Source organism: Marinactinospora thermotolerans DSM 45154 (assembly GCF_900167435.1).
Lineage (GTDB): Bacteria > Actinomycetota > Actinomycetes > Streptosporangiales > Streptosporangiaceae > Marinactinospora > Marinactinospora thermotolerans.
This window is the reverse complement of record NZ_FUWS01000010.1, coordinates 229753-277454: the sequence shown is the minus strand read 5'-3', so window position 1 is coordinate 277454 and position 47702 is coordinate 229753. Positions and strand designations below refer to the sequence as shown.

Here is a 47702-nt window from a genome sequence, read left to right as displayed (position 1 = left end):
CGCGGCCTCGGACTCGGCGTCCAAATGCGCGGTCGCCTCGTCCAACACCACCACCGAAGGCGCCTTGAGCAACAACCGCGCGATCGCCAGACGCTGCTTCTCCCCACCCGACAACCGGTACCCGCGATCCCCCACGACCGTGTCCAACCCATCGGGCAACGCATCCAGCAGATGCCCCAACCGCGCCGCCCGCAACGCCGCGCGCAACTCCTCATCCCCCGCCTCGGGCCGGGCATAGCGCAGGTTCGCGCCGATCGTGTCATGGAACAGGTGGGCGTCCTGGGTGACCACGCCCACCCGCTCACGCAACGACGCGCCCCGCACCTCACGCAGGTCCACCCCGCCCACGCGCACCACACCCTCCACCGGGTCGTACAACCGGGTCACCAGATGCGTCAACGTGGTCTTCCCCGCCCCCGACGGCCCCACCAACGCCACCATCTCCCCCGGCGCCGCCGAGAACGACACGTCACTGAGCACCTGGGTCTCATCGGCCGTCTCGGTCGTGGGGGACAGCTCCAGGGACTCCAGCGAGGCCTCCGCGGCCGAGGGGTAGCGGAAGGAGACGTGGTCGAACTCGACCGACAACCCCTCCTCCGGCAGCGCGACGGCGTCCTCGCGTTCCTCGATCATGGGACGCAGGTCCAGGACCTCGAACACCCGGTCGAAGCTGACCAGCGCGGTCAGCACCTCGACGTGGACGTTGGACAGCGCCGTCAACGGCCCGTACAGGCGGGTCAGCAGGGTGGTCAACGCGACCAGCGTGCCCAGGTCGAACGCGTTGGTGATGACGAGCGTGCCGCCGACACCGTAGACCGTCGCCGTCGCCAACGCCGTGATCAGGCCGATGAGGGTGAACAGCAGGGCGCTCAACACCGTCTGGCGCACACCGATGTCACGGACCTGGGCGGCCCGATGGGCGAACCCCGCGTTCTCCTCCTCCGGGCGCCCGTAGAGCTTGACCAGCATCGCGCCGCCCACGTTGAACCGCTCGGTCATCAGGGAGCTCATCTCGGCGTTGAGCCGCATCCCGTCGTTGGCGACCGTGGCCAGTCGCCGGCCGATGAGCTTGGCCGGCAGCACGAACAGGGGGACGAGGAGCAGCGCCACCAGGGTGATCTGCCACGACAGCGCGATCATCGTCACGATCACCGCGACGGTGCTGATCAGGTTGGACACCACCGACTGCAGGACCGAGGTGATCGCCCGTTGCGCGCCCACCACGTCGGTGTTGAGCCGGCTGATCAGCGAACCCGTCTGGGTGCGGGTGAAGAACGCCAGGGGCATGCGCTGCACGTGGGCGAACACCTGGGTGCGCAGCAGGTAGATGACGCCCTCGCCGATCCGCGCCGACAGCCATCGGCCGGTCAGCCCGAGCCCGGCCTCCGCGAGGGCCAAGAGCCCCACCGCGAGGGCGAGCCAGGCGACCAGTGAGGTGTCGCCCGCGGCGACGCCCTGGTCGATGATCGCCTTGAGCAGGAGGGGGTTGGCCACCACGATCCCCGCGCTCAGCGAGGTGACCAGGAGGAAGAACAGGATCGAACGCCAGTGGGGGCGCGCGTATCCGGCCACACGTCGCAGGAGCCCGGGGGACAGGCGGGCGCCCTTGGCGGAACCGTCGTTGACCAGTGACCGGAACCCGGGCCGGCCACCCATCATCATCGCCATCTCGGACCACCCTTCTCGCCGCCGTGGGCGCGACGACGGCCACAAGGACACGGTCTCCCGAACGCGCGTGTCCGGGAGGGGGAGACCGCCGTGCACCCATACGGCGGGACGGGCGTGGCGGGGACGGTGCCGCGGTCCGGGCCGACCACCCGTGGGGGAGCGCCGCTCAGGGGGGCGGGCTCACAGGGAGCGGGCGAGCTGACCCAGCATCGCCGTGGTGGAGCGCCCCTCGGTCAACGGCAGCTCCCAGTGCTCGGCGCCCAGGGCCGCGGCGCCTCGCTGCTTGGCGAGGGTGTGGGCGTCGCCCGCGGTGTAGGCCAACGCGGCGGGGCGCAGGGGGCGCAGCAGTTCGGCGTAGTGCGCCCAGTCGGCCACCGCGGGGGGACCGGAGATGACGAAGACCCCGTCGACGCAGCGCAGGGCGGCCAGGAGCTCGGCGCGCTCGTCCTCGTGGTTGACCGGCCGGTGGGGACCCTTCCAGGCGCGGACCCGCTCGTCGGACTCCACGCCGACCAGGAGCGGCAACCCGCGTTCCCGGATGCCGGTCAGGAAACGAACATGCCCGACGTGCAGTACGTCGAAGACCCCGGTCACGACGACGGGGGCGGCCGTCGTCGACGGAGACACGAACCAGCTCAGCCTGAGCGAGGGCGTTCGGCCCCCCAACGGATCGGTCGTCGTCATCATCCACCCATCAGCCCGGCACGTGGTGGGCGTCTCCCGCCTGTTCACATGCGCGTCGCCTCGTCAGTCGGTTGGGGCGAGGGTCGCCCGATAAGTCAACATACTCGGGGGAGGTCTCATTCCTGAGTCTGACCCGGACGGCCCGGCACGAGCGAAAGGCTCCGTCCCGGTGAACTGGGACGGAGCCTTTCGAAGCGGAGCGGGCGACGGGAATCGAACCCGCACGACCAGCTTGGAAGGCTGGGGTTCTACCATTGAACTACGCCCGCCTGGCATCAGCCGCCGCGAGTTTCCTCTAGACTCGTGGAGCCGACGGAGACAAGAGTACAGTCTCCGGAGCGTTGGTTGCACCCGAACGGGTCTCCGGCGCGCGGTCCACGGGGAGTAGCGCAGCTTGGTTAGCGCGCATGCTTTGGGAGCATGAGGCCGCGGGTTCGAATCCCGCCTCCCCGACGAGCAGACTCGTGGCCCCGCGACTCCTTTTCGGAGTCTGTCGGCCGTGAGTCGCCGTGTGCCTGCCCTAGACTTGGCGTGATTAGCAACAATCCGTCGATCACGCCAGAGATCTAGCCTCTCGTGGCGCCCCGCAGTCGGCACCGGCCGGTCGTCGTTGTCCACGTCGTGGTCGTGTGTCGTGTCCTGTGCCGGGTCGTACCGGAAAACAGCCGGAAATCTAGGAGTACCGCCCCGTGAAGACCGATGTCGAGGAGCTCAGCCCGACCCGGGTCAAGCTGACCATCGAGGTTCCGTTCGAGGAACTCGACCACGCCTTCGACGTGACATACAAGTCGCTCGCCAAGCAGGTCCGGATCAAGGGCTTCCGCCCGGGGAAGGCGCCGGCCCGGCTCATCGACCGCTACATCGGCCGCGGCGCGGTCCTCAGCGAAGCGGTGAACCACGCGGTTCCCGAGCTCTACAACGAGGCCGTCCAGAAGGAGGACGTCTTCGCTCTCAGCCAGCCCGAGTTCGAGATCACCAAGCTCGAGGACGGCCAGGAGCTCGCCTTCACCGCCGAGGTCGACATCCGCCCGAAGTTCGAGGTCACCGACTACGAGGGCCTCGAGGTCACGGTCGACGACGCCGAGGTGACCGACGAGCAGGTCGACGACCAGGTGAACAACCTGCGCGAGCGTTTCGCCACGCTGACCGGTGCCGACCGTCCGGCGAAGAAGGGCGACCACGTCTCCATCGACCTCTCCGCCGCCATTGACGGCGAGAAGCTCGAGGACGTCCAGGCCAGCGGCGTCTCCTACGAGATCGGCACCAACACCATGCTCGAGGGCCTCGACGACGCCCTCGAGGGGTTGAGCGCCGGCGAGAGCGCGACGTTCGCCACCAAGCTCGTGGGCGGCGAGTACGAGGGCCGTGACGCCGACGTCACGGTCACCGTGCACAGCGTCAAGGTCAAGGAGCTCCCCGAGCTCGACGACGAGTTCGCCCAGCTCGCCAGCGAGTTCGACACCATCGAGGAGCTGCGCGCCGACGTCCGCTCCCGTATGGAGCAGGTCCGTCGCATCCAGCAGCTCTCCCAGGCCCGTGACCGCGCCCTGGAGAAGCTGGTCGACTCGATCGACATCCCGCTGCCCGAGAGCATCGTCGACGAGGAGATCACCCGCCGCCGCGACAGCCTGGAGCAGCAGCTCACGCAGAGCGGGCTGACCAAGGAGGCCTACCTCGAGTCGCGCGAGCAGACCGAGGAGGAGTTCGAGGAGGAGCTCACCAAGGGCGCCCGCTCCGCGGTCAAGGCCGGCTTCATCCTCGACCAGCTCGCCATCCAGGAGGAGCTGTCGGCCGGCAACGAGGAGCTCACGCAGTACGTCGTGGAGCAGGCCCAGCGCATGGGCGTCTCCCCCGACCAGCTCGCCCAGCACCTCGTCCAGTCCAACCAGATCCGCGTCGCCTACACCGAGGTCGTGCGGAGCAAGGCCATGGACCTGATCATCGAGAAGGCCAAGGTCGTCGACGAGTCGGGTAACGAGGTCAAGCAGGACGCGCCGGAGACCGAGGAGGCCGAGGAGGCCGAGGCCCCCGCCGCCGAGGAGACCCCGGAGCAGGAGAGCGCCGCGGAGACCGAGGAGAAGTAGCCTCCCACCTCGCACGAGGAACGTCGCGAGCCCCGTACCACCCCGCCAGCGGGTGGTGCGGGGCTCGCGTGCGTTCGCCCATTGCGGAATGTCCGGGTTGTTCGGGTAGAGCACCTGCGCTCAAAGCGAACAGGGCCGGGAACCGTGCGAGGAGAGCGGTGAAGCGCGTTAGTGTCGCAAGCGTCGCAACCGTTTCGATTCCGGAGCAGGTGACGAGAGTGCCGCCGACCTTCAATGAGTCCATGCGAATCGACGCCCGTACGGCCGAGTCGCCTCTTCCCCCGATGTTCGATCAGACGTCGCAGCGGCTGCTGCGTGAGCGGATCGTCTTCCTCGGCCAGCAGGTCGACGATGACATCGCCAACCGCATCGTGGGCGAGCTGCTGTTGCTGTCCGCCGAGGACCGCCAGCGGGACATCACCCTCTACATCAATTCCCCCGGTGGTTCGGTGACCGCCGGTATGGCGATCTATGACGTCATGCAGTACATCCCCAACGACGTGCGCACCGTGGGCATGGGGCTCGCCGCCTCCATGGGCCAGCTCCTGCTGTGCGCCGGTGCCCCCGGCAAGCGTTACGCGCTGCCGCACACCCGGGTCATGATGCACCAGCCCTCCGGTGGTATCGGAGGCACCGCCTCCGACATCCGCATCCTGGCCGACCAGCTCCTCTACGTGAAGAGGATGTTCCTGGACCGGGTGGCGCTGCACACCGGTCAGTCCCCGGAGCAGATCGAGAAGGACGCCGACCGGGACCGTTGGTTCACCGCCCAGGAGGCCAAGGAGTACGGCTTCATCGACGAGGTGCTGGCCGACACCCTGGACGTGACGACCGGGGGCCGGCAGTAGCCGACGGCCCGCATCGGTTCCCGACGGAGCAGTTCGTGTGGACATCCGCAGTGTGGAAGGCCAGAACATGACCCAGTACAACCCCAGCCTCTACGGTGGCGGGATCGCCCCGGCGGCTCCGCAGAGCCGTTACGTCCTGCCCTCCTACGTCGAACGCACCACGTACGGCGTCAAGGAGATGAACCCCTACAACAAGCTCTTCGAAGAGCGCATCATCTTCGTGGGGGTGCAGATCGACGACACGTCGGCCAACGACATCATGGCCCAGCTCATCACGCTGGAGCACCTGGACAGCGATCGTGACATCACGATGTACATCAACTCGCCGGGTGGGTCCTTCACCGCCCTGATGGCCATCTACGACACGATGCAGTTCGTCCGGCCCGACATCTCGACGATCTGCATCGGCCAGGCGGCCTCGGCGGCGGCGGTGCTCCTCGCCGGTGGCACCAAGGGCAAGCGGCTGTGCCTGCCCAACGCGCGGATCCTGATCCACCAGCCCGCGACCGAGGGCAGCTACGGCCAGGCCAGCGACATCGAGATCCAGGCGAACGAGATCATGCGGATCCGTAAGCAGCTCGAGGTTACGCTGGCCCGCCACACGGATAAGACCCCGGAGGAGGTGTCGCGCGACATCGAACGCGACAAGATCCTCACCGCGGAGGAAGCCAAGGAGTACGGCATCGTCGACGAGGTGCTGCCCTACCGCAAGTCCTCCGCGAAGTAGGGTCGCAACGACGAGGTCGTGAGGCGATGAAGAGGGCCGGCGTGGCACGCGCCGGAGGGGACGTGGCAAAGCCGGCCCTCTTCTTCGCTTAGGCTCGGAGGAACGACGCACAGATCATCCCGTCGGCTGGTCCGCGAGGAGCGCATATCCTGAAAAGCGGTAGCTTGCTCTCAGAGGGCTTGAGCGCTTTCGGATATGGGGAGGCCGGGTGCCTCCCTCCCGCGCCGCGCAGAGCGGCCCCGTAGCGGGGTGGCCTACGTTTTAAGGAGTAGCTGGGTGGCACGCATCGGCGACGGTGGAGACCTGCTGAAGTGCTCGTTCTGCGGCAAGAGTCAGAAGCAGGTGAAGAAGCTCATTGCCGGACCCGGCGTGTACATCTGCGATGAATGTATTGATCTCTGTAACGAGATCATCGAGGAAGAACTCGCAGACGCCACCGAGCTCAAATGGGACAGCCTCCCCAAACCGCGTGAGCTATACGAATTTCTTGATTCCTATGTAATCGGTCAAGAGCAGGCCAAGAAGGCGCTCTCCGTCGCGGTCTACAACCATTACAAGCGGGTCCAGTCCGAGGGGGACCGCCCCCGCGACGAGGACGTCGAGATCGCCAAGTCCAACATCCTGCTCCTGGGCCCCACGGGGTCGGGCAAGACCCTGCTGGCCCAGACCCTCGCCAAGATCCTCAACGTCCCCTTCGCCATCGCCGACGCCACCGCCCTGACCGAGGCGGGGTACGTCGGCGAGGACGTCGAGAACATCCTGCTCAAGCTGATCCAGGCCGCCGACTACGACGTCAAGAAGGCCGAGACCGGCATCATCTACATCGACGAGGTGGACAAGGTCGCTCGCAAGAGCGAGAACCCCTCGATCACCCGCGACGTCTCCGGCGAGGGGGTCCAGCAGGCGCTGCTGAAGATCCTCGAGGGCACCACCGCCAGCGTTCCCCCGCAGGGCGGGCGCAAGCACCCGCACCAGGAGTTCATCCAGATCGACACCACCAACGTGTTGTTCATCTGCGGTGGGGCGTTCGCGGGCCTGGAGAAGATCATCGAGTCCCGCATCGGCAAGCAGGGCATGGGGTTCAACGCGGTGCTGCGCACCAAGAGCGGCACCGACTCCACCGACCCGTTCTCCGACGTGATGCCCGAGGACCTGCTGAAGTTCGGGATGATCCCCGAGTTCGTGGGCCGGCTCCCGGTCATCACCAGCGTGCACAACCTCGACCGCGACGCGCTGATCCGCATCCTCACCGAGCCGCGCAACGCCCTGGTCAAGCAGTACCAGCGCCTGTTCGAACTCGACAACGTGGAGCTGGAGTTCACCGACGACGCCCTGGAGGCCATCGCCGAGCAGGCCATCATCCGCGGCACCGGTGCCCGTGGACTGCGCGCGATCATCGAGGAGGTCCTGCTGTCGGTGATGTACGAGGTGCCCAGCCGCGAGGACGTCGCGCAGGTCATCATCACCCGCGAGGCGGTGCTGGAGCACGTCAACCCCACGATCGTGCCACGCGCCAAGATCACCGACGAGCGCGAGGAGAAGAGCGCCTAGGCTCGCCTCTCCACTCCGATGCCCCCGGCCGTCTCACGGACGGCCGGGGGCATCGCGCGTCAGCGGGCCCCTCAGGAGTCCCGCTCGACGACCTCCCCGTTGCCGGCGTTGACGTCGACCGTCACGTCGTCGTCCACTTCGACCTGCCACACGAGCAGGCCCCCGTCCTCGCTGTCGATCTCGGCTCCGGTGGCCCGTCCACCACCGGTCTCGGCCAGGGCGGCGTCCACGGCCTGCTCAAGTGAGATGTCGGGGGTGTGGGCCTTGTCCGGGGCGGTGAACGGATCCTCGTCGTTCTCCGTCACCGCTCCGGTCGAGGCGTCCACGACCACCCGGTGCCCGTTCCGGCCCTCGATGAGGTCGACACGCCACTCCCGGCCGTCCTCGAGCTCGATCTCCTGCACCCGGCCCTCGGGGTACTGCTCCAGCGCCTTCTGGGCGGCGGCGAGGATGTCCACCCCGCCGCCGGGGGAGGGCGACCCTCCAGGGGTCTGGGCGGCTCCGGTGGTGTCCTCCGCGCCGGCCGTCGGCGTGGCCTGTGGGGTCTGATCGGCGGTGTCGTCGTCACCGCAGCCGCCCAGCAGCGTCAACGCCAGCACCGCCGCGCCGACGAGTCCCGTCCGTGTGTTCCGCGCTCCGCGCATTCTCCGGCTCCTCTCCCTCGGTGGTCGCCTACGCTGTCTCCCGCTTCCCAGGAGGGAGGTGTCGATGCCTTGGCGGACCGAGGAACAGGTGGAGCCGGGCGGTCAGACGACCGGGGCCGGCGGTCCCAGCCGCAACGTGATGCGGGCGCCGGCGGGCGACTCGGCGGAGAAGGACCCGCCGGAGGACTCCGCCGCCCTGCGGGCGATGTCGATGCCCAGACCGCTGGAACCGGCGCCGCTGTGGCCACGCTCGGTGGCGGCCTCGGGAAGGCCGGGGCCCTCGTCCTCGACCACCAGGATCGCCCCGCCCTCGGCCAGGGCGCTCAACCGGACCGAGAACGCGGTGCCCTCGGGGGTGTGCGCGAACACGTTCCCCAGCAGCGCGTCCACGGCGGACTCCAGCTCGTCGGCCGCCAGGCCGACCATGAGGGGACGGTCCGTCAGGTCCGCGTCCAGCCGCCGCTCCTGGTCCTCGGCGAGCACGGTCCAAAACTCCACCCGGTCGCGCACGACCCGTGTCGCGTCGCAGCGCCCGCCATCGGCGGCGGGACGGCGGGCGTCGTTGATGCTCTGGGTGACCGCGCGCTCCAGCGCCGCGATGGAGGACTCCAGCCGTTCACGGTCATCGGGGTCGCGCAGGGACTCCGCGTCCAGTTTGAGCGCGGTCAACGGTGTGCGGACCCGGTGGGACAGGTCGGCCACCCGTTCGCGTTCGCGGACCAGCAGGTCGCTGATGCGCGCGGCGAGGGTGTTCAACGTCGCCGCCACCGCCTTGATCTCGGCCGGTCCCTTGGGCTTGGCCTGCGCGCTCAGGTCCCCTTCGCCGAGTCTCCGTGAGGTGTCGGCGAGCTCGTCGATGGAGCGGACCAGCGAGTGGGCCAGCCGGTCGGCCACGAGCAGGCTCATCAGGAGCAGGGCGACCCCCAGCAGGGCGAGGATCAGCCACGCCCGGTACACCCCGGCCCGCAGGTGCTCCTCGGCGACGTAGACACGGGTCACCGACGTGCCGTCGCGCGCGCCGACGCTGAACAGCACCTCGATCCCGCCGTCGGGAAGTTCCACGTTGAGCGTCTGGCCCCTGCGGGCCAGGCGGACCGCGTCCGACTCGGGGGCCGGTTCCCCGATCACACTGCCGTCGGGGCGGTACACCGTCACGGGGAACGGCTCGCTGGTGTTGGTCTTCTGCACGACCTGACGCAGGGCGTCCTCGTTGCCGGTCGCCGCGAACACGCTCAGCGTCCGGGCCTCCAGCGACGCCGAACTGAGGGCGCGGTCATAGGCCACCCGCTGGACCAACAGGGCGAGCGGGACCAGGAAGGCGACGAGGATCAACGATGTCGTCGCGCCGACCAGCAGGGTGAGACGTCTTCTCATCGTTTGCCGCCCTCCTCGCCGTCACGCGGTGCGGAGAGCTTCACCCCCACACCGCGCACGGTCTGGAGGAAGCGGGGACGTTGCGCGGTCTCGCCCAGCTTGCGGCGCAGCCACGACAGGTGGACGTCCACGGACTTGTCCGCTCCCCCGTAGGGGACCTGCCACACCTCGGTGAGCAGTTCCTTCTTCGATACCACCTGACCGGCCCGCGCCGCCAGGTAGTGCAGCAAGTCGAACTCCTTGGGGGTGAGGTCGAGCTGGCGTCCCTCCAGGGTCGCCTCACGTGACGCGGGATCGACCCGCAGCTCGCCCACGGTCACCGATTCGTCGCCGCTGGAGTCGCTGCCCAGTCGGCGCAGCACCGCCCGGATGCGCGCGTCGAGCTGCGCCGCGCTGAACGGTTTGACGACGTAGTCGTCGCCGCCCGCGTCCAGCGCGCGGACGATCTCGGCCTCGTCGTCGCGGGCCGTGGCCACGATGACGGGGACCCGGGAGACCGCCCGGAGCATCCGGAGCATCTCCAGCCCGTCGAGGTCGGGCAGTCCCAGGTCGAGAACAACGAGGTCGGGACGGGCGTCGACGGCTTCGCGCAGGCCGGACATGGCGGTCGGGGCGGAGGAGACGGCATGCCCGCGTTCACCGAGCGCGCGGGAGAGGGAGGAACGGATCGTGGGGTCGTCTTCGATGAGCAGTAGCTGGGCCACGCTGTGAACGTTAACGAATGCGCGAAGCCCGCAGGCCCTCTGAAAGGTGCAGATAGTGGGGCCTTAACCCTGTGTTAGGGGTGCTCTTGGCACAGTAGGACCATGAAGCGTCAGTCCCTCTTCGCCGTCGGCGGCTGGCTGGCCGCGGCCGTCGTCGCCGTCGGGGTCGGCATCACCGCGGTGAACCTGCTCGGCACCGGCATCACCTCCGAGTCCGCGGAACCGCTGTCCCAGGCCAGCGTGGAACAGCGGCTGGAGGCCGAGGCCGCGCCGGGGAACGGTGGTCCCTCGACCGAACCGCAGCCCAGCCCCTCGGAGACGGGAGGGACCGCGGACCCGCCGGAGGGGGCCCAGCGCAATCCCGACGCGCCTTCGAACAACCGGGTCGAGATCCTCGAAAGCACGGCCGGAACGGTCGCGGCCAGCTGCTCCGGCACCACCGCGGTGCTCGAATGGTGGGCGCCGGCCCAGGGGCACACGGTGGACGACTACGACGACGGTCCGGCCCCCCAGGTGTGGGTGGAGTTCGAGGGGACCGAGGACGACGTCGAGATGACGATCCACTGCGCCGATGGCAAGCCGGCCCTGGCACCCCAGGGAGACGACGACGGTGACGACGACAGCGACGACTGATCGGCGCAGCCGCGGGTCCGCGGGGAGCCGGCCTAGTCGGAGACGACCTCGGCCATGCGCTCGATCTCGGCCCGCTGCTCGACGATGACGTCGGAGGCCATCTGGTTGACCACGGGGTTCTCGCCGTCGCCGAGCACCTCTTCGGCCATGCTGATCGCGCCCTCGTGGTGCGCGGTCATCAGTTCCACGAACAGCTCGTCGAACTCCCGGCCCTCGGCGGCCTCGAGTTCGGCGAGCTGGTCGGGGGTCGCCATGCCGGGCATGTCGGCGTGGTCCACCGGCGCGCAGACTCCCCCGTGGTGGGAGTCCTCGCCCTCCAGGCCGCAGTAGTCCTGGTGGGCGGGGTTACCGCGGGCGGGGCCGTGGACGTTGATCTCCAGCCAGCTCTGCATCGCTTCGATCTCGGGCCCCTGGGCGGCGGAGATGCGGCCGGCGATCCCCTCGATCTCCTCGAGCCGGGCCCGCCCCTCCACCAGAGCGGTCATCTCCAATGCCTGTTCGTGGTGGGCGATCATCTTGCGCACGTACTCCACGTCGGCCTCGTTGTGTCGCACGCCGGCGGTGGCGTCGGCGATCTGTTCCTCGGTGGCGGGAGAGGCCGACTCCCCGGGGGCCCCGGGAGCGAGCACCGGGGTGCCGTCGGACACGGGAGGAGTCTCCTGGGCGCAGGCGGACGCGAGGACCACCAGGATGGTTCCTCCTACCACGGCAAGCCAACGCCGCATGGGTGCTCCTTCCGTCGGGTGGGCCGGACGCCCATGGGAACGCCCGTCGGCGCCTGTCTACTCACTTGAGCGGCGTCCTGTCCAGTACCGGTCTCCCCCGGAACCGGTGACTGTATGTATTTATGACGTTTGATCTGCGTTAATAGCTGAGTGAGTGGTTTTAGTGATTCTCAACCTCTATGCAATGGTCGATGCCGCTATGTATCTTCGCGGTATTTTCCGGTGTGCATCGGAAGAGGAGAGCACATGCCGACATCCCCCGGGCCGTCCACAGGACGCGCGCCCCGGACCCGAGGGCTCTGGCGTACCGGCGCACTCGCCGGTGCGGTGACCCTGGCGTTGACCACCTCGCTCGGCGCCGTTCCCGCGGCCGCCGATGAGCTTCCCGGCATCGGTGAAGTCGTGATGAGCGACAACATCACCCATGTCGCGAACGTCCCCAAGCCCGCACCGTTCGACACTCAGGCCGCTTACAACACCGATCTCGCCTTCACCGGTGACTACGTCATCGACGGCAATTACAACGGTTTTGTCATTTACGACATCTCCGACCCGACCGAGCCCGGCATCGTCAGCAAGGTGCTGTGTGAAGGGGGACAGGGGGACATCTCCGTCAGCGGGGACCTGCTCTACTTCTCCGTCGACTATCCCCGGGCCGACGAGAACTGCGGAAGCCCGGCGAGCAACGCCGGCAACGCCGACGCCTTCGAGGGCATCCGGATCTTCGACATCTCCGACAAGAGCGCACCGCAGTACGTGGCCGCCGTGCGTACGGACTGTGGTTCGCACACCCACACGCTGGTTCCCGGCGAGGACGGCAAGACCGACTACCTCTACGTCTCCTCCTACGCTCCCTCGGCGAACTTCCCGAACTGCCAGCCTCCGCACGACAAGATCGCGATCATCGAGGTGCCGCTCGACGACCCGGCCTCGGCCGCGATCGTCAACGAGCCCGTCCTGTTCCCGGACGGCGGCAACCACGACCAGCCCGGCCTGTCCCGGCCGACCCAGGGCTGCCACGACATCACGGTCTACCCCGAACGCGACATCGCCGCCGGCGCCTGCATGGGTGACGGAATCCTCATGGACATCAGCGACCCGGTCGAACCGGTCGTGGTGGAGAGGGTGCAGGACGAGAACTTCGCGTTCTGGCACTCCGCGACCTTCAGCAACGACGGCAAGAAGGTGATCTTCACCGACGAGCTCGGTGGCGGGGGCGCGGCGACCTGCACCGATCAGACCGCACCGGAACACGGGGCGAACGCGATCTTCACCCTGAAGGGCAGGATCGGTCCGGGAGCCAACGACCCGGAGCTGAACTTCGCCGGGTACTACAAGATCCCGCGTCTGCAGGGCGCCAACGAGAACTGCGTCGCGCACAACGGGTCGCTGATCCCCGTCCAGGGCAAGGACTACTTCGTGCAGTCGTGGTACCAGGGCGGCGTGTCGATCATCGACTTCAACAACCCGGCCCGGGCCAGGGAGATCGGCTACTTCGACCGTGGCCCGCTCTCCGAGCAGCTCAGCATGGGCGGTTCCTGGTCGGCCTACTACTACAACGGCTACATCTACTCCTCCGACATCCAGAAGGGACTGGACGTCTTGAAGGTGGAGGACCGACGCCTCAAGCAGGCGGAGAAGGTGGAGTACACCGAGTTCAACCCGCAGACCCAGCCCCACTACAAGCCGGGTAGAGGGTAGGACCCGAGTCCGTTGAGCGTGGCCCGCCGTCCCGGAGACGGCGGGCCACGCCGCGTCGCACCCACCTCCAGCGGGCCGGACGGGGCAGCCGCGGACCAGGACATAGACTCGGAGTGGATCTCCACCGACCTCGACCTTCGGAAGACCGTGACCTCGACCTCCGACTACGCAGCCGTCGAAGCGGCCATCATGGCCCGCGCCGGCGAATCGCTCATCCATCCGACGCTGGACCGTATCCGCGCGCTGATGGACCTCCTGGGCGAGCCACAGCGCAACTACCGGACCATCCACGTGACCGGGACGAACGGCAAGACCAGCACCGCGCGCATGATCGACGCGCTGCTGCGCGAACGGCACCTGCGCGTGGGGCGCTACACCAGCCCGCACCTGACGACCATCCGAGAACGGATCGTCATCGACGGCGAGCCCATCTCCGAACAGCGTTTCGTCGAGACCTACACCGACATCCTGCCCTACGTGGAGATGGTGGACGCCGGCAACGAGGTCCCCCTGTCGTTCTTCGAGATCCTCACCGCCATGGCCTACGCGGCCTTCGCCGACGCGCCGGTGGACGTGGCGGTCATCGAGGTGGGCCTCGGAGGCACCTGGGACGCCACCAACGTCATCGACGCCGACGTCGCGGTCATCACCCCGATCGGCCTCGACCACACCGACTACCTGTCCGACACCGTCGAGGGCATCGCCGAGGAGAAGTCCGGCATCATCAAGCCGGGCTCCGTCGCGGTCCTGGCCCAGCAGCAGGTCGCGGCGGCCGAGGTGTTGTTGCGCCGTGCCGTCGAGGTCGACGCGCGGGTGGCCCGGGAGGGAATGGAGTTCGGCGTCGTCCACCGTGACATCGCGGTGGGCGGTCAGCAGCTCGACCTCAAGGGCCTGCGCGGCTCCTACGAGGGTGTCTTCCTGCCGCTGTTCGGCGAGCACCAGGCGAACAACGCCGCGGTGGCGGTCGCCGCGGTCGAGGCGTTCGCCGCCCCGAGCGACGGTGACGAGCAGCTCGACACCGAACTGGTGCGCGCCGCCCTGGGCGGTGTCAGCTCGCCGGGCCGTCTGGAGGTCGTACGGCGTAGCCCCACCGTGCTCGTCGACGCCGCGCACAATCCGGCCGGCATGGCCGCGACGGTCCGCGCGGTGGAGGAGGCGTTCACCTTCACCCGGCTGGTGGGGGTCGTCGCCATCATGGCGGACAAGGACATCGAGGGCATTCTCGGTCCGCTTGAGCCGGTGCTCAGCGAGGTCGTGGTCACCCGGAACTCCTCGCCGCGCAGCCTCGCGCCGGAGGAACTCAAGCAGCTCGCCGAGGAGGTCTTCGGCGCCGAACGGGTCCATCTCGCCGGACGGCTCGACGACGCGATCGACCTGGCGGTCACGCTGGCGGAACAGACGGGGGAGTTCGGCGGGGCGGGTGTGCTCATCACCGGTTCCGTGGTCACCGCCGGGGACGCCCAGCACCTGTTCAAGGGCGCTTCCGGCGGCCCCTCCGCGTCCTCTGAGAGGCAGTGAAGTTGCGTACCATCTGCGCCGTCGTCCTGGCCTTCGAGGTCATCGTCATCGGGCTCGCGGTTCCCGTCGCGATCCAGATCAGCGACCATCCCCCGGCCCTGGCCGGGGGCGTCTGGGGTGGCCTGGCCTTCGCCGCGCTGGTGCTGGCCTTCCTCCAGCGCCGCCGCTGGGGGTTCTACGCGGCCTGCGTCCTGCAGGGGCTTCTCCTCCTCAGCGGTTTCCTGGTCGACGGGCTGCTCTTCCTGGGGGTGGTGTTCGTGGGACTGTGGGTGGCGGGCGTGCTCCTGGGGCGACGCACCGACGCGATGCAGGCGGCTTACGCGGCCCATCAGGCAGGTCAGGCGGCGGCTTCGGGGCCGTCCGTAACCGGCGAGCCCGGTGCTCCACGTCCTTCCTGACCCTTTCCGCGGCGGAGCGGGATCCCTTGTCACGCGGGTGGTGTGGGGGCGGAGCCGATAGGGTGTCGCACGGCCGGAGGTGGGTTCCCGCATTGGGAAGTATCGAAACCCCCGAATCCACGCATCGACGTCTACCTGCCGAGGAGAGAACCATCGTGGAGCGCACCCTTGTCCTGATCAAGCCCGACGGCGTGCGACGCAACATCATCGGTGACGTGATCGCGCGCATCGAGCGCAAGGGCCTGAAGATCACCGCCATGAACATGCGCACGCTCGACGCCGACACGGCCAAGGCCCACTACGAGGAGCACGCCTCCCGGCCGTTCTTCGAGTCGCTGGTCGAGTTCATCACCGGCGGGCCGCTCGTCGCGATGGTCGTCGAGGGGGAGCGCGCGGTCGAGGCCTTCCGCGCCCTGGCCGGAGCCACCGACCCGGTGGCGGCGGCCCCCGGCACGATCCGCGGCGACTACGCCCTGGAGGTCCAGCAGAACATCGTGCACGGTTCGGACTCCACCTACTCCGCCGAGCGCGAGATCAAGCTCTTCTTCCCCGAGCTGGCCTGATCGCCCGGCTTCGGTGGGGGTTCGGCGTGCCGCGGCACGCCGAACCCCCACCGAAGGACCCGCCGCCATCGCGATTACGTCCTCTCGCGGTGACCCAATCGGTGTGTTTGCGTAACGATGCAACTGCTGAGCGTTACGATACGGGTAACTCGATCCGCTTCCATGCTGATCGGCACCGTATCGACCGCCCCGGGTAGGCAGCACCCGATTGGCGCCGCTGAGGACGTTTCATGACCAATAACCTTGCTTTTCTCGGCCGTGACATGGCGGTCGATCTCGGTACGGCGAACACGCTGGTGTATGTGCGAGGTCGGGGAATCGTTCTCAACGAGCCCTCGGTCGTCGCCCTGAACACCTCGACCGGCAAGATCGTCGCCGTCGGCATCGACGCCAAGCAGATGATCGGCCGTACGCCGAACAACATCATCGCCGTGCGCCCCTTGAAGGACGGCGTCATCGCCGACTTCGAGATCACCGAGCGCATGCTGCGCTACTTCATCCAGAAGATCCACCGACGACGCCACTTCGCCAAACCGCGCATCGTCGTGGCCGTTCCCAGCGGCATCACCTCCGTGGAGCACCGTGCCGTCAAGGAGGCCGGGTACCAGGCCGGAGCACGCCGCGTCTACATCATCGAAGAGCCCATGGCCGCCGCGATCGGCGCCGGACTGCCCGTGCACGAACCGACCGGCAACATGGTCGTCGACATCGGCGGGGGCACGACCGAGGTCGCCGTCATCTCCATGGGGGGAATCGTCATCTCCCAGTCCATGCGCCTGGGCGGGGACGAACTCGACCAGGCGATCATGTCCTTCGTCAAGAAGGAGTACTCCCTCATGATCGGGGAGCGCACGGCCGAAGAGCTCAAGGTCGCCATCGGCTCGGTCTACCCGACCGGAAGCGAGGAGCCGCACGCCGAGGTGCGCGGCCGCGACCTCGTCAGCGGGTTGCCCAAGACGGTGGTCCTGTCGGCGGCCGACGTTCGCCAGGCCATCGAGGAACCGGTCGCCACCATCATCGACTCGGTCCGGACGACGTTGGACAAGTGCCCGCCGGAGCTGTCCGGCGACATCATGGACCGGGGGATCGCCCTGACCGGGGGCGGGGCGTTGCTGCGCGGCCTGGACGAGCGTCTGCGGCACGAGACGGGGATGCCCATCCACATCGCCGACAACGCGCTCGATTCCGTCGCGATCGGTTCGGGCACCTGCGTCGAGGATTACGAGCGCCTCAACCAGGTGCTGGTCCCCGAACGGCGGCGATGAGCATGACGCCGATCCGATCCACCGAAACCTGGAGCGGGAGGCGACCCTGACATGCTGCGTGACAACGCCCGCTCCCGCCTCTTCCTGGGCCTGCTCGTCGTGGTGTCCGTTGTCCTGCTGGTACTGGACTCCAGGGACGAGGAGGACCCGGTCACCGATGGCGCCCGCGCGGCGGGGCGGGCCGTCTTCCTCCCGGTCTCCGCGGCGGTCTCCTCGGTCACCGGGCCGGTCTCCGACGCCTATGCCGCGCTGGTGACGGCTCCCGGGGCGCGTGAGCGCATCGAGGAACTGGAGGCGCGCAACACGGAACTGGTGCACGCCCTGCGCAGCCGTGACGTCGACGCCTCCCGGGCGGCGGAGCTGGACCGCCTGTTCGGGCTGGCCGGGTTGGGCGGCTACGAGGTCGTTCCCGCCCAGGCGGTGACCCGGATGACGACCCAGGGATACGCCGACAACATCGTCTTGGACGTCGGCTCCCGTGACGGGGTGCGCGAGAACATGACCGTCATCAACGGCGAGGGACTGGTCGGCCGCGTCACCGGGGTGGGCGAACGCACCTCCACCGTCCTGCTCGTCACCGACGGCTCCTCCGCGGTGGGGGCCCGGATGGAGGAGACCAAGGAGATCGGGGTCATCAGGGGCGGATCCAGGTCGCTGGTCCACGGGGCGCCGTTGCGTTTCGAGCTGCTGGACGGCAGCGCGACGGTGGAGAAGGGCCAGCGCATCGTCACGTTGGGCTCCCACGACGGCACGCCCTTCGTCCCCGGGGTCCCCATCGGGACCATCCACTCCGTCCGGGACACCCCCGGAGCGCTGACCCGCACCGCGGACGTCACACCCGCGGTCGACATCAGCCGCATCGACATCGTCGGTGTGGTCGTCGGGCAACCCGAGACCGAGCCGCGCGAACCCCTCGCCCCCTCCACCCCCCAGGAGGAACTCGCCGGTCAGGCGACGGTCCCGCCCCCCACCCGGCGTGAGGAGGGCGTCCCGCTGCCGGGGGAGACGATTCCCGGGCGACCGGGCGCCGACGGAGGGGGCGGCCACGAGGACTCCACGATCGAGACGATCGAGCCCGCTCCTCCCCAGGGGGTCCTGGAGGAGGCGCGGCCGGTCCCCGGGGAGAGCGGGAGACCCGACGACACGGCGGAGGGGGAGCAGACGTGAGGCGGGGATTGACGGCGTTCGCCCTGGTGGCGTTCACCGTGCTGGTCCAGACGGCCCTGGTCAACCGGATTCCGTTCCCATGGGGGGTGGGGCCGAACCTGGTGGTCCTCGTCCTGGCCGTGGTGGCCCTGCGCACCTCCTCCGCGGTCGGGGCGCTCCTCGGGTTCGCGGCCGGCCTCGCCGTGGACGTCCTGCCGCCGGCCGACTCCCAGATCGGACGTTACGCGCTGGTGCTGGCCGTGGCCGGATATCTGGTGGGAGCGCTGCGGGACACCTCGTGGAGGTCGGGGCTGTGGCCCCTGGGGGTGGTCGCGGCGACCACGGTGGGCGTCGGCCTGGGACACGCCTTCGTCGGCCTGGCGGTCGGTGACCCTCGCGTGAGCGCTGAGACGATCCTCCACGACCTCCCGCTGAGCCTGCTGCTGACCATGATCGTCGCGCCGTTCGTGGTCTACCCGGTGAACCGCCTGATGCGGCTCTTCGACCGGGACGAGTACGCCTCCATCGGCGATGTCCCCTGGGCTGGAGGGAGGATCCGCAGGTGAAAACCAGACGACGCGCCGCTCACGCGCGGCACGAAGCCCGCCGGCCCGGCCGTTTCGGCCTGTTCCTGGCCCAGATCCTGGTGCTCAGCCTGTTCGCCGTGCTCGCCGGCCGGCTGTGGTATCTCCAGGTGCCCAGGGCCGAACACTACGCGCGCCTGGCCGCGGCCAACCACACCCAGGACCTGATCGTTCCGGCGACGCGCGGTCAGATCATCGACGCCTCCGGGGTACCGCTCGTGCGCAACCGCACCGAGCTGGTCGTCTCGGCCGACTACCACGCCCTGCTGGAGCAGGAGGACGGGGGAGACGCGGTACTGCGCAGGGTGGCCGACATCCTCGACCGCCCCTTCGAGGAGGTCCGCGGGCGCACACGCCTGTGCGGCCCCACGGTGAGCCGGCCCTGCTGGCCGGGATCGCCCTACCAGCCCATCACGCTGGCCGAGGACGTCGAGCCCCGCGTGGCCCTGCAGATCATGGAACGACAGGACGAGTTCCCGGGGATCTCCGCCCAGCAACAGGCCGTACGCGAGTACCCCGGTGCCGACAACGCCGCCCAGATGCTGGGGTACCTGCAACCGGTCACCCAGGAGGAGCTGGAGGAGCGGGAGGAGCTGCGCGCGCGCTTCAGTGGGGTGGACCGCGTGGGGCGCGACGGGTTGGAGGCGGTCTACGACGACCGGCTGCGCGGCGAGCCGGGCGTACGCACCTTCGCGGTGGACAACCACGGCAACGTCACGGGGATCGTCTCGGAGTCCGCGCCCCGGCCCGGCCAGCACCTGGTGACCCACATCGACGCAGACGTCCAGGACATCGTGGAGAAGGCGCTGGCCAGGGGCATCGAACGGGCGAAGCAGGCCGGCTACCCGGCCGACTCGGCGGCCGGGGTGGTCATGGACGTGCGCACCGGTGGCGTCATCGCCATGGCCAGCGTGCCCACCTACGACCCCGAGGTCTGGAACGGCGGGATCGACCAGGAGACCTATGACCGTCTGCTCTCGAAGGAGGCCGGCGAGCCCCTGACCTCCCGGGCGTTGCAGGGGCAGTACCCGCCGGCCTCGACGTTCAAGGTGGCCTCGCTCGCGGCCGCGGTCGAGAACGGCGCGCCGCTGGAGCAGTCCTACGCCTGCCCCAGCTCGATCAACGTCGGAGACCGGGCGTTTCGCAACTACGAGAGCAGCGCCCATGGCAGCATCAGCCTGCACAAGGCGATCGTCGTCTCCTGCAACACGGTGTTCTACCAGTTCGGATACGACATGTGGCGGGCCGACGGGGGGACCAGGCCGGTGGCCAACCCCAAGGACCCGATGCCGAGGATGGCCAAGGGGTTCGGGTTCGGCCAGCCCACGGGGGTGGACCTGCCGCACGAGTCCTCCGGTCGCATCCCCGACAGGCGCTGGAAACAGGAGTACTGGGAGGCCACCAGGGAGGACAGCTGCAAACGCGCCGAGACCGGCTACCCCGAGGTGGCGAAGGAGGACCCGGCCCACGCCGAGTACCTCAAGAAGGTCGCGCACGAACAGTGCCTGGAGGGCCATGTCTGGCGGGCCGGTGACGCGGCCAACTTCGCCATCGGCCAGGGAGACGTGCTCGTCACCCCGTTGCAGACGGCACGCGCGTACGCGGCCATCGCCAATGGCGGAACGCTGTACGAGCCGCGCGTGGGCAAGGCGTTCGTCTCCGCGGACGGCCGCCAGGTCGAGCGCATCGAGCCGGTCGTGGCCGGTCGGCTCCCGATCGACGACACGACGCTGACCTACCTCCAAGACGCCCTGGAGGACGTGCCGAAGGAGGGGACGGCGCGGGGCGCGTTCGCCGGCTTCCCGCAGGACAAGGTGTCCATCGCGGGCAAGACCGGATCGGCGACCATCGTGGGCAAGCGGGAGTCGGCCTGGTTCGCCTCCTACGCGCCCGCCGACGATCCGCAGTTCGCCGTGGTCGTGTTCATCTCCCAGGGGGGAACCGGAGGTGCCGCAGCCGCCCCCGTCGCCAGGGAGATCTACGACGGCATCTACGGGTTCGCCACGCCGGCCGACGGCGGGGCCGCCCAGCAGGGCGCGGACGGGCAGACGCCCCCGGGCAGGGTGGGGCCGCCGGCGCTGCCCGGCGGTCGTCCTCCGGCCGAGCTCCCCACGGTCCGTTCGGACGGCACGGTCGCCGCCCCCGAGGGCTATGAGAAGTAGGACGCTGAGATGTCGCTCTATGTCAACTCGCAACGCTCGTGGTCCACGCGCGCCGGTCGCCTCCTTGCGGCCCGGCCGCGTCGGATCGACTGGCCGCTGTTGTCCTGCGTGCTCGTCCTGTGCGCGGTGGGCGCCCTGCTGGTGTGGGCCTCCACCGCCTCCGACGGCGATCCGCTGGAGTCCACCCAGTACCTGCGGCGCTACCTGGTGCACGTGGCGATCGGCCTGGTCGCCTGCCTCCTGGTCGCGTCGGTGGACTACCGGGTCCCGCGGGCCTACGCCCCCATCGTCTACCTGGTGGGCGTGGTCGGCCTGGCGCTCGTGCTCACCCCCCTCGGCGAGGTCATCAACGGTTCGCGTTCCTGGATCGTCATCGGCGGCATGCAGGCCCAGCCGGGCGAGGTCGCCAAGATCGGATTGATCCTCGGGGTGGCCATGCTGTTGGGAGAGCCCCGTGACGGCGAACACGCCCCCATGACCCGCGACGTGCTGTTCAGCCTGGTCGCCCTGGCCGTCCCGCTGGGGCTCATCCTCGCCCAGCCCGACCTGGGCACCGCCATGGTCCTGTGCTCGATCTACCTGGGGATGCTCACGTTGTCCGGCGCCCCCATCCGGTGGGTGATCGGGCTGATCTGCTGCGGGGTGGTCGGCGCCCTGTCGGTGTGGTGGTTCGGGCTGCTCCAGGACTACCAGCTCGCCCGCTTCGCGACCTTCGTCGATCCCACCGCGGACCCGCGGGGCGCCGGATACAACGCCAACCAGGCGCTCATCGCGATCGGGTCGGGCGGGTTCATCGGGACGGGGCTGTTCGACGGCGAACAGACCCGGGGGAACTTCGTCCCCGAACAGCACACCGACTTCATCTTCACGGTCGCCGGGGAACAGCTCGGGTTCCTCGGCAGCTCCCTCATCATCGGCCTGTTCGCGTTCATCATCTGGCGCACGCTGCAGATCGCGCGGGAGTGCGACCACCCCTACGGCCGGCTGGTGTGCGTCGGCGTGGCCGTGTGGATGACGTTCCAGTGCTTCATCAACATCGGGATGACCCTGGGGATCATGCCCATCACCGGCCTGCCCCTGCCGTTCGTCTCCTACGGTGGGACCGCGGCCGTCGCCAACCTCACGGCGGTGGGGCTGGTACTGGGGATCTACGCGCGCGACCGGGGATTCGGCTAGGAGCGCCCCGGCGGGGCGGGCACGGGGCCGGCGACACCGACTAGCCTGGAGTGATAAGTGCTACCAGTGTGGACCGCAGGCATTCCGCGAAAGGCCCATCGTCATGCCCATCGAATCCGTCTTCCCGCGTCTGGAGAGACTTCTACCCGGCGTGCAAAAGCCGATTCAGTACGTGGGCGGTGAACTCAACTCCGTCACCAAGGACTGGGACGAGGCAGAGGTCCGCTGGGCGTTGATGTACCCCGACGCCTACGAGGTCGGCGTTCCCAACCAGGGGATCCAGATCCTCTACGAGGTCCTCAACGAACGCGAGGGGGTGCTCGCCGAACGCACCTACGCGGTCTGGCCGGACCTGGAGCGGCTCATGCGCGAGCACGGCGTCCCCCAGTTCACCGTCGACGCCCACCGTCCGATCAGGGCCTTCGACGTGTTCGGCCTGAGCTTCGCCAGCGAGATGGGCTACACCAACATGCTCACCGCGCTGGACCTCGCGGGCATCCCGATCCACTCCGCCGAGCGCGGGGAGGACGACCCGATCGTGCTGGCCGGCGGCCACTCCGCGTTCAACCCCGAACCCATCGCGGACTTCCTCGACGCGGTCGTCCTCGGTGACGGCGAGGAGATCTCGCTGGCCATCACCGAGGTCATCCGCGAGTGGAAGCGCGAGGGGCGGCCCGGTGGACGCGACGGCGTGCTGCTGCGGTTGGCCGGGAGCGGCGGCGTCTACGTGCCGCGCTTCTACGACGTCACCTACCTGCCCGACGGCCGTATCGGCAAGGTCGCCCCGAACCGGCCGGGGGTGCCGTGGCGGGTGCGCAAGCACACCGTCATGGACCTGGACAAATGGCCCTACCCGAAGAACCCGATCGTCCCGTTGGCCGAGTCGGTGCACGAGCGCTACAGCGTGGAGATCTTCCGCGGGTGCACCCGGGGCTGCCGGTTCTGCCAGGCCGGGATGATCACCCGCCCCGTCCGGGAGCGCAGCAAGGAGGTGGTCGGCCAGATGGTGGAACAGGGGGTCGCCTCCTCGGGCTTCCAGGAGGTCGGCCTGCTGTCGTTGTCCAGCGCCGACCACAGCGAGATCGGTGAGATCGCCAAGGGCCTCGCCGACCGCTACGAGGGCACCAACACCGGGCTGTCGCTCCCCTCCACCCGGGTGGACGCCTTCAACATCGACCTGGCCAACGAGCTCACCCGCAACGGGCGCCGTTCGGGGCTGACGTTCGCGCCCGAGGGGGGCAGCGAGCGGATGCGCCGGGTGATCAACAAGATGGTCACCGAGGCCGACCTGATCCGCACGGTCACCGCGGCCTACGCGGCCGGGTGGCGACAGGTCAAGCTCTACTTCATGTGCGGACTGCCCACCGAGACCGACGAGGACGTGCTCGCCATCGCCGACCTCGCACGCGAGGTCATCAAGACCGGCCGCGAGGTGACCGGACGCAAGGACATCCGGTGCACGGTCTCCATCGGCGGGTTCGTCCCCAAGCCGCAGACCCCGTTCCAGTGGGCCGGGCAGACCTCGCACGAGGTGGTCGACGCGCGGCTGCGCAAGCTCAGGGACCGGCTGCGCGGCGACCGTCAGTACGGCAAGTCGATCGGCCTGCGCTACCACGAGGGACGCCCCTCCATCATCGAGGGACTGCTCTCCCGGGGGGACCGCCGCGTCGGCCGGGTCGTCGAGGCGGTCTGGCGCGACGGCGGGCGTTTCGACGGCTGGAGCGAGCACTTCTCCTACGAGCGGTGGGCGTCGTGCGCGGAGAAGGGGCTCAGCGGCGAACCCGTGGACCTGGACTGGTACACGGTGCGCGAGCGGGAGCGTGACGAGGTGCTCCCCTGGGACCACCTGGACGCCGGTCTCGACCGCGACTGGTTGTGGCAGGACTGGCAGGACGCGCTGCACGGCGAGGAGTCGCTCGAGGTCGACGACTGTCGTTGGAACCCCTGCTACGACTGCGGGGTGTGCCCCAGTATGGGGACCCAGATCCAGATCGGTCCGACCGACCGTTCCAAGCTGCTGCCGCTCACGGTCGTCTGACCTCCTCCGGCCCCAACGGGCCGGATTCTCACCTGGGCACGGCCCGGCGCCCCGCTCGCGCCGGGCCGTACGTGTACTTGACGATCAAGAGATGGAAAAGGTTGCCAAAGATTGCGAAATGCCGAGAAAAATATTTTCGGCATGGATCGCCCCAGTTCAGCGGCGTCCCGGCGGGTCAAGGTGTCCACATGGTGAACTGTGGGGGAGGCAACTGATCTGAACGCTTTTCAAGTCGTCCTTGGATGGGAACAGCTGTTAAGTGTGTGATCCGTCACGGAGTCCGGTACCGTTCGGTTCCTTCGTCGACGGCGTCGCGCGCTGCGCGCCGGGTGTTTCGCCCGGGCCGATGGCGCGAGGCTCCCGGAGCGCACCGTACGCTAAATAGGACGTGAATCTCCCAGGTGGGTGCGCGCCGCTCGCGGAATGCACCTGCGCGGGAGTACTCGAGGAAAGGAGCAGCGCTGCCCCCCGCACCCGAGGGCACCACCTCGCCCTCCACCGGAATCCAGGGCCAACGGCTGCGTGTGCGTTACGCCAAGCGCGGTCGGATGCGGTTCGCGAGCCATCGCGACATCGCTCGCGCGCTGGAGCGCGCACTGCGCCGGGCCGGGATTCCCGTCGCCTTCTCGGCAGGGTTCACACCTCATCCCAAGATCTCCTATACGGGCGCCGCCCCCACCGGGGTGGCGAGCGAGGCGGAGTACTTCGAACTCGTGCTGACCGAGACCGCCGATCCCGAACAGGTGCGTGTTCGGCTCGACGCGGCGATGCCCGAGGGCATCGACGTCGTCGCAGTGGTGGCGGCCGCGGCGGGTGGTCTGGTCGACCGCCTGGAGGCATCGGAGTGGCGGGTAGACATGCCGGGCGTCGCCCCCGACGACGCCGCGGCAGCGGCGGCCGCGTTCCTTGCGGCCGACACGATCGAAGTGGAGCGGCTCACCAAGAAAGGCCGTCGCCGCTTCGATGTCCGCTCGGCCGTTCTCAAGTTGGAAGTGGACGGGCGCGCCGCAAAGGAACAAGACGAGACATATGCCATACTTCGGATGGTCGTACGGCATACGACACCTGCCGTCCGACCGGACGACGTGGTGTCCGGCCTCCGCCAGGTGGCCGGCCTCGCGCCCCCGTCATCACCACTGATGACCAGGCTGGCGCAGGGGCCGCTGGACGGAGCCTCCGGCGAGATCGCCGACCCGTTCGCCGCGGACGACGCGGCCGCCCTCGACGCCGGGCGGAAACGGGCCGAGTCCGGCGAGGTGACGGATCACCCCGTCTCCGCCGGACCCGAGGAGAGGACATCACGGCCGTCGGCGCCCACGCGGAGCACGTCACATGAGTGACCTCCATCGGGGACCGTGGGCGCGCCCTCAGGACTTTGACCCGGCGGTGCCAGGCGCGCTGCCGGCGCCGACATAGCGACGACAGTTCTCGCGCGCAGCGGCCGTGGCGGAAAAGGCCACTGCCGCGCCCGAGGACTCTGACGGGAGACCACCCGGATGCTCGAGAACGAGCCCAACAGCGGTGCCGAGGGCACCGCGGGACGCACAACTGAAACAACTGAACCCAACACGACCGAGACCCCGGAGGTCCAGGCCGTAGGCAACGGGACGGCCGGCAGGCGGCGTACCGCCTCCCGCCGCGCGGTGGCGACCCGCCCGGCGGGGCCGCCGCCCGAGCCCGAGCCGGCGCCCGCGGCGGCCCCGACGGGCCCCATCACGGTCGCCGCCGCCGATGTCCCGGTGGAATCCGTGCCGACCGACGCCGAGCCGCCCGCCGAGGACAAGACCGCGGTCCGGGTGACCACGGTGAAGAAGGGGCGTACCCGCACCCGCCCGGCGGGGCCGCCACCCGAGCCCGAGCCCGCGCCCCCGGTGACGCCGCCCGCGGCGCAGGAGCCGCAGCAGCCCTCCTCCGAGGAACCGGAGGAGACCGTCACGGCCGAGGAACCCCGCACGGGCGCGAGGGGCACGCGCGCGAAGACCACCCGGAGCACCCGCACTCGGAGCAAGCGCGCCAAGGCCGCGGAACCGGCGCAGGCCGACACCGAGGAGAAGGCCGCCGAGGAGACCGCCGCCCAGCCGGAGAAGAGCTCCACGGATTCGCCCGTGGTCGCGGCCCCGGCCGGCACCGTCGCGGTGACCTTCCAGCCTCCCATGGTCGTCTTCCAGCCCCCGGTCGCCCAGCAACCGGCCACGCCCCTTCCCGACGCCGACGTCGACGCCGAGGAGGAGGAGCTCGAGGAGACCGAGGAGGTCTCGGCTCGCGAGGACTCCGACGACGAGCGCCCCTCCCGCCGCCGGCGGCGGCGTGGCGGCCGTGGCCGCGGCCGGTCACGTAGCGCCGACGAGGGGGACGAGGAGCAGGCCGAGGCCGGCGCGGACGAGGACGACCAGTCGGACGAGGGCGCAGGACACCCCGAGGACGAGGAGAGCGCAGAGGAGACGGCGCAGGAGGAGAACGGCGGTTCCAGCCGTCGCCGCCGCCGTCGGCGTCGGCGCTCCGGGGCCGACGTCGACGACAGCGGTCCGGCCCCCGACGACCCGCCGAACACGGTGGTGCGGGTCCGCGAGCCGCGCGCGGCGTCCCCGATCGAGGACGAGGTGCAGGCCGTCCGCGGTTCCACCCGCCTGGAGGCCAAGAAGCAGCGCCGACGCGAAGGGCGCGAGCAGGGCCGGCGACGCGCCCCGATCATCACCGAGTCGGAGTTCCTGGCCCGCCGCGAGTCGGTCAAGCGCGACCTCGTGGTGCGCCGCATCGGCGAACGCACCCAGATCGCCGTTCTCGAGGACGACGTCCTGGTCGAACACTACGTCGACCGGGTGACCCACAAGTCCTACGTCGGCAACGTCTACTTGGGGCGGGTGCAAAACGTCCTGCCCTCGATGGAGGCGGCGTTCGTCGACATCGGCAAGGGGCGCAACGCGGTGCTCTACGCCGGCGAGGTCAACTGGGACGCCTCGGGACTGGAAGGGCAGCCCAAGCGCATCGAGTCGGCCCTCAAGTCCGGCCAGTCGGTCCTGGTGCAGGTCACCAAGGACCCCCTGGGACACAAGGGCGCCCGCCTGACCAGCCAGATCAGCCTGCCCGGCCGCTACCTGGTCTACGTTCCCGACGGGACCATGACCGGCATCAGCCGCAAGCTCCCCGACAAGGAGCGCGCCCGGCTCAAGCAGATCCTGAAGAAGGTCATGCCGGAGAACGCCGGCGTCATCGTGCGGACCGCCGCCGAGGGGGCCAGCGAGGAGGAGCTGGAGCGCGACATCGCGCGTCTGGCCGGCCAGTGGGAGTCGATCAAGCGCAAGTCGAAGTCGGCGACCGCCCCGGCGCTGCTCTACAGCGAGCCCGACCTCACGGTCCGCGTCGTGCGCGACGTGTTCAACGAGGACTTCTCCAGCCTCGTCGTCTCAGGTGACGAGGCCTGGGAGACCGTCCGCGAGTACGTCGACTACGTCGCCCCGCACCTGGCCGACCGCCTGGCGCACTGGACCGACGAACGCGACGTCTTCGAGGCCTACCGGGTCGACGAGCAGATCGCCAAGGCGCTGGAACGCAAGGTCTGGCTGCCCAGCGGCGGTTCGCTGGTGATCGACCGCACCGAGGCCATGACGGTCGTCGACGTCAACACCGGCAAGTTCACCGGTCAGGGCGGGAACCTCGAGGAGACGGTCACCAAGAACAACCTGGAGGCCGCCGAGGAGATCGTGCGCCAACTCCGGTTGCGCGACATCGGTGGCATCATCGTCATCGACTTCATCGACATGGTGCTGGAGAGCAACCGCGACCTCGTCCTGCGCCGCATGCTCGAATGCCTGTCACGCGACCGCACCAAGCACCAGGTCGCCGAGGTCACCTCCCTCGGACTGGTGCAGATGACCCGCAAGAGGGTCGGACAGGGCCTCCTGGAGGCGTTCTCCCAGACCTGCGAGTGCTGCAACGGTCGCGGTCTGATCCTGTCGACCGAACCGGTCGAGTCCAAGGGCGGCGGCAACGGCAACGGCGGAAGCGGCCGCAAGAAGAAGGGCAAGGGCGGCGCTGAGAAGGCCGACAAGGCCGTGACCGAAGGCGAGGCCCCGGCCTCCCAGGACGAGGAGCAGCCCAGCGGCGAACAGCCCGAGGCGGCGTCGGCGGAGCCGGAGAAGGAGAAGGAGAAGAAGGCTCCGCGCAAGACCTCCCGAAAGTCGAAGAAGGACACCGCCGCCGAGCCGCAGGCCACTGAGCCGGCGGCGGACGAGGGCACCGCCGAGGCGGTGTCCGAGCCGGAGGAGGCGCCACCGGCCGCCGAGGCGGACGGCGCCGAGACCGGCTCCGAGCGTCCACGGCGGCGTCGGACCCGGCGGGGCAAGTCCGCCTCGACCCCCGAGACCGCAGTGGTCGAGGCCGGGTAACGCCCGGCGACCGGCACGGTAACGGTGTGATCGGCACCGTTATCGGACGTGCTCGCCCCCGGCGGGCGGATGGTAATCTAAGGGTCGGTGCGTCGGCGCGCCCCAATCGTTCGCGCGCCCGAGACCTGACTTCGATTCCTCCGCCCCCGTCGGGGAGCGGGCGGTATTGAGACTGCGGTCAATTTAGAGCGCATTTTTTCTGAAGCGAGCAGGAAGAGAGTTTCCCGGTGTACGCGATCGTGCGAGCGGGCGGCCGGCAGGAGAAGGTGTCTGTCGATGACGTCTTGAACATCGACAGGGTCACCAACGAGGTCGGCTCGACGCTGACGTGGGAACCGCTGCTTGTCGTCGACGACGGCAAGGTCATCAGCGACGCCGCCGAACTGGGCGGCTACCAGGTCACCGCCGAGGTCCTTGGCGAGACCAAGGGTCCCAAGATCAACATCCTGAAGTACAAGAACAAGACCGGTTACAAGAAGCGCCTGGGCCACCGCCAGAAGTACACCCAGGTTCGCGTCACCGGCATCGCCGCGAAGTAGGAGGAGCTCGACATGGCACACAAGAAGGGCGCATCGTCCAGCCGTAACGGGCGCGACTCCAACGCCAAGCGGCTCGGTGTCAAGCGGTTCGGCGGCCAGAGCGTCAAGGCCGGCGAGATCCTCGTCCGCCAGCGGGGTACCCACTTCCACCCGGGCGACAACGTCGGCCGTGGCGGTGACGACACCCTGTTCGCGCTCGTCGAGGGCCAGGTGCAGTTCGGCACCCGTCGTGGCCGCAAGGCCGTGAACATCGTCCCGACCCCGGCCCAGTAAGGCCGGCGCGACGCGACGTATTGCCTCGTAGCGGAGGGCGGGCCAGGCACTGGCCCGCCCTTCCTGCGTTCTGGCACCACCACCGCCCGCTCGGCGCGGGGAACGCCCCCGGAAGACCGGGGACAGCGGGACAAGCAGTAGGAGGAGAGACATGCCGGACTTCGTCGACGAAGCGGTCTTGCACATCAAGGCCGGTGACGGCGGGCACGGCTGTGCCTCCGTACACCGCGAGAAGTTCAAGCCGCTGGGAGGACCCGACGGCGGAAACGGCGGCAGAGGCGGCGACGTCGTGCTGGAGGTCGACGCCAACACCGCCACGCTGCTGGAGTACCAGCGCCGTCCGCACCGCAAGGCCGGAAACGGCACGCCGGGACAGGGCGGACACCGGGCCGGCGCCAACGGGGCCGAGCTGGTGCTACCGGTCCCCGACGGCACGGTGGTCACCAGCATGGACGGCGAGGTCATCGCCGACCTCGTGGGGGTCGGCACACGCCTGGTCATCGCCCAGGGCGGCAGCGGGGGACTGGGCAACGCCGCGCTCGCCTCCCCCCGGCGCAAGGCGCCCGGGTTCGCGCTGAAAGGCGAGGCCGGCGAAGAGATCGACGTCCGGCTGGAACTGAAGACCATCGCCGACGTCGGGCTGGTCGGATTTCCCAGCGCGGGCAAGTCCTCCCTGATCGCCGCGCTCTCGGCGGCCCGCCCGAAGATCGCCGACTACCCCTTCACCACGCTGGTTCCCAACCTGGGCGTGGTCGAGGCGGGGGCCACCCAGTTCGTCGTCGCCGACGTCCCCGGGCTCATTCCCGGAGCGAGCGAGGGGAAGGGACTCGGACTGGACTTCCTCCGCCACATCGAGCGCTGCTCCACCCTGGTCCACGTGCTCGACTGCGCGACCTACGAGCAGGGACGCGACCCCGTCAGCGACCTCGAGGTCATCGAGGCCGAGCTCATCGCCTACGCCGGGCTCACCGGCACCGACCTCTCCGACCGGCCCCGCATCGTGGCGCTGAACAAGATCGACGTGCCCGACGGCCGCGAGCTCGCCGACTTCGTCCGTCCCATGCTCGAAGAGCGCGGATTCAAGGTCATCGAGGTCTCGGCGGCCTCCCGCGAGGGGCTGCGCGAACTCTCCTTCGCCATGGCCGAGCAGGTCGCGGCGGCACGCGCCGCCCGCCCCGCGCCCGAAGCCACCCGCATCGTGCTGCGGCCGCGCGAGATCGGCGAGGTGCCCTTCGAGGTCGTCCCCCTGGGGGACAACACCTTCCGGGTCCGCGGGGACAAGCCGGCGCGCTGGGTCCGCCAGACCGACTTCTCCAACGACGAGGCGGTCGGCTATCTTGCCGATCGACTCAACCGTCTGGGCATCGAGGAGGCGCTGGCCAAGGCCGGCGCCACCATCGGGGCCGAGGTGTACATCGGGACCGAGGAGGACTCCGTGGTGTTCGACTGGGACCCGACCATCGACAGCGAGAGCACTCCGATCGGTCCGCGCGGAACCGACTCCCGGCTGGGCTGACCCGTCGCGCGGGCCCTGACGTCAGCCATCGAATCGCCCCGATCGCGTCGCGGACCGGGGTCCTGACACGCAGATGGGAACGAGGGACGTGTACAGCGCACAGTCTGAAGGGGCGACCGGGGTCGTCGACGGACAGGTCGAGCCGGTGCGGGAGGTCATGGCGCAGGCCCGCCGCGTCGTCGTCAAGGTCGGATCGTCGTCGCTGACCACACCGGACGGTCACATCGACCGGGAGCGCATCGGCGAGCTCGCCGACGTCCTCGCGGCGCGCCGGGCCCAGGGGATCGAGGTCATCCTGGTCTCCTCGGGCGCGGTCGCGGCGGGACTGACCCCCCTGGGGCTGTCCCGTCGGCCCCAGGACCTCGCCACACAGCAGGCCGCGGCGAGCGTCGGCCAGGGGCTGCTGGTGGCCCACTACACCGCGGCCTTCGCCAGACACGGGCTGACCGCGGCGCAGATCCTGCTCACCGCCGAGGACATGACGCGCCGGGTGCAGTACCGCAACGCCCAGCGCACGCTGACCCGCCTGCTCGACATCGGAGCGGTGCCCATCGTCAACGAGAACGACACGGTGGCCACGCACGAGATCCGCTTCGGCGACAACGACCGCCTGGCCGCGCTGGTCGCGCACCTGCTCCGGGCCGAGGCGCTGCTGCTGCTCTCCGACGTCGACGCGCTCTACGACGGCAACCCGAGCCTGCCCGGCACCAGCCGGATCGCGGAGGTGCGCGGTCCCGCCGACCTTGAGGGCGTCGACATCGGCGGGACCGGCAAGCGCGGGGTCGGCACCGGGGGCATGGTCACCAAGGTCGAGTCGGCGCGCATCGCCACGCAGGCCGGCGTTCCCACGGTTCTCACCTCCGCGGCCAACGCCCGCGCCGCGCTGGAGGGGGAGCCGGTCGGCACGCTGTTCTCCCCGGTGCGCCGGCGTCGCCCCTCCACCCGGCAGCTCTGGCTGGCCCACGCGACCGCTGGGCGCGGCAGCGTCGTCTTGGACCCCGGAGCCGTGCGGGCGGTGGTGGACGAGCACGCCTCGCTGCTGCCGGCCGGGGTGGTCAGGGTCGAGGGGGAGTTCGGCGCGGGCGACCCGGTGGACCTGCGCGACGAGGACGGCCGGATCGTGGCACGCGGCCTGGTGAACTACGACTCCACCGAGATCCCCGACCTGATGGGGCGCTCCACACGCTGGCTGGCCCGCGAGATGGGCGCCGAGTACGAACGTGAGATCGTCCACAGGGACGATCTGGTGCTGATCAAGGCGTGAACGAGGGGACCCCGGCGTCCGCGAGGGTCGGGCAAAAGCCTGGGCGCCGAAAGGGCGGCGCTATATCGTGCTGTCACCGGGGTCTGCGGGGAGACCCCTCCGTTTCGGAGGTCCTCGTCCATCGGCGCTGGGCTCCAAGGGAAGAGAGCGGAGAACTCACATGAGCGACATCGAGCGGGATGTCCACGCGGTCGCGCGGCGCGCCAAGGACGCCGCCGTCGACCTCGCCCCGCTCAGCAGGGCGGTCAAGGACGCCGCGCTGCTGGCCATGGCCGAGGCGCTGGTCAAACAGGTCGACGAGATCGTCGCGGCCAACGCCGAGGACATCACCCGCGCGCGCGAGTCCGGTGCGGCCGAGGCCATGATCGACCGGCTCGCGCTCACCCCGCGGCGGATCGAGGCCATCGCCGACGCCGTGCGCGCGATCGCCGAACTCCCCGACCCGGTGGGCGAGGTCGTACGCGGTCGGACCCTGCCCAACGGTCTGGAACTGCGCCAGATCCGGGTTCCCCTCGGCGTCATCGGCATCATCTACGAGGGGCGTCCCAACGTCACCGTCGACGCCGCCGCGCTCTGCCTGAAGAGCGGCAACGCGGCGTTGCTGCGGGGCTCCTCCTCGGCCTACGCCTCCAACACCGCCATCGTGCGGGTCCTCCGCGAAGCGCTGGAGGGCACCGGGGTGCCGGTCGACGCGGTCCAGCTGGTCCCCGGTACCGGGCGTGACTCCGCCCAAGCCCTGATGCGGGCGCGCGGCCTGGTCGACGTGCTGATCCCCCGCGGCGGCGGCTCACTCATCCAGACCGTCGTGCGCGAGTCCACGGTGCCCGTCATCGAGACGGGCGAGGGCAACTGCCACGTCTACGTCGATGAGGCCGCCGACCTGGGCAAGGCGGTGGCCATCGCCGTCAACTCCAAGACCCACCGCTGCTCCACCTGCAACACCGCCGAGACCCTGCTGGTCCACTCCGCCATCGCCGACCGTTTCCTTCCGGCCGTCCTGGCCGAACTCAAGGACCTCGGCGTCACCGTCCACGGTGACGAGCGGACCCGCTCCTACGACGCCGACGTGGTGCCGGCGACCGAGGACGACTGGGCGACCGAGTACCTGTCCCTGGACCTCGCGGTCAAGGTCGTCGACTCCCTCGACGAGGCGGTCGACCACATCCGGCGCTACTCCACCGCCCACACCGAGGCGATCGTGACCGACTCCCAGTCGGCCGCGCGGCGTTTCGTGGAACGGGTCGACTCCACCGCCGTCATGGTCAACGCCTCCACGCGTTTCACCGACGGCGGCGAGTTCGGGTTCGGTGCCGAGATCGGCATCTCCACCCAGAAGCTCCACGCCCGTGGCCCCATGGGGCTGCCGGAGATGACCTCCACCAAGTACGTGATCACCGGCGACGGGCACGTGCGCTGAGCCGGATGATCGTGGGCGGGCCCGAAGACGCTTGTGGGCCCGCCTCTCAGGCGGAGGCCGCTACCGGTATCCCGGCCAGCTCCAGCAGTAGGTCGCGTACCTCGGTCGCGGCCATCCCGGCGCGGGCCGTGGACCCGTCCCCGCAGATCAGCACCGGTCCGTGCGCGGGGTCCTGCGGCAGCCGCCCGTGGGTTCCCCGGACGCAACCGGGGTCGAGCGGAACCACGTCCATCGCGTACCGCAGCCCCAGCTTCTTGCGGACGAGCCCCATACCCGCCCGGATCCGCGCCGTCCGGTCGGCGGGGTCCAGGAACAGTTCGGCGGGATCGTAACCGGGCTTGCGGTGGATCTCCACCCCGCGCGCGAAGTCGGGGGCGCGCTCGTCCCGCAACCAGTAGTAGTAGGTGAACCAGGCCTCCGGCTCGGCGACCAGCACCAGCTCCCCCGACCGTTCGTGGTCCAGGCCGTGGGCCGCCTGGTCCGCGCGGTCCAGCACCAGGTCCACCCCCGGGAGGGCGCGGCACAGATCGGCGACCGCGCTGAGGTCGGCCGGGTCGGCGACGTAGACGTGCGCCACCTGGTGGTCGGCGACCGCGAAGGCCCTCGACGCCCAGGGGTCCAGGTACTCCATGCCGTGCTGGGTGTAGACCTCCAGGAGTCCCGCCTCGCGCAACGCCCGGTTGACGTGCACGGGATGCGACGCGGGGGTGATCCCGTACTCGCTGAGCGCCACCACGGTCGCGCCGAGCCGCCGCGCGTCCTCCAGTAGGGGGGACAGCGCCGCGTCCACGGCGCGTACCGCCGCGATCGCCTCGGGGCCGTGGGGGCCGTGGCGCTGGAGGTCGTAGTCGAGGTGCGGGATGTAGCACAGGGTGAGGTCGGCCTGGGGCAGAAGGCGCCGGGTGGCGGCCACGATCCATTCGGTCGAGCGCAGCGACGCGGTCGGCCCCCAGTACTGGAAGAGCGGGAAGGGCCCCAGGTCCCGGGTCAGCTCCTCGTGGAGACGGGCCGGCCGGGCGTAGCAGTCGGGGGACTTGCGGCCGTCGGCGTGGTAGACCGGCCGGGGGGTCACGGTCCAGTCGGTGGACGCGCCCATCGCGTACCACCAGCACACGTTCGCCGTGCGGAAGTCCGGCCGGTGCCGGCGCGCGGTCTCCCACACCTTCTCGCCGCCGACCAGGCGGTTGTGCTGGCGCCACAGATGGACCTCTCCCACGTCGCGGAAGTACCATCCGTTGCCGACGATCCCGTGGTCGCGGGGGAGGCCACCGGTCAGGAAGGTCGACTGCACGGAGCAGGTCACGGCCGGCAGCACCGTGTTCAGAGGGGCGCTCCACCCCTCCGCCGCCAGGGCGCTCAGCCGTGGCGCGTGTTCCAGCAGGGCCGGGGTCAGCCCGACGACGTCGATCACCAACAGCCGGGTCACGTCTCCTCCTTCAGTCCGAGTCCGACGAGCCGGTCACGCACCCAGGCGAGCTCCCCGGCCAGGCCGTCGACCAGCCCCCGGGCGTCGCGGGGGCGTTGCCGTTCGGGCAGCACCGACCAGGTGTAGGTCTCGACCTCCAGGTGGTCGGTGACGGCGGTACCGCCCCCGAACAAGGCCGAGAGGGTCTGCTCCAAGTGCCGCCGGGTGCTCTCCAATGGGGCGATCGGCTCCCGGTGCAACGGAACGTGGAAGTGGACGCGCCACGGCTCCGCGCCGTCCAGGACTGAGCCGTCCCCCAGGGCCTCGGGCAGGTCGTCACAGGCGCGGACGCCCTCCGCGGTGCTCCCGCGCACCTGGTGCAGGAACCGGTCCTCAGCGAAGGAGGCCAGAGCCGAACGGGCGGCGGGGGAGTCCGGGGCGCCGGCCTGGATCGCCGCCGAGGCCTGCACCTTGACCACCGGCAGACCGGCCGCCGAGAGCCGGCTCAAGGCCCGCTCCGGTTCCTCGAAGGCGACCGCGAGGTGGCAGGTGTCCAGGCAGACGCCGATGTGGGCGTGGTCGGTTCCGGCGAGCAGCCTGGCGGCGTCCCCGGTGGTCTCCACCCGGCACCCGGGCTCGGGCTCCAGGCCGACGCGCACGGGGCGTCCGGTCTCGGCGGCGAGCGCGCGCAGTCCCGAGGCCAGCCGTTCCAGGTTCGCGGCGGCGAGCCGGGCGTGCCGCGGCCCCCACGGTTCGCGCCAGGCCAGCGGCAGAGTGGAGACGCTGCCGCGACGCGCCTCGTCGGGAAGGAGCTCGGTGAGCACCCGCGCGCAGTCGAGGGTGTAGGCCAGACGCTCGGGCTCGGTCCAGTCGGGGCGGTAGACCCGTCCCTTAACGACGGGATCGTGGAACCCGGAGTAGGGAAAGGCGTTGAGGGTCACCACCTCCAGCCCCGAGCCCGTCAGCGCCGCCCTCAACCGGGCGGTCTCGCCGGGGTCGCGGGCCAGGCGGTGGGCCAGCGGAGCGGGCAGCCACAATCCCAACCCGAGACGGGGAAGGCCGAGGGTGGCCCGGACCGGGGCCGCGTAGCGCCGAAGCTGTTCCACGACGCCGTCGAGGTCCTCGGCGGGGTGGACGTTGGTGCAGTAGGCGACGTGCACGAGCGTGCCGTCGGGGTGGCGCAGCCGCATCGGCTCACTCCCCTCCGCCGCGCAGCACGGAGTTGCCGGCGAAGGTCGCCCCGGTGTCGGGGGCGACGTCGTCGAGCAGGAGCCGGCCGCTCTGCCCGAAGAACTCCACCGGGTTGCGCCACAGCACCCGGTCGACGTCGTCGGAGTCGAATCCGTGGTCGAGCATCGCCCGGCCGGTCCGGGCGGTCTTCAGCGGGTCGCTGCGCCCCCAGTCGGCGGCGGAGTTGACGAGGATCCGGTCCAGCCCGTGTTCGGCGAGGATGCGGACCATGCGGTACTCGTCCATCTTGGTGTCCGGGTAGATCGAGAACCCCATCCAGCAGCCGCTGGCGGCGACGATGTCCACGGTCGTCTCGTTGAGGTGGTCGACGAGGACGCGTTCCGGCGCGATACCGGAGGCGGCGACCAGGTCGAGGGTCCGCCGGGTCCCCGCGGCCTTGTCCCGGTGCGGGGTGTGCACCAGGACCGGCAGGTCGGCCGCCACGGCCATGTCCAGCTGTCGCGCGAACGCCTCCTCCTCGGCGGCGGTCATCGAGTCGAAGCCGATCTCGCCCACGGCGACCACCCCGTCCTTGGCCAGGTAGCGCGGCAGGACGTCGAGCACGTCGGCGCAGCGCGGGTCGTTGGCCTCCTTGGGGTTGAGGGCGAGCGCGCAGTGGTGGCGGATGCCGAACCGGGCCGCCCTGAACCGCTCCCACCCGACCAGGCCGTCGAAGTAATCCAGGAAGGAGCCCGGGTTCGTGCGGGGCTGGCCCAGCCAGAAGGCCGGTTCGACGACGGCGCGCACCCCCGCCGAGTACATCGCCTCGTAGTCGTCGGTGGTCCGTGAGGTCATGTGGATGTGCGGGTCGAAAATGCGCATGCCGTCTCCTCCCAAGGCACGTCAGACGTCTCGCCGCTGGGCGAGGGCGAGCTCCGCCGCCGTGCGGCGGTCGGCGTGTGGCGAGCGCAGTTCGGCGCGCAGTGCGCGCACCGTCGGCGGGTGGTCCCCCAGCACGCGCCAGGCGTCGGCGGGGACGCCGCGTCCCGCGGCGACCCGTTCGACGACGAACCCCCCGACCATGCGGGCGAGTTCGGGGTCCGCCCGCTCCGCCAACCGGTGCACCGCGGCGAGGGGGACCTCCAGGAAGAGGCACTTGAGCACGCCGTGCCGCCAGCCGGCCTGGTCGAGATGGCGGTGGCCACCGGGGCCCAGCGCGGCGGCCACCAACCGCGGGTCGTTGCTGCGCAGGGCGTCGCCGAGCAGGTCGTGGGCGGTCTCGCCGATGTCGAGGCGGTCCAGCGCGCGCAGGACGGCGCGCTTCTCATCGGAGTCGCCGAACCGGTAGAGGGCGGTGACCTCCTGCGCGAGGCGGCCGGGGACGTCGGCGAGCGCGTCGCGCAGCGCCTCCAGCAGGACCAGGCGGACGAGATCCTCCAGGGTCGGTCCGAGCAGACCCGAGGGGTCGCCGGGCCGGACGGGGCCTCGGGCGACCAGCCGCGCCGCGGCGGGAAAGCGTGTCGCGACGGCCGAGGGGGTGGCCGAGATCTCGGCGGTCAGCTCGTCCAGCCTCCGCCGCGCGGGCGGGGCCAGAAGGTCCCGCAGGCGCGGTCCATGTCCGGCCTCCGCGCTCATCGCGCCCCTCCCACCCGCTGGTGACGTCGTTCGAGGGCCTCGGCCAGCGCCGCGCGCAGCGCCGTCATCGAGCGCGCCGCCACCGTCGGGGCGGCGTGACCGTGCCGGGGCAGTTCCATCGAGGCCAGCCCGGTGTAGCCGACGTCGACCAGGGCGCCGAGCGCGCCCACCAGGTCGAGCTGGCCCGTGCCGAGCTCCAGGTGCTCATGGACGCCCGGGCGCATGTCGTCCACCTGGACGTTGGCGAGGAGCGGGCCGGCCCTGTGGACGGTCCGCGTGACGTCGAGCGGTTCGTTACACACGCAGTGCCCCAGGTCGAGGGTGACCCCGAACGGCTCGGGGGCACCGAGACGGGACCGTAGTTCCACGGCGCGCTCCAGGGTGTCGACGAACATCCCGGGTTCGGGTTCGAAGGCGAGCCGCACCCCACGCCGCGCCGCCTCGTCCAGGACGGGGCCGAGTCCCTCCTGGAGCCGCCGCCACCCGGTGGGCTCGGGTGTTCCGGCGGGGAGGATGCCAGACCACAGCGACACGGCTTCGGCGCCCAGCTCCGCGGCGATGCGCACCGCCCGCAGCAGCAACTCCACCCGCCGTTCCCGGCCGGTGGCGGAGACCAGGGTGGGCTCGTGCTTGCGCCAGGGGTCCATCAGGTAGCGGGCCCCGGTCTCGACCACGACGGCCAGGCCCAGGCCCGACAGACGGCGGCCCAGTTCACGGGTGCGCGCGGCGAGATGGTCGTCGAAGGGGTCCAGGTGGGGGTGGTCCAGGGTCAGCGCCACACCGTCGTATCCCAGGTCGGCGATGACCGCGAGGGCGTCGTCGAGACGGTGGTCGCCGAAACCGTTGGTCCCGTATCCGAAGCGCAGGCTCACGTCGGCGACACCGCCCGGAACCCGCGTCGCGCGGCCGGGACCGCCGCGACCAGGGCGACCGCGGCGACCGGGTGCCCCGCCCGCGCCAGCAGCGACGCCTGCAAGGGAATCATCCCGCGGATGCCGGCGCCGGTCGCGGCGCGGACGGTGTCGGCGTCGGGCGTGCGCGCGGCGGCGGCCTGCGCGCGTCCGGTGGACGCGGCGAACAGGGCGGCGAGAGCGGGCGCCAGGACCGGGCGAGGGGAGGCCCTGCGGGGGAGCCCGCCGAGAACGGCCGCGGTGAGCGTGGTCGCGACAGCGGCGCGCGCGGTGGCGGGGGAGGCGCCGTGCACCTCGCCACGGCTCAACGCGGTCAGTCCTGCGGTGTGCGTGGCGACGGCGAGGGCGGGAAGAACAGCGGCCCTCCGCCCGCCCGCGCCCATGAGCACGTCGAGCCCACGGGCCGCCGCCATGAGGGCCGGACCGAGGGGGCCGCGCCGTCCCACCAGGTCGTAGCACCAGATGACCCCTGTCAGGGGGAGGGCGACCCGCAGCGCCGGCCGTCCACCGCCCCAGGCGGCGACGGTGACGCCGCTCGCGGTCAGCGCCGCGGCCAGCGCGAGCGCTTCGCGGGGGCGTACCCGCCCCGAGGGGATCGGCCGCTCGGGACGCTCCACCGCGTCGACGTGCCGGTCGGCGTAGTCGTTGAGCGCCATGCCCGCCCAGTAGAGCAGGGTCGAGGCGATCGGCAGGGCCCAGGTACGGCGTCCGTCCGGCCAGCCGGCCGCCGCCGCTCCGGCGAGCGTGTCACCGGGCACGGTCAGCGCCGCCGGAAGACGTACCAGTTCGGCCAGGTCGCCCGGTTTCACGCCCGGCCCTCCGCTCCGTGCCGGCCGCGCCAGGCGACGAGCGCGTCCCATTGGGCGGCCAGGCGGTGTTCGTCGCTGCCTGCCGGGTCCTTGAAGAAGAAGCCGAGCGCGCCCACGGGACCGTTCTCTCCGGCCCGGTGCGCCCTGCTCATGAGGCGAACGAGGTCGAGGACGAGGGGAGCGGCCAGCGCGGAGTCGCAACCGGACCAGGTGAACTGGAGGTTCATCCGCACTTCGAGGAAGCCCTCGAAGGAGATGTGGTCCCAGGCGGTCTTCCAGTCGCCGAGGTGGGGCACGTGGTCGATGTGCAGGGGGCCTTCGACGGGGTGGCCGAGGATCGCCTCCAGCCCGCGGGCCTTGGAGGCGATCTTGCTGGCGGCGTTGTCGGGATCGGCCAGGGTGGCGCCGTCACCCCCGCCGAGGAGGTTGACGGAGGACCAGGAGCGGACGCGCAGCGCGCGCGTGGCGAACATCGGCGCGAGCGCCGCCTTGACCAGGGTCTCCCCCGTCTTGGCGTCGGACCCGGCCCAGGGGATCCCCATCTGTCGGGCCATCGTCGTCAGCGCGGGCAGGCGTATCGACGGGCTGGGGGTGAAGGCGACGAAGGAACAGCCGGCCCGCAGGGCGGCGTAGGCGTACAGCGAGCTGGTCGGCGGCGCCGCGGCGCCGCCGTCGAGCGCGCGTTCCCAGGCCGCGGGCGTGGCGAACACGTCGTCCACGGGCGCGGGCGGTTCGGTGGCCGACAGGTCGACGACGACGACGCGGTCGAGCCGGTGCTCGGCCTGGAAGGCGCGCAGGTCGGCCTCGACACGGTCGGCGGCCTCGCGCCGGGACGCCGCCCCGACGTGGCGGATCCCGGGACGCAGGCGGGTCTCGACGTCGGCCAGCGGGCCGGCCAGCACACGGGGCAGGTGGGCGGGGAGGACGCCCGCTGTGGAGAGCTCCTCCGCGCGTTTGACCAGCGGGACCGCGGTGATGTCGTGTCCTCCGATGACGATGTCGCCGGGGAGGGGCAGGTCGGGACCTGCGACACCGGGAAGCTCGGTGACGCAGCCGGTGACGTCGGCGAGTCCGGCTCCGAGGGCCGAGATCCCCACGGCCGCGGTGGTCGCGACGGAACCTCGGGCTCCGATGAACCAGGCGCCGATCCGTTCGCGGGCGGGGAGCCCGTCCCCGTTGTCGCGGGAGTGGGGGCCGGGGGACGGGGGGTGCGGGGGAAGGGGGGCCGACATGCGTCCTCCTCGCGATGCGCAGGCGGGGAGCCTGTGTTTCCGGTCACATCAGGTTCCGGACATTTCGAAAACGTAAACCGCGTGGCTACGAACGGTCAAGAGTCGCGAAGGGGGTTCTTTCGGATCTTCGTCAAGTCACTGGCCAAAGTCGCGACCGATGGTCGCCGTGGAGGAGGTGAGGGGGAGGGTGGGGGACGGAGAGGCGGCCTCTGATCGGGGATTTCGCCTCCGTGCTGCCGGCGAGCGGGGGGAGGTGGCGTCGACGGTCGAGGGGGAGGGGTGTGCGTCTTTGTCAGACGATTGGACAAAGTTTGACTTTTTTCGCTGAAAGCCGTTCCCCTCACCGGATTATGTGTGTAACTTCACGCCTGGAATGACGCTAGGGGTAAACAGCGTGTGCTAGAGCGTCGACGCCCCGCGGGGACGCGGCCCGAGTCCCCGCCCGCACCAACCACAGGCCCACCGCAGACGCAGCGAAGCCGTCCCCCCGACAACGGATCGCGCAAAGGAGAAGGTATGGCCGGAATCGACAGGAGCGAGTTCAAAAGACGCGGTTTCCTCCGCGCCCTGGCGGCGAGCACCGTGGCGGTGAGCGCCGGCGCGCTCTCCACGGCGACCGCGGCCCCCGCCCACGCCGCCAACGGCCGGCTCATTCCGCCGGGCAAGATCGGCATCCAGCTCTACAGCATCCGGGACAAGGTCGAACGCCTGGGCTTCCGCGTGGTCTTCGAGGAGCTGGCACGCATCGGATACAAGGAGGTCGAGTTCGCCGGATACAGCCAACCCGGAGTCGGCCCGATCACCGTTCCCGAGATCCGCCGGCTCCTCGACGACAACGGCCTCAAAGCGGTCGGCACCCACGTGGGGCTCTCGGCGTGGCGCAACGGACTGGAACGCGAGCTCGACAACGCCGAGATCCTCGGCCTCAAGTACGTGGGCACCGCCAACGCCCCCACCTCGGTCAACACGGTGGCCGGCTACCAGGCCGCGGCCGAGGAGTTCAACAGGTTCGGCGAGGCCGCGGCGGCCCGGGGCATCAAGTTCTACCAGCACAACCACGCCGGGGAGTTCGCGTTCGCCCAGGACCGCCCCGACGTGCGGCTCTACGACGTCTTCCTCGACAACACCGATCCCGACCTGGTGTTCCTGGAGCTGGACATCTACTGGGCCTTCGCCGGCCAGCACCGCTACCCCGGCTTCGACCCCGTCGACTACGTCAACGCCCACCCCCGCCGCTACCCCCTCTTCCACGTCAAGGACGGCAAGAGCAACCCCGCCAACGACAACGGCTACGACATCATCGAGTTCGGCGCCGGAGACCTCCCCTACCGTCGCTTCTTCAGCTCGCTGCGCAGCCGCGGCGCCCACCACGGAATCTGGGAGCAGGACAACGCGGCGAGCACCGCCGCGCCCCCACACCCCGTCGACTCGTTCGGCAACGCCGAACGCAGCTACGACGCCATGTACCGCCTGCGCGGCTGATCGGCGATCCCCCTAGGCGCCGCCCGCCGGCGCCCCGCCCACGATCCCCCTCCGTGCGACCCCGCCCGTAGGCGCGGGGGCCGTCCCCGTCCCGGCGCGCCCGTCCGCGCCTCGCGCGAGGACGCCCAGGCCACGCCGGCCCCGGGGCCGCACAACGGCGGAATCGCGCTGTGCCCACCGAAAGCCAGGAACCGTCGTCCCGGCAAGGAGTCCCTGTGAACCCCGCCCCACGACGCCTGCTCGCCCTCGTAGCGGGCACCGTCCTGTTGAGTGCGACCGCGGTCGCACTCCCGGCCACCGCCTACGCCCATCCCGACCATCCCGTCTCCGACGAGCAGGCCACGGACTGGAACAACTACGAGCGGATCACGCTGACCAAGAGCGTCGGCGAGCCCATCGACATGGCGATCCTGCCGGACGGGCGCATCCTGCACACCGCGCGCAACGGCGACGTGCGGATGACCGACCCCGACAGCGGTGTCACCGAGGTCATCAACAACATCCCCGTCTACGCCAACTCCGAGGACGGCCTCCAGACGATCCACCTCGACCCCGCCTTCGAGGAGAACAACTGGGTCTACGTCTTCTACGCCCCGCCTCTGGACACGCCGAGCGGGTCGGCGCCCCAGACCCTGCCGGCCGGGGCGGACGAGTCCTATTGGGACACCTGGAAGGGCTACAACCAGCTCTCCAGGTTCAAGTGGGACGAAGAGGCCGACGCCCTGGACCTGTCCAGCGAACAGGTCATCATCAAGGTCGACACCGAGCGGGGCCAGTGCTGCCACGTCGGCGGCGACATCGCCTTCGACTCCGCCGGCCACCTCTACCTCGCCACCGGTGACAACACGCCGGCCTCGGCGCCCGGGGCCAACGGCTACGCGCCCAACAACGACGCGCCCGGATACAACCCCGGCTATGACGCGCGCCGTTCGGCCGGCAACACCAACGACCTGCGGGGCAAGATCCTGCGCATCACGGTCCAGGAGGACGGCTCCTACACCGTCCCCGAGGGCAACCTCTTCGAACCGGGGACCGAGGGGACGCGGCCCGAGATCTACGTCATGGGCGTGCGCAACCCCTTCCGGATGGAGATCGATCCCAAGACCGACGCCCTGACGTGGGGCGACTACGGGCCCGACGCGGGCACGGCCAACCCCCAGCGCGGTCCCATGGGCTACGTCGAATGGCAGTCCACGAGCCGGCCCCTCAACGCGGGATGGCCCTACTGCCACGGCCCCAACGCCGCCTACAACGAATGGGACTTCGCCTCCTCCACCCCCGGCGAGTTCTTCGACTGCGCGGCACCGGTCAACAACTCGCGCTGGAACACCGGCCTCACCGAGATCCCGGTCCCGGCCACCGAACCGCAGCTGTGGTACGGCGACTCCGCGGACGACCAGCCCTGGCCGGAGCTGACCGACTTCGGCGGCGGCGGACAGGGCCCCATGGGCGGACCCTTCTACCACTACGACCCGGACAACACCGCTCCCGGCAAGTTCCCCGAGTACTGGGACGGCAAGGTCTTCTTCGGCGAGTTCTCGCAGAACTACATGGCGGCCTTCACCATCGACGGGCCCGACGGCGAGGTCACCAAGATCGAGAACTTCCTGCCCGAGGAGCACCTGGACTCGATCGCCGCACCGCCGTGGCGCGGGATCATGGACATGGAGTTCGGCTCCGACGGCTCGCTGTACGTCCTGGAGTACGGCACCGGGTTCTTCCAGGAGAACCCCGACGCCGGCCTCTACCGGATCGACTACGCCGAGGGCAACAAGAGCCCCCAGGCCTCCTTCACCGCCACGCCGCGCTCCGGGCAGGCTCCGCTGACCGTGGAGTTCGACGCCTTGGCCTCCAGCGACCCCGAAGGGGGCGAGCTCACCTACGAGTGGGACTTCACCGGCCGGGGGGAGTTCAGCGAGGGCGGCGTCACCGCCTCCCACACCTACACCGAGGAGGGACAGTACTTCCCGCGCCTACGGGTCACCGACACCTCCGGCAAGTACACCCTGATCTCGCTCGCCGTCGTGGTGGGCAACACCGCGCCCGAGGTCGAGCTGACGCTTCCCGCCGACGGCGGCTTCTTCGACTGGGGGGACCCGGTCCCCTACGACTCGGTGATCACCGACGTCGAGGACGGCGACGCCATCGACTGTGACCGCGCCGCCTGGCAGTTCGGCATCGGCCACGACGGCCACGCCCACCCGGGCGGAACCGGGGCCGGCTGCTCGGGGACCATCCCCACCCCCTCGGACTCCGACCACGGCGAGACCGAGAACACCTACGGCATCTTCCTGCTCACCTACACCGACGCCGGTGACGGCGACGTCCCCCCGGCCACCGGTGACGCCTCGGTCTACCTCACCCCCAAGCTGCGGGAGGCCGAGTGGGCGGGGGAGATCAACGGCGGCCAGATCGTCGACGACTCCACCGCCAGCGGACAGCGCAAGGTGACCGCCCTGGAGGCCGGGGACTGGATCTCCTTCGACCGGTTCAACTTCACCGGGATCAGCGGTGTCACCCTGCGCGCCGCGGCTCCCGCGGGCGCAACGGTGACGCTGCGCTGGAACGCTCCGGACGGCCCGGTCATCGGTGAGATCCCCCTCGAAGCCGCCGACGGCTACGTGAGCGCCTCCACCTTCCTGGAGGACACCGGAGGCGAGACCGGCTCCCTCTACGTCACCACGACCGGTGGTGTCGAGCTGGACTCGCTGCTCTTCCGCGGCAACGGCGTGGCCGAGTCCGTCGGCGCCGATGAGGGGCTCGACGCGCTCGCCGAGACGGTCGCCGCCACCGAGCTCGACGGCAGGGTGGAGAAGCTGCTGTCCAACAAGGTCTCCGTGGCCACGCGCCATCACGGCAACGGCAAGGGCGACCTCGCGATCACCGAGTTGGAGGAGTTCCAGGACCTGGCCCGGGACACGGCCAACGTGCCCGACTCCGGCACCGCCGAGAACCTGTTCTGGGCGGCTCAGGAAGTCATCGAGAGCATCGACGAATGAGACCGCGCCCGGCCGCCGTGGACGCGGCGGCCGGGCCTCATCCCCCATACCTCCCGGAAAGGGATTCGCAATGAGACTCCGAACCACCACCGCAGCCTCCCTCGTCGCCCTCAGCGCCGTGGGCGGCGTCATCGCCCTCGCCTCTCCGGCGGCCGCCGACCTGGTCACCTCCTGTAACGGCGTGGGCGGCGCCGTCACCGTCCCCGGCGACCTCGTCGTCCCGGCCGGCAAGTCGTGCACGCTGACCGGAACCACGGTCGAGGGCGCCGTCACCGTCCGCGCCGGGGCCGACCTCATCGCCACCGACGCGGTCTTCAAGGGCAAGGTCACCGTCCAGGAGAACGGCTACCTCGACGTCACCGACACCGAGATCGGCGGTACGGTGACCGCGCGCAGCGCCTTCGGCGCCTACCTGGACGGCGGGCAGGTCTCCGGCGACCTCCGCGCCACTGCCATCAGCGGCTCGGAGGTGGAGGGCTTCCTCTTCGCCGTCGGCTCCGAGGTCGACGGCGCGCTCAACGCCCGCACCGGCGACCTGTTCGTCGAGTCGGCGACGATCGGGGGATCGGCCACCGGCGACGGGACCGGATACGCCGACCTCCACGACACCGTGGTCGAGGGCAACCTGAGGATCGCCGGGAACGAGCACGGCTCGGTCTTCTGCGGCGGCGAGGTCTACGGCAACGCCACCTACCTCGCCAACTCCGGCATCGTCCAGATCGGTTCGGACGGTCCCGGCTCCTCCTGCGCGGCCACCAGCTACTGGGACCGCAACGTCACGGTGAAGGACAACACCGCGACCGTCCACATCGACCACAACATCATCCGCGGCGATCTGGTCGCCACAGGAAACGACCCTGTTGCGCTGACCGGCGCCCACAACCGGGTGCGCGGCGACGTCGAGGGCGAGTTCGGCGAGATCGTCGCGACCCGTTCCCGCGTCGCGGCCGCGCAGGACCGCGCCGCGGAGCTGGAGGCGAAGGCCGAGGACCGCAGGGAGGCGGCCCGGACCGAGGCCCAGCAGGCCGGCGAGGCGTTCTGACACCGCCTTCGCCACGGCGCGCCGGTCGGGGGGCGGGTCCGTCCAGAGGGCCCGCCCCCGCCCCGCGAGCGTCCCGGCGACCAGGTGGGAACGGCGTATGAGCGACGTGGAGGGACCGTCCCGGCCCGGCGTGGCCGAGGTCGCGGTGTGGCAGGATGCTCACGTGGCAGCAGCGCTCGCGAGTCGGGTCGAGACCCGGACCCAGGCCAGGATCCTGCGGCTGCTCCGCGACGAGGGGCCGCTGTCGCGAGCCGAACTGGCCGATCGGCTCCGGGTCTCGCGGACCACCGTCGCCGCCGAAGTCGGACGCCTGGTCGAACTCGAACTCACCGAGGACGCCGGTCCCGCGACCTCCCGGGGCGGGCGGCGTTCCACCATCCTCGACTTCCGGACCGATCTCAGGTTCGCCGGCGTCGACATCGGGGCCACCTCGCTCGACGTCGCCATCACCGACGGCCGGCTGCGGGTCCTGGCCAAGGCCGCAGAGGAGATCGACGTCCGGGACGGCCCCGAGACGGTGCTGCCCGCCGTGCTGCGCCTGCTGCGGGACCTGCTGGAGGCCCAGCCGGGGCCCTGGCGGCTGGCCGGCGCGGGCATCGGTGTGCCGGGCCCGGTGGACTTCAACCGGGGGGTGCCGGTCTCACCGCCGATCATGCCCGGCTGGGACGGCTACCCCGTCCGCGACACCATGGCGCGCGAGCTGGGCTGTCCGGTCCTGCTCGACAACGACGTCAACGTGATGGCCCTGGGCGAGCAGCACTCGGGGGTGGCCCGCGCCGCGCAGGACTTCCTGTTCGTCAAGATCGGCACCGGGATCGGCTGCGGGATCATGGTGGGCGGGCAGATGTACCGCGGGGTGAACGGCTGCGCGGGCGACATCGGGCACATCACCGTCGAGGAGACCGGTCCGGTGTGCGCCTGTGGCGAGAAGGGATGCCTGGAGGCGGTGTTCGGCGGCGCGGCGCTGGCCCGCGACGCCCTGGCCGCCGCGAAGGCGGGCCGCTCGCCGGTGTTGTCGGAGATCCTGGAGCGCAAGGGCGCCCTCACCGCCGCCGACGTCGGCGCCGCCGCCACGCGCGGCGACCCCTGCGCGGTGCGGATGGTGCGCGAGGGCGGGGCCCGGGTCGGGCTGACCCTGGCCGGGCTCGTCTCCTTCATCAACCCCGGCCTCATCGTCATCGGGGGCAGGGTCGCCAACCTCGGCCATCTCCTCCTGTCGGAGATCCGCGGCGTGGTCTACCGGCGCTCCCTGCCGTTGGCCACGGGGAACATGCCGATCGTGTTGAGCGAGTTGGGGGACGACGCCGGCGTGGTCGGCGCCGCCCGCATGGTCAGCGACGCGCTCTACGCGCTGGAGTGACGGCCCCGCCGCCGGGGCGAAGGCACGTCAGGAGCACGTCAAGAGGAGGTCTCGCCGCGGCGCCCGGAGT

At 70.4% G+C, this 47702-nt stretch carries 40 protein-coding genes and 2 tRNA genes (1 of these 42 running past the window's edge); 27 read left to right on the top strand and 15 right to left on the bottom strand.

The window, feature by feature from the left end; all coding sequences use genetic code 11:
- The 3 genes from B5D66_RS18685 to B5D66_RS18675 all read right to left on the bottom strand — a co-directional run.
- Nucleotides 1-1659 (bottom strand): ABC transporter ATP-binding protein (locus B5D66_RS18685; protein WP_200813707.1); only part of this gene is annotated, 1659 nt, incomplete at its 3' end.
- Nucleotides 1660-1848: 189 nt separating this feature from the next.
- Nucleotides 1849-2352, bottom strand: coding sequence for an adenylyltransferase/cytidyltransferase family protein (locus tag B5D66_RS18680; RefSeq protein ID WP_078763041.1), 504 nt, complete (start codon nt 2350-2352; stop codon nt 1849-1851).
- Between the two features lie 198 nt (nt 2353-2550).
- Nucleotides 2551-2621 (bottom strand) — tRNA-Gly (locus B5D66_RS18675).
- A 109-nt stretch (nt 2622-2730) separates the two neighbouring features.
- Between B5D66_RS18675 and B5D66_RS18670 the strand changes: the two genes are divergently transcribed.
- The 5 genes from B5D66_RS18670 (at nt 2731) to clpX (ending at nt 7562) form a co-directional block, all read left to right on the top strand.
- A tRNA-Pro gene (locus tag B5D66_RS18670) sits at nt 2731-2805 on the top strand.
- Nucleotides 2806-3041: 236 nt separating this feature from the next.
- Nucleotides 3042-4436 carry a trigger factor gene (tig, locus tag B5D66_RS18665; RefSeq protein WP_078763040.1) on the top strand — a complete coding sequence of 465 codons (1395 nt, stop codon included), beginning with the start codon at nt 3042-3044 and terminating at the stop codon, nt 4434-4436.
- A gap of 284 nt (nt 4437-4720) precedes the next feature.
- Nucleotides 4721-5284 (top strand): ClpP family protease, encoded by a 564-nt coding sequence (locus B5D66_RS18660; RefSeq protein ID WP_078763077.1) that lies wholly within the window; start codon nt 4721-4723, stop codon nt 5282-5284.
- A 67-nt stretch (nt 5285-5351) separates the two neighbouring features.
- Nucleotides 5352-6011, top strand: a complete 660-nt coding sequence (locus B5D66_RS18655; RefSeq protein WP_078763076.1) for an ATP-dependent Clp protease proteolytic subunit — start codon at nt 5352-5354, stop codon at nt 6009-6011.
- A 276-nt stretch (nt 6012-6287) separates the two neighbouring features.
- Complete coding sequence (gene clpX, locus B5D66_RS18650) at nt 6288-7562, top strand: ATP-dependent Clp protease ATP-binding subunit ClpX (protein WP_078763039.1); 1275 nt, start codon at nt 6288-6290, stop codon at nt 7560-7562.
- 71 nt (nt 7563-7633) lie between these two features.
- On the opposite strand, the gene B5D66_RS18645 is transcribed toward clpX, so the two are convergent.
- The 3 genes from B5D66_RS18645 to B5D66_RS18635 all read right to left on the bottom strand — a co-directional run bounded on the left by B5D66_RS18645 (nt 7634) and on the right by B5D66_RS18635 (nt 10284).
- A complete protein-coding gene (locus B5D66_RS18645) occupies nt 7634-8206 on the bottom strand; it encodes a PepSY domain-containing protein (protein ID WP_078763038.1) in 573 nt (190 codons plus the stop codon).
- A gap of 102 nt (nt 8207-8308) precedes the next feature.
- A complete protein-coding gene (locus tag B5D66_RS18640) occupies nt 8309-9580 on the bottom strand; it encodes a HAMP domain-containing sensor histidine kinase (RefSeq protein WP_078763037.1) in 1272 nt (423 codons plus the stop codon).
- The gene (locus B5D66_RS18635) at nt 9577-10284 is read right to left on the bottom strand and encodes a response regulator transcription factor (protein WP_078763036.1); all 708 of its coding nucleotides are present in this window, start codon (nt 10282-10284) and stop codon (nt 9577-9579) included. Before B5D66_RS18635 ends, B5D66_RS18640 begins: the two co-directional genes overlap by 4 nt.
- Before the next feature lie 102 nt (nt 10285-10386).
- Here B5D66_RS18635 and B5D66_RS18630 point away from each other — a divergent pair, with 102 nt between their 5' ends.
- Nucleotides 10387-10917: a hypothetical protein gene (locus B5D66_RS18630; RefSeq protein WP_078763035.1), complete on the top strand. Its 531-nt coding sequence runs from the start codon at nt 10387-10389 to the stop codon at nt 10915-10917.
- Between the two features lie 32 nt (nt 10918-10949).
- Here B5D66_RS18630 and B5D66_RS18625 read toward each other — a convergent pair whose 3' ends face one another.
- Nucleotides 10950-11642, bottom strand: a complete 693-nt coding sequence (locus B5D66_RS18625) for a DUF305 domain-containing protein (RefSeq protein WP_078763034.1) — start codon at nt 11640-11642, stop codon at nt 10950-10952.
- A gap of 246 nt (nt 11643-11888) precedes the next feature.
- Here B5D66_RS18625 and B5D66_RS18620 point away from each other — a divergent pair, with 246 nt between their 5' ends.
- The 17 genes from B5D66_RS18620 to B5D66_RS18540 all read left to right on the top strand — a co-directional run bounded on the left by B5D66_RS18620 (nt 11889) and on the right by B5D66_RS18540 (nt 33587).
- The gene (locus B5D66_RS18620; RefSeq protein WP_078763033.1) at nt 11889-13343 is read left to right on the top strand and encodes an LVIVD repeat-containing protein; all 1455 of its coding nucleotides are present in this window, start codon (nt 11889-11891) and stop codon (nt 13341-13343) included.
- A 189-nt stretch (nt 13344-13532) separates the two neighbouring features.
- Nucleotides 13533-14861 carry a bifunctional folylpolyglutamate synthase/dihydrofolate synthase gene (locus B5D66_RS18615; RefSeq protein WP_078763075.1) on the top strand — a complete coding sequence of 443 codons (1329 nt, stop codon included), beginning with the start codon at nt 13533-13535 and terminating at the stop codon, nt 14859-14861.
- A 2-nt stretch (nt 14862-14863) separates the two neighbouring features.
- On the top strand, nt 14864-15259 hold the full coding sequence (locus B5D66_RS18610; protein WP_078763074.1) for a DUF4233 domain-containing protein: 396 nt from the start codon (nt 14864-14866) through the stop codon (nt 15257-15259).
- A gap of 155 nt (nt 15260-15414) precedes the next feature.
- Nucleotides 15415-15822, top strand: coding sequence for a nucleoside-diphosphate kinase (gene ndk, locus B5D66_RS18605; protein WP_078763032.1), 408 nt, complete (start codon nt 15415-15417; stop codon nt 15820-15822).
- Nucleotides 15823-16052: 230 nt separating this feature from the next.
- Nucleotides 16053-17087 (top strand): rod shape-determining protein, encoded by a 1035-nt coding sequence (locus B5D66_RS18600; protein WP_078763031.1) that lies wholly within the window; start codon nt 16053-16055, stop codon nt 17085-17087.
- Between the two features lie 51 nt (nt 17088-17138).
- Complete coding sequence (gene mreC / locus B5D66_RS18595) at nt 17139-18254, top strand: rod shape-determining protein MreC (protein ID WP_078763030.1); 1116 nt, start codon at nt 17139-17141, stop codon at nt 18252-18254.
- Nucleotides 18251-18799, top strand: coding sequence for a rod shape-determining protein MreD (mreD, locus tag B5D66_RS18590; protein ID WP_235001092.1), 549 nt, complete (start codon nt 18251-18253; stop codon nt 18797-18799). Before mreC ends, mreD begins: the two co-directional genes overlap by 4 nt.
- A complete protein-coding gene (gene mrdA, locus B5D66_RS18585) occupies nt 18796-20979 on the top strand; it encodes a penicillin-binding protein 2 (protein WP_235001091.1) in 2184 nt (727 codons plus the stop codon). Before mreD ends, mrdA begins: the two co-directional genes overlap by 4 nt.
- Before the next feature lie 9 nt (nt 20980-20988).
- Nucleotides 20989-22155, top strand: a complete 1167-nt coding sequence (gene rodA, locus B5D66_RS18580; RefSeq protein WP_078763028.1) for a rod shape-determining protein RodA — start codon at nt 20989-20991, stop codon at nt 22153-22155.
- A 103-nt stretch (nt 22156-22258) separates the two neighbouring features.
- Nucleotides 22259-24193 (top strand): TIGR03960 family B12-binding radical SAM protein, encoded by a 1935-nt coding sequence (locus B5D66_RS18575; RefSeq protein ID WP_078763027.1) that lies wholly within the window; start codon nt 22259-22261, stop codon nt 24191-24193.
- Between the two features lie 524 nt (nt 24194-24717).
- On the top strand, nt 24718-25533 hold the full coding sequence (locus B5D66_RS18570) for a TIGR03936 family radical SAM-associated protein (RefSeq protein ID WP_078763026.1): 816 nt from the start codon (nt 24718-24720) through the stop codon (nt 25531-25533).
- 156 nt (nt 25534-25689) lie between these two features.
- A complete protein-coding gene (locus tag B5D66_RS18565; protein WP_078763025.1) occupies nt 25690-28578 on the top strand; it encodes an Rne/Rng family ribonuclease in 2889 nt (962 codons plus the stop codon).
- Between the two features lie 227 nt (nt 28579-28805).
- Nucleotides 28806-29117, top strand: coding sequence for a 50S ribosomal protein L21 (gene rplU, locus B5D66_RS18560; RefSeq protein WP_078763024.1), 312 nt, complete (start codon nt 28806-28808; stop codon nt 29115-29117).
- 12 nt (nt 29118-29129) lie between these two features.
- Nucleotides 29130-29390 (top strand): 50S ribosomal protein L27, encoded by a 261-nt coding sequence (rpmA, locus tag B5D66_RS18555; protein ID WP_078763023.1) that lies wholly within the window; start codon nt 29130-29132, stop codon nt 29388-29390.
- Between the two features lie 151 nt (nt 29391-29541).
- Nucleotides 29542-30906 (top strand): GTPase ObgE, encoded by a 1365-nt coding sequence (obgE, locus tag B5D66_RS18550; RefSeq protein WP_078763022.1) that lies wholly within the window; start codon nt 29542-29544, stop codon nt 30904-30906.
- Between the two features lie 157 nt (nt 30907-31063).
- Complete coding sequence (gene proB, locus B5D66_RS18545) at nt 31064-32170, top strand: glutamate 5-kinase (protein WP_078763072.1); 1107 nt, start codon at nt 31064-31066, stop codon at nt 32168-32170.
- 160 nt (nt 32171-32330) lie between these two features.
- Nucleotides 32331-33587 carry a glutamate-5-semialdehyde dehydrogenase gene (locus B5D66_RS18540; protein WP_078763021.1) on the top strand — a complete coding sequence of 419 codons (1257 nt, stop codon included), beginning with the start codon at nt 32331-32333 and terminating at the stop codon, nt 33585-33587.
- A 46-nt stretch (nt 33588-33633) separates the two neighbouring features.
- On the opposite strand, the gene B5D66_RS18535 is transcribed toward B5D66_RS18540, so the two are convergent.
- Genes B5D66_RS18535 through B5D66_RS18505 form a run of 7 tightly spaced genes read right to left on the bottom strand, consistent with a single transcriptional unit; the run spans nt 33634 to nt 40749 of the window.
- The gene (locus B5D66_RS18535) at nt 33634-35013 is read right to left on the bottom strand and encodes an alkaline phosphatase family protein (RefSeq protein WP_078763020.1); all 1380 of its coding nucleotides are present in this window, start codon (nt 35011-35013) and stop codon (nt 33634-33636) included.
- Entirely contained in the window at nt 35010-36182 is a 1173-nt protein-coding gene (eboE, locus tag B5D66_RS18530) for a metabolite traffic protein EboE (RefSeq protein ID WP_078763019.1), read from the bottom strand. The genes B5D66_RS18535 and eboE overlap by 4 nt, the downstream gene beginning before the upstream one ends.
- A 4-nt stretch (nt 36183-36186) precedes the next feature.
- Nucleotides 36187-37044 (bottom strand): TatD family hydrolase, encoded by an 858-nt coding sequence (locus B5D66_RS18525; protein WP_078763018.1) that lies wholly within the window; start codon nt 37042-37044, stop codon nt 36187-36189.
- A 21-nt stretch (nt 37045-37065) separates the two neighbouring features.
- Nucleotides 37066-37797 (bottom strand): EboA domain-containing protein, encoded by a 732-nt coding sequence (locus B5D66_RS18520; protein ID WP_078763017.1) that lies wholly within the window; start codon nt 37795-37797, stop codon nt 37066-37068.
- The gene (locus tag B5D66_RS18515) at nt 37794-38669 is read right to left on the bottom strand and encodes a sugar phosphate isomerase/epimerase family protein (RefSeq protein ID WP_235001090.1); all 876 of its coding nucleotides are present in this window, start codon (nt 38667-38669) and stop codon (nt 37794-37796) included. The genes B5D66_RS18520 and B5D66_RS18515 overlap by 4 nt, the downstream gene beginning before the upstream one ends.
- The gene (locus B5D66_RS18510) at nt 38666-39517 is read right to left on the bottom strand and encodes an SCO3242 family prenyltransferase (protein WP_235001089.1); all 852 of its coding nucleotides are present in this window, start codon (nt 39515-39517) and stop codon (nt 38666-38668) included. The genes B5D66_RS18515 and B5D66_RS18510 overlap by 4 nt, the downstream gene beginning before the upstream one ends.
- Entirely contained in the window at nt 39514-40749 is a 1236-nt protein-coding gene (locus B5D66_RS18505; protein WP_078763015.1) for an inositol-3-phosphate synthase, read from the bottom strand. Before B5D66_RS18505 ends, B5D66_RS18510 begins: the two co-directional genes overlap by 4 nt.
- 516 nt (nt 40750-41265) lie before the next feature.
- Here B5D66_RS18505 and B5D66_RS18500 point away from each other — a divergent pair.
- From B5D66_RS18500 to B5D66_RS18485, 4 genes are all read left to right on the top strand, one after another.
- Nucleotides 41266-42231, top strand: a complete 966-nt coding sequence (locus tag B5D66_RS18500; protein ID WP_235001088.1) for a sugar phosphate isomerase/epimerase family protein — start codon at nt 41266-41268, stop codon at nt 42229-42231.
- Nucleotides 42232-42446: 215 nt separating this feature from the next.
- Complete coding sequence (locus B5D66_RS18495) at nt 42447-45230, top strand: PQQ-dependent sugar dehydrogenase (protein ID WP_078763014.1); 2784 nt, start codon at nt 42447-42449, stop codon at nt 45228-45230.
- 70 nt (nt 45231-45300) lie between these two features.
- Nucleotides 45301-46272, top strand: a complete 972-nt coding sequence (locus tag B5D66_RS18490) for a hypothetical protein (protein ID WP_078763013.1) — start codon at nt 45301-45303, stop codon at nt 46270-46272.
- A 97-nt stretch (nt 46273-46369) separates the two neighbouring features.
- Complete coding sequence (locus B5D66_RS18485) at nt 46370-47632, top strand: ROK family transcriptional regulator (RefSeq protein ID WP_078763012.1); 1263 nt, start codon at nt 46370-46372, stop codon at nt 47630-47632.
- A gap of 38 nt (nt 47633-47670) precedes the next feature.
- Here B5D66_RS18485 and B5D66_RS18480 read toward each other — a convergent pair whose 3' ends face one another.
- On the bottom strand, nt 47671-47702 hold the end of the coding sequence (locus B5D66_RS18480; protein ID WP_078763011.1) for a M48 family metallopeptidase. 1012 nt of this gene lie beyond the right edge of the window; the window shows 32 of its 1044 coding nt (coding positions 1013-1044); its start codon lies beyond the right edge, outside the window; it ends in the stop codon at nt 47671-47673.

Bases quoted from the DNA above. Each gene is read 5' to 3' on its own strand.
- B5D66_RS18565 (WP_078763025.1), top strand. From the start codon at position 25,690: ATGCTCGAGAACGAGCCCAACAGCGGTGCCGAGGGCACCGCGGGACGC.
- B5D66_RS18485 (WP_078763012.1), top strand. From the start codon at position 46,370: ATGAGCGACGTGGAGGGACCGTCCCGGCCCGGCGTGGCCGAGGTCGCG.
- mreC (WP_078763030.1), top strand. From the start codon at position 17,139: ATGCTGCGTGACAACGCCCGCTCCCGCCTCTTCCTGGGCCTGCTCGTC.
- B5D66_RS18615 (WP_078763075.1), top strand. From the start codon at position 13,533: ATGGCCCGCGCCGGCGAATCGCTCATCCATCCGACGCTGGACCGTATC.
- rodA (WP_078763028.1), top strand. From the start codon at position 20,989: ATGTCGCTCTATGTCAACTCGCAACGCTCGTGGTCCACGCGCGCCGGT.
- B5D66_RS18505 (WP_078763015.1), bottom strand. From the start codon at position 40,749: ATGTCGGCCCCCCTTCCCCCGCACCCCCCGTCCCCCGGCCCCCACTCC.
- B5D66_RS18525 (WP_078763018.1), bottom strand. From the start codon at position 37,044: ATGCGCATTTTCGACCCGCACATCCACATGACCTCACGGACCACCGAC.
- B5D66_RS18680 (WP_078763041.1), bottom strand. From the start codon at position 2,352: ATGACGACGACCGATCCGTTGGGGGGCCGAACGCCCTCGCTCAGGCTG.
- rpmA (WP_078763023.1), top strand. From the start codon at position 29,130: ATGGCACACAAGAAGGGCGCATCGTCCAGCCGTAACGGGCGCGACTCC.
- B5D66_RS18630 (WP_078763035.1), top strand. From the start codon at position 10,387: ATGAAGCGTCAGTCCCTCTTCGCCGTCGGCGGCTGGCTGGCCGCGGCC.
- B5D66_RS18660 (WP_078763077.1), top strand. From the start codon at position 4,721: ATGTTCGATCAGACGTCGCAGCGGCTGCTGCGTGAGCGGATCGTCTTC.
- proB (WP_078763072.1), top strand. From the start codon at position 31,064: ATGGCGCAGGCCCGCCGCGTCGTCGTCAAGGTCGGATCGTCGTCGCTG.
- B5D66_RS18575 (WP_078763027.1), top strand. From the start codon at position 22,259: ATGCCCATCGAATCCGTCTTCCCGCGTCTGGAGAGACTTCTACCCGGC.
- B5D66_RS18640 (WP_078763037.1), bottom strand. From the start codon at position 9,580: ATGAGAAGACGTCTCACCCTGCTGGTCGGCGCGACGACATCGTTGATC.
- obgE (WP_078763022.1), top strand. From the start codon at position 29,542: ATGCCGGACTTCGTCGACGAAGCGGTCTTGCACATCAAGGCCGGTGAC.
- B5D66_RS18500 (WP_235001088.1), top strand. From the start codon at position 41,266: ATGGCCGGAATCGACAGGAGCGAGTTCAAAAGACGCGGTTTCCTCCGC.
- B5D66_RS18600 (WP_078763031.1), top strand. From the start codon at position 16,053: ATGACCAATAACCTTGCTTTTCTCGGCCGTGACATGGCGGTCGATCTC.
- B5D66_RS18655 (WP_078763076.1), top strand. From the start codon at position 5,352: ATGACCCAGTACAACCCCAGCCTCTACGGTGGCGGGATCGCCCCGGCG.
- eboE (WP_078763019.1), bottom strand. From the start codon at position 36,182: ATGCGGCTGCGCCACCCCGACGGCACGCTCGTGCACGTCGCCTACTGC.
- B5D66_RS18645 (WP_078763038.1), bottom strand. From the start codon at position 8,206: ATGCGCGGAGCGCGGAACACACGGACGGGACTCGTCGGCGCGGCGGTG.
- B5D66_RS18540 (WP_078763021.1), top strand. From the start codon at position 32,331: ATGAGCGACATCGAGCGGGATGTCCACGCGGTCGCGCGGCGCGCCAAG.
- B5D66_RS18490 (WP_078763013.1), top strand. From the start codon at position 45,301: ATGAGACTCCGAACCACCACCGCAGCCTCCCTCGTCGCCCTCAGCGCC.
- B5D66_RS18620 (WP_078763033.1), top strand. From the start codon at position 11,889: ATGCCGACATCCCCCGGGCCGTCCACAGGACGCGCGCCCCGGACCCGA.
- B5D66_RS18625 (WP_078763034.1), bottom strand. From the start codon at position 11,642: ATGCGGCGTTGGCTTGCCGTGGTAGGAGGAACCATCCTGGTGGTCCTC.
- B5D66_RS18520 (WP_078763017.1), bottom strand. From the start codon at position 37,797: ATGAGCGCGGAGGCCGGACATGGACCGCGCCTGCGGGACCTTCTGGCC.